The 57,671-nt window shown below is 52.4% G+C and carries 56 protein-coding genes and 1 other RNA gene (2 of these 57 running past the window's edge); 11 read left to right on the top strand and 46 right to left on the bottom strand.

Features of this window, described 5'->3' with window-relative positions; all coding sequences use genetic code 11:
* From hisS to surE, 11 genes are all read right to left on the bottom strand, one after another.
* A protein-coding gene (hisS, locus tag HV832_RS10315) for a histidine--tRNA ligase (protein ID WP_176803753.1) crosses the window boundary here: on the bottom strand, window positions 1–1,117 show its 5' portion. It extends 239 nt beyond the left edge of the window; only the first 1,117 of its 1,356 coding nucleotides appear in the window; it begins with the start codon at window positions 1,115–1,117; its stop codon lies off the left edge, out of view.
* 21 nt (window positions 1,118–1,138) lie between these two features.
* Entirely contained in the window at window positions 1,139–2,410 is a 1,272-nt protein-coding gene (ispG, locus tag HV832_RS10310) for a flavodoxin-dependent (E)-4-hydroxy-3-methylbut-2-enyl-diphosphate synthase (RefSeq protein ID WP_176803752.1), read from the bottom strand.
* Window positions 2,411–2,412: 2 nt separating this feature from the next.
* Complete coding sequence (locus tag HV832_RS10305; protein ID WP_176803751.1) at window positions 2,413–3,426, bottom strand: helix-turn-helix domain-containing protein; 1,014 nt, start codon at window positions 3,424–3,426, stop codon at window positions 2,413–2,415.
* Window positions 3,419–4,225 carry a type IV pilus biogenesis/stability protein PilW gene (pilW, locus tag HV832_RS17305; RefSeq protein ID WP_317889320.1) on the bottom strand — a complete coding sequence of 269 codons (807 nt, stop codon included), beginning with the start codon at window positions 4,223–4,225 and terminating at the stop codon, window positions 3,419–3,421. The genes HV832_RS10305 and pilW overlap by 8 nt, the downstream gene beginning before the upstream one ends.
* The gene (gene rlmN, locus HV832_RS10300; protein ID WP_176803750.1) at window positions 4,222–5,379 is read right to left on the bottom strand and encodes a dual-specificity RNA methyltransferase RlmN; all 1,158 of its coding nucleotides are present in this window, start codon (window positions 5,377–5,379) and stop codon (window positions 4,222–4,224) included. Before rlmN ends, pilW begins: the two co-directional genes overlap by 4 nt.
* Window positions 5,380–5,456: 77 nt before the next feature.
* Window positions 5,457–5,882, bottom strand: a complete 426-nt coding sequence (gene ndk / locus HV832_RS10295) for a nucleoside-diphosphate kinase (protein WP_176803749.1) — start codon at window positions 5,880–5,882, stop codon at window positions 5,457–5,459.
* Window positions 5,883–6,007: 125 nt separating this feature from the next.
* Complete coding sequence (gene rlmD / locus HV832_RS10290; RefSeq protein WP_176803748.1) at window positions 6,008–7,345, bottom strand: 23S rRNA (uracil(1939)-C(5))-methyltransferase RlmD; 1,338 nt, start codon at window positions 7,343–7,345, stop codon at window positions 6,008–6,010.
* A gap of 125 nt (window positions 7,346–7,470) precedes the next feature.
* Window positions 7,471–8,517 carry an RNA polymerase sigma factor RpoS gene (gene rpoS, locus HV832_RS10285; RefSeq protein WP_176803747.1) on the bottom strand — a complete coding sequence of 349 codons (1,047 nt, stop codon included), beginning with the start codon at window positions 8,515–8,517 and terminating at the stop codon, window positions 7,471–7,473.
* Between the two features lie 105 nt (window positions 8,518–8,622).
* A complete protein-coding gene (locus HV832_RS10280; RefSeq protein ID WP_176803746.1) occupies window positions 8,623–9,567 on the bottom strand; it encodes a peptidoglycan DD-metalloendopeptidase family protein in 945 nt (314 codons plus the stop codon).
* A gap of 46 nt (window positions 9,568–9,613) precedes the next feature.
* The gene (locus HV832_RS10275; protein WP_176803745.1) at window positions 9,614–10,471 is read right to left on the bottom strand and encodes a protein-L-isoaspartate(D-aspartate) O-methyltransferase; all 858 of its coding nucleotides are present in this window, start codon (window positions 10,469–10,471) and stop codon (window positions 9,614–9,616) included.
* Complete coding sequence (gene surE, locus HV832_RS10270; RefSeq protein WP_176803744.1) at window positions 10,468–11,205, bottom strand: 5'/3'-nucleotidase SurE; 738 nt, start codon at window positions 11,203–11,205, stop codon at window positions 10,468–10,470. Before surE ends, HV832_RS10275 begins: the two co-directional genes overlap by 4 nt.
* A gap of 108 nt (window positions 11,206–11,313) precedes the next feature.
* On the opposite strand from surE, the gene HV832_RS10265 reads away from it, so the two are divergent.
* The gene (locus tag HV832_RS10265) at window positions 11,314–12,294 is read left to right on the top strand and encodes an NADPH:quinone oxidoreductase family protein (protein ID WP_176803743.1); all 981 of its coding nucleotides are present in this window, start codon (window positions 11,314–11,316) and stop codon (window positions 12,292–12,294) included.
* 90 nt (window positions 12,295–12,384) lie between these two features.
* On the opposite strand, the gene HV832_RS10260 is transcribed toward HV832_RS10265, so the two are convergent.
* From HV832_RS10260 to HV832_RS10185, 16 genes are all read right to left on the bottom strand, one after another.
* Entirely contained in the window at window positions 12,385–13,608 is a 1,224-nt protein-coding gene (locus HV832_RS10260) for a cyclic di-GMP phosphodiesterase (RefSeq protein ID WP_176803742.1), read from the bottom strand.
* Between the two features lie 139 nt (window positions 13,609–13,747).
* Window positions 13,748–14,557 carry a uracil-DNA glycosylase family protein gene (locus HV832_RS10255; protein ID WP_223827247.1) on the bottom strand — a complete coding sequence of 270 codons (810 nt, stop codon included), beginning with the start codon at window positions 14,555–14,557 and terminating at the stop codon, window positions 13,748–13,750.
* On the bottom strand, window positions 14,554–15,138 hold the full coding sequence (locus HV832_RS10250) for a type II secretion system protein N (protein WP_176803741.1): 585 nt from the start codon (window positions 15,136–15,138) through the stop codon (window positions 14,554–14,556). Before HV832_RS10250 ends, HV832_RS10255 begins: the two co-directional genes overlap by 4 nt.
* 11 nt (window positions 15,139–15,149) lie before the next feature.
* A complete protein-coding gene (gene gspF, locus HV832_RS10245; RefSeq protein ID WP_176803740.1) occupies window positions 15,150–16,370 on the bottom strand; it encodes a type II secretion system inner membrane protein GspF in 1,221 nt (406 codons plus the stop codon).
* Window positions 16,371–16,372: 2 nt separating this feature from the next.
* On the bottom strand, window positions 16,373–17,803 hold the full coding sequence (gspE, locus tag HV832_RS10240) for a type II secretion system ATPase GspE (protein WP_176803739.1): 1,431 nt from the start codon (window positions 17,801–17,803) through the stop codon (window positions 16,373–16,375).
* A 3-nt stretch (window positions 17,804–17,806) separates the two neighbouring features.
* A complete protein-coding gene (gene gspD, locus HV832_RS10235) occupies window positions 17,807–19,990 on the bottom strand; it encodes a type II secretion system secretin GspD (protein WP_223827246.1) in 2,184 nt (727 codons plus the stop codon).
* A complete protein-coding gene (gspN, locus tag HV832_RS10230; protein ID WP_176803738.1) occupies window positions 19,987–20,775 on the bottom strand; it encodes a type II secretion system protein N in 789 nt (262 codons plus the stop codon). The genes gspD and gspN overlap by 4 nt, the downstream gene beginning before the upstream one ends.
* Before the next feature lie 4 nt (window positions 20,776–20,779).
* Window positions 20,780–21,280 (bottom strand): type II secretion system protein GspM, encoded by a 501-nt coding sequence (gene gspM / locus HV832_RS10225; RefSeq protein WP_176803737.1) that lies wholly within the window; start codon window positions 21,278–21,280, stop codon window positions 20,780–20,782.
* Entirely contained in the window at window positions 21,280–22,536 is a 1,257-nt protein-coding gene (gene gspL / locus HV832_RS10220) for a type II secretion system protein GspL (protein ID WP_176803736.1), read from the bottom strand. The genes gspM and gspL overlap by 1 nt, the downstream gene beginning before the upstream one ends.
* Window positions 22,537–22,544: 8 nt before the next feature.
* Window positions 22,545–23,576, bottom strand: coding sequence for a type II secretion system minor pseudopilin GspK (gene gspK / locus HV832_RS10215; protein ID WP_176803735.1), 1,032 nt, complete (start codon window positions 23,574–23,576; stop codon window positions 22,545–22,547).
* Window positions 23,576–24,265: a PulJ/GspJ family protein gene (locus HV832_RS10210; protein WP_176803734.1), complete on the bottom strand. Its 690-nt coding sequence runs from the start codon at window positions 24,263–24,265 to the stop codon at window positions 23,576–23,578. Before HV832_RS10210 ends, gspK begins: the two co-directional genes overlap by 1 nt.
* Window positions 24,255–24,644 carry a type II secretion system minor pseudopilin GspI gene (gspI, locus tag HV832_RS10205; RefSeq protein ID WP_176803733.1) on the bottom strand — a complete coding sequence of 130 codons (390 nt, stop codon included), beginning with the start codon at window positions 24,642–24,644 and terminating at the stop codon, window positions 24,255–24,257. The genes HV832_RS10210 and gspI overlap by 11 nt, the downstream gene beginning before the upstream one ends.
* 1 nt (window position 24,645) lies before the next feature.
* Window positions 24,646–25,110 (bottom strand): GspH/FimT family pseudopilin, encoded by a 465-nt coding sequence (locus HV832_RS10200; protein ID WP_176803732.1) that lies wholly within the window; start codon window positions 25,108–25,110, stop codon window positions 24,646–24,648.
* Window positions 25,111–25,119: 9 nt separating this feature from the next.
* The gene (gene gspG, locus HV832_RS10195) at window positions 25,120–25,578 is read right to left on the bottom strand and encodes a type II secretion system major pseudopilin GspG (RefSeq protein WP_280525084.1); all 459 of its coding nucleotides are present in this window, start codon (window positions 25,576–25,578) and stop codon (window positions 25,120–25,122) included.
* 221 nt (window positions 25,579–25,799) lie between these two features.
* Window positions 25,800–28,064 carry a xanthine dehydrogenase family protein molybdopterin-binding subunit gene (locus HV832_RS10190; RefSeq protein ID WP_176803731.1) on the bottom strand — a complete coding sequence of 755 codons (2,265 nt, stop codon included), beginning with the start codon at window positions 28,062–28,064 and terminating at the stop codon, window positions 25,800–25,802.
* A gap of 61 nt (window positions 28,065–28,125) precedes the next feature.
* Window positions 28,126–28,314 carry a DUF1289 domain-containing protein gene (locus tag HV832_RS10185; protein WP_176803730.1) on the bottom strand — a complete coding sequence of 63 codons (189 nt, stop codon included), beginning with the start codon at window positions 28,312–28,314 and terminating at the stop codon, window positions 28,126–28,128.
* A 362-nt stretch (window positions 28,315–28,676) separates the two neighbouring features.
* Between HV832_RS10185 and HV832_RS10180 the strand changes: the two genes are divergently transcribed.
* Window positions 28,677–29,276 (top strand): MarC family protein, encoded by a 600-nt coding sequence (locus HV832_RS10180; RefSeq protein WP_176803729.1) that lies wholly within the window; start codon window positions 28,677–28,679, stop codon window positions 29,274–29,276.
* 34 nt (window positions 29,277–29,310) lie between these two features.
* Here HV832_RS10180 and HV832_RS10175 read toward each other — a convergent pair whose 3' ends face one another.
* The 6 genes from HV832_RS10175 to HV832_RS10150 form a co-directional block, all read right to left on the bottom strand.
* Window positions 29,311–29,448, bottom strand: coding sequence for a hypothetical protein (locus HV832_RS10175; protein WP_176803728.1), 138 nt, complete (start codon window positions 29,446–29,448; stop codon window positions 29,311–29,313).
* Between the two features lie 161 nt (window positions 29,449–29,609).
* Window positions 29,610–30,851 (bottom strand): CaiB/BaiF CoA transferase family protein, encoded by a 1,242-nt coding sequence (locus HV832_RS10170; RefSeq protein WP_176803727.1) that lies wholly within the window; start codon window positions 30,849–30,851, stop codon window positions 29,610–29,612.
* 75 nt (window positions 30,852–30,926) lie between these two features.
* Window positions 30,927–31,523, bottom strand: coding sequence for a recombination mediator RecR (gene recR, locus HV832_RS10165; RefSeq protein WP_176803726.1), 597 nt, complete (start codon window positions 31,521–31,523; stop codon window positions 30,927–30,929).
* 2 nt (window positions 31,524–31,525) lie between these two features.
* The gene (locus tag HV832_RS10160; RefSeq protein ID WP_176803725.1) at window positions 31,526–31,852 is read right to left on the bottom strand and encodes a YbaB/EbfC family nucleoid-associated protein; all 327 of its coding nucleotides are present in this window, start codon (window positions 31,850–31,852) and stop codon (window positions 31,526–31,528) included.
* Window positions 31,853–31,899: 47 nt separating this feature from the next.
* Window positions 31,900–34,161 (bottom strand): DNA polymerase III subunit gamma/tau, encoded by a 2,262-nt coding sequence (locus tag HV832_RS10155; protein WP_176803724.1) that lies wholly within the window; start codon window positions 34,159–34,161, stop codon window positions 31,900–31,902.
* A 25-nt stretch (window positions 34,162–34,186) separates the two neighbouring features.
* A complete protein-coding gene (locus HV832_RS10150; RefSeq protein ID WP_176803723.1) occupies window positions 34,187–34,780 on the bottom strand; it encodes a TetR/AcrR family transcriptional regulator in 594 nt (197 codons plus the stop codon).
* 175 nt (window positions 34,781–34,955) lie between these two features.
* Between HV832_RS10150 and HV832_RS10145 the strand changes: the two genes are divergently transcribed.
* Window positions 34,956–36,599: an isovaleryl-CoA dehydrogenase gene (locus HV832_RS10145; protein ID WP_176803722.1), complete on the top strand. Its 1,644-nt coding sequence runs from the start codon at window positions 34,956–34,958 to the stop codon at window positions 36,597–36,599.
* Window positions 36,600–36,683: 84 nt separating this feature from the next.
* Here the strand turns inward: HV832_RS10145 and HV832_RS10140 are convergent, their stop codons facing one another.
* The 4 genes from HV832_RS10140 to ubiD all read right to left on the bottom strand — a co-directional run bounded on the left by HV832_RS10140 (window position 36,684) and on the right by ubiD (window position 40,072).
* Window positions 36,684–37,481 carry a potassium channel family protein gene (locus tag HV832_RS10140; protein WP_176803721.1) on the bottom strand — a complete coding sequence of 266 codons (798 nt, stop codon included), beginning with the start codon at window positions 37,479–37,481 and terminating at the stop codon, window positions 36,684–36,686.
* Window positions 37,482–37,646: 165 nt separating this feature from the next.
* Window positions 37,647–38,108, bottom strand: coding sequence for a cache domain-containing protein (locus HV832_RS10135; RefSeq protein WP_176803720.1), 462 nt, complete (start codon window positions 38,106–38,108; stop codon window positions 37,647–37,649).
* A gap of 192 nt (window positions 38,109–38,300) precedes the next feature.
* An RNA gene (gene ffs, locus HV832_RS10130) (signal recognition particle sRNA small type) lies at window positions 38,301–38,399 on the bottom strand.
* 188 nt (window positions 38,400–38,587) lie between these two features.
* Entirely contained in the window at window positions 38,588–40,072 is a 1,485-nt protein-coding gene (gene ubiD, locus HV832_RS10125) for a 4-hydroxy-3-polyprenylbenzoate decarboxylase (RefSeq protein WP_176803931.1), read from the bottom strand.
* Between the two features lie 479 nt (window positions 40,073–40,551).
* Here ubiD and HV832_RS10120 point away from each other — a divergent pair, with 479 nt between their 5' ends.
* Complete coding sequence (locus HV832_RS10120) at window positions 40,552–41,475, top strand: transglycosylase SLT domain-containing protein (protein ID WP_399310589.1); 924 nt, start codon at window positions 40,552–40,554, stop codon at window positions 41,473–41,475.
* Window positions 41,476–41,587: 112 nt separating this feature from the next.
* Here HV832_RS10120 and HV832_RS10115 read toward each other — a convergent pair whose 3' ends face one another.
* The 5 genes from HV832_RS10115 to HV832_RS10095 form a co-directional block, all read right to left on the bottom strand.
* Window positions 41,588–42,757 carry a pyridoxal phosphate-dependent aminotransferase gene (locus HV832_RS10115; RefSeq protein ID WP_218132012.1) on the bottom strand — a complete coding sequence of 390 codons (1,170 nt, stop codon included), beginning with the start codon at window positions 42,755–42,757 and terminating at the stop codon, window positions 41,588–41,590.
* Window positions 42,758–42,846: 89 nt separating this feature from the next.
* Entirely contained in the window at window positions 42,847–43,314 is a 468-nt protein-coding gene (nusB, locus tag HV832_RS10110; protein WP_176803718.1) for a transcription antitermination factor NusB, read from the bottom strand.
* A 91-nt stretch (window positions 43,315–43,405) separates the two neighbouring features.
* Window positions 43,406–43,903 (bottom strand): 6,7-dimethyl-8-ribityllumazine synthase, encoded by a 498-nt coding sequence (ribH, locus tag HV832_RS10105; RefSeq protein WP_176803717.1) that lies wholly within the window; start codon window positions 43,901–43,903, stop codon window positions 43,406–43,408.
* A 90-nt stretch (window positions 43,904–43,993) separates the two neighbouring features.
* Window positions 43,994–45,121 carry a bifunctional 3,4-dihydroxy-2-butanone-4-phosphate synthase/GTP cyclohydrolase II gene (gene ribBA / locus HV832_RS10100; RefSeq protein WP_176803716.1) on the bottom strand — a complete coding sequence of 376 codons (1,128 nt, stop codon included), beginning with the start codon at window positions 45,119–45,121 and terminating at the stop codon, window positions 43,994–43,996.
* Window positions 45,122–45,233: 112 nt separating this feature from the next.
* Window positions 45,234–46,109: a PhzF family phenazine biosynthesis protein gene (locus HV832_RS10095; RefSeq protein WP_176803715.1), complete on the bottom strand. Its 876-nt coding sequence runs from the start codon at window positions 46,107–46,109 to the stop codon at window positions 45,234–45,236.
* 362 nt (window positions 46,110–46,471) lie between these two features.
* Here HV832_RS10095 and HV832_RS10090 point away from each other — a divergent pair, with 362 nt between their 5' ends.
* Together HV832_RS10090 and HV832_RS10085 are read left to right on the top strand one after the other, a co-directional pair.
* On the top strand, window positions 46,472–46,780 hold the full coding sequence (locus tag HV832_RS10090; RefSeq protein WP_176803714.1) for a DUF1272 domain-containing protein: 309 nt from the start codon (window positions 46,472–46,474) through the stop codon (window positions 46,778–46,780).
* A gap of 75 nt (window positions 46,781–46,855) precedes the next feature.
* Window positions 46,856–47,752, top strand: a complete 897-nt coding sequence (locus HV832_RS10085) for an EamA family transporter (protein ID WP_176803929.1) — start codon at window positions 46,856–46,858, stop codon at window positions 47,750–47,752.
* 87 nt (window positions 47,753–47,839) lie between these two features.
* Here the strand turns inward: HV832_RS10085 and thrC are convergent, their stop codons facing one another.
* Window positions 47,840–49,300, bottom strand: a complete 1,461-nt coding sequence (gene thrC, locus HV832_RS10080) for a threonine synthase (protein ID WP_176803713.1) — start codon at window positions 49,298–49,300, stop codon at window positions 47,840–47,842.
* Between the two features lie 470 nt (window positions 49,301–49,770).
* Window positions 49,771–50,343 carry a helix-turn-helix domain-containing protein gene (locus tag HV832_RS10075; RefSeq protein ID WP_176803712.1) on the bottom strand — a complete coding sequence of 191 codons (573 nt, stop codon included), beginning with the start codon at window positions 50,341–50,343 and terminating at the stop codon, window positions 49,771–49,773.
* 147 nt (window positions 50,344–50,490) lie between these two features.
* On the opposite strand from HV832_RS10075, the gene kbl reads away from it, so the two are divergent.
* The 3 genes from kbl to HV832_RS10060 are packed head-to-tail and all read left to right on the top strand — an operon-like array spanning window position 50,491 to window position 54,102.
* Entirely contained in the window at window positions 50,491–51,702 is a 1,212-nt protein-coding gene (gene kbl / locus HV832_RS10070; RefSeq protein WP_176803928.1) for a glycine C-acetyltransferase, read from the top strand.
* A 9-nt stretch (window positions 51,703–51,711) separates the two neighbouring features.
* Window positions 51,712–52,686, top strand: a complete 975-nt coding sequence (locus HV832_RS10065; RefSeq protein ID WP_176803711.1) for an NAD-dependent epimerase/dehydratase family protein — start codon at window positions 51,712–51,714, stop codon at window positions 52,684–52,686.
* A gap of 33 nt (window positions 52,687–52,719) precedes the next feature.
* Window positions 52,720–54,102: an L-serine ammonia-lyase gene (locus HV832_RS10060; protein ID WP_176803710.1), complete on the top strand. Its 1,383-nt coding sequence runs from the start codon at window positions 52,720–52,722 to the stop codon at window positions 54,100–54,102.
* Window positions 54,103–54,131: 29 nt separating this feature from the next.
* Here the strand turns inward: HV832_RS10060 and HV832_RS10055 are convergent, their stop codons facing one another.
* Window positions 54,132–56,219 carry a prolyl oligopeptidase family protein gene (locus HV832_RS10055; protein WP_176803709.1) on the bottom strand — a complete coding sequence of 696 codons (2,088 nt, stop codon included), beginning with the start codon at window positions 56,217–56,219 and terminating at the stop codon, window positions 54,132–54,134.
* A 241-nt stretch (window positions 56,220–56,460) separates the two neighbouring features.
* On the opposite strand from HV832_RS10055, the gene HV832_RS10050 reads away from it, so the two are divergent.
* Window positions 56,461–56,775 (top strand): hypothetical protein, encoded by a 315-nt coding sequence (locus HV832_RS10050; RefSeq protein ID WP_176803708.1) that lies wholly within the window; start codon window positions 56,461–56,463, stop codon window positions 56,773–56,775.
* 102 nt (window positions 56,776–56,877) lie between these two features.
* A complete protein-coding gene (locus HV832_RS10045) occupies window positions 56,878–57,204 on the top strand; it encodes a hypothetical protein (protein WP_176803707.1) in 327 nt (108 codons plus the stop codon).
* 50 nt (window positions 57,205–57,254) lie between these two features.
* Here the strand turns inward: HV832_RS10045 and HV832_RS10040 are convergent, their stop codons facing one another.
* Window positions 57,255–57,671: the 3' portion of an Lrp/AsnC family transcriptional regulator gene (locus HV832_RS10040; RefSeq protein ID WP_176803706.1), read on the bottom strand. 30 nt of this gene lie beyond the right edge of the window; 417 of the gene's 447 nt are visible here — the last part of the coding sequence; its start codon lies off the right edge, out of view — the gene reads right to left on this strand; it ends in the stop codon at window positions 57,255–57,257.

The following is a 57,671-nucleotide window of genomic DNA, read 5'->3' as shown; positions in this document are numbered from 1 at the left end:
CTATGCCGTTTGCAGTTGCGCAATGTAACACAACATCCAGGCCAGCATCACGCAATCTCTCACCCAGAACAATCGCCTGCATCTGCGCCTCATCCGACTGGTGCACAAGATAAACATCACACAAAGCCGGCTGATGAATCTCACCAGCAACTTTCATCAGTTCAATAAGGCGCTCAATTCCCATCGCAAAACCGCAGGCGGGCGTCGGTTTTCCACCAAACGTAGAAAACAGCGAGTCGTATCGACCACCAGCGCAAACAGTACCTTGCGCGCCCAATTCATCGGTAACCCACTCAAAAACAGTCCGGTTGTAATAGTCCATACCACGTACCAAGCGTGGATTAATGGAAAACGGAATGCTGTTGTGCCGCAGGATTTTCTGAACACCTTCAAAGTGTGCCAGCGATTCAGTGCCGAGATAATCGAGTAATTTAGGGGCAGCATTCACCATATCCTGCATAGCCGGATTTTTGGTATCAAGTATACGCAATGGATTTGAATACAGTCGTCGCTTTGCTTCAGCATCCAGAATATTTTCATGCTTTTCAAAATAAGCAATCAATGCTTCCCTATGCTGGTTGCGTTCATCTACATCGCCAATCGAGTTAAGCTCGAGCCGGACATTCTGCAAGCCAAGATCATCCCAAAGACGCTGGCATAACATAATTAATTCTGCATCCACGTCAGGACCACTGAATCCAAGCGCCTCTGCCCCTACCTGATGAAACTGGCGATAACGACCGCGCTGAGGCTTTTCGTGACGAAACATCGGACCGCTGTACCACAATCTTTTAGGTCCGTCGTATACGAGGTTATGCTCAATGGCAGACCGCACCACACCCGCAGTACCTTCCGGGCGCAGCGTCAGTTTGTCGCCATTCATTGAGTCCTCGAAAGAATACATCTCTTTCTCAACAATATCCGTGACCGCACCAAGTCCACGCGCAAATAAAGGCGTTGGCTCAACGATGGGCGTTCTGATTTGTTGAAAACCGTAACTTTTCAGAACTGAATGAACCGTATTTTCAAACAACTCCCACAATGAGGAATCATTCGGCAAAAGATCATTCATTCCTTTAACGCCAACTATTTTTTCTATTTTTTTATTTTCTGACATAAAACAACCTAATAAAACCTATCAAGCTTCAACTGAGGACAGTGCGTAGTTCTTTTTGACATACTCCAGAACAATCGCCTGAAACTCTTCTGCAATATGGTCGCCGCGGAGCGTGACGGCTTTAGCGCCATCGATAAATACCGGCGCTGCCGGCGACTCCCCTGTACCAGGCAAGCTGATGCCAATGTTGGCATGCTTAGATTCCCCGGGTCCATTAACAATGCAGCCCATCACAGCAACATTCATGTTTTCAACACCCGGATATTCAGCCTTCCAGAGCGGCATCTGATCACGCAAAAAGGTCTGGATACGATCAGCCAGTTCCTGAAACACGGTAGAAGTCGTCCGTCCGCATCCCGGACAGGCAATCACCATAGGAGTGAATTTTCGCAAGCCCATGGTCTGCAGAATTTCCTGGCCAACGATTACTTCACGACAGCGATCTCCACCAGGCTCTGGCGTCAATGAAATCCTGATGGTATCGCCAATCCCTTCCTGCATCAGAACAGACAGCGCAGCCGTTGATGCAACAATTCCCTTACTGCCCATTCCCGCTTCTGTCAGCCCGAGATGCAAAGGATAATCACAACGTCGTGCAAGCTCACGATACACGGCGATCAAATCCTGAACTCCGGAAACTTTGCACGACAAAATGATTTTGTCGCCTGCCAGACCAAGCTCCTCAGCACGCTGGGCATTTTCGATCGCCGAAGTGATCAATGCCTCATACATGACAGCCTGCGCGCTCCAGGGTGCAGACCTTCCTGCATTTTCATCCATAATTCGGGCAAGCAACGCCTGATCAAGGCTCCCCCAATTGACCCCGATACGCACCGGCTTATCGTAGCGACATGCCTGCTCAATCATCTGGGCGAATTGAGAATCGCGCTTGGCGCCCTGACCAACATTACCCGGATTAATCCGGTATTTGGATAGCGCTTGCGCGCACTCAGGAAAATCCCGCAGCAGCAAATGACCGTTATAATGAAAGTCGCCGACCAGCGGAACTTCCACCCCCATCTTATCCAATTGTTCGCGGATAGCAGGCACAGCCGCAGCAGCTTCGGGATTATTAACAGTAATACGAACCAGCTCCGACCCGGCACGTGCTAATTCTTTAATTTGAATTGCAGTACCAATCACATCCGCTGTATCCGTATTCGTCATCGACTGCACCACAACCGGTGCCTGACCGCCGATCAGAATAGTGGAATTGCGATAACTGATTTTAGCCTGGCGCCTAATCTGACGGCCCGAAGGGCCTGAAAAAATTTCTGATGTCCCGGAATTCATGCTTACTTCACACTGAGATTAACTACATTTGAATCTTTTGGTAGAACAATTTCCATACTATTGCCACGCACCCATGCACTCACCCCTCTGGCATTGCCGAGACGAGCCTGTAGTGGACCATCTTTCAAGTCAAAAAACTCCTCGGTACCCGCTTTAGCCAAATGTGAAGTCAGCACTACTCCGGATTCTTTCTTCACCTGAACCCAGGAGTCCTGGTGAAATACCAGCTTCAACTGGTTACCAGCACCACTGACTGAAGTTTGCAACACAGATGTATTGTTGTCTGTACCTGATGATATCTCTGGTGACGTTTTGCTGATCACTGCTGACTCAGGGATTACCGGCTCAACCTGAGGAGTGGTAGGCAAAGCTGACTGTACCTGCGACAGTGGCAATGCAGAAGCGACCTTCTCCACCACAGGCAAAGAGGAAGATGTCGTCGCTGCATCAAGCACAGGATTGCGAACGTCATTGGCAGAATCAGCAGTTACCGTTTGAGTTTGAGTCTGGGAAGTTTGTGTCAGATATTTCAGATACCCGGCCTGTTCAATGCGCTGTATGACAACAAACAGCACAGCTGCTAATGCCAGGCACGCCGACGCAATCAGGTATTTCCTATTATTATTTTCACTACGTCCTAAAAATGAAGTTCTGGACTCCTGAAATGGCGTTGCCAGTGTCGGGCGAAGCCCGTCATCAAGCGCCTGAACATTATTTTCAGCAGGCAGACTGGCAATCACCGAAGACGGATCCAGTTTCAACAACTTGGCGTAAGAACGAACGAAACCACGGACAATCACCAATTTTGGCAAACGCTCAAATTCATTATTTTCCAATGCCGCGATTTGCCTGACGGAGAGCTTCAGATGCTCCGCAACCTGCTCAACAGACATTCCTGCCTGCACCCGTGCCGCCGCCAATTGCGCACCGGCGGTCTGCACTACACTCAAAACCGGCTTATTACCAGATTCATCAGAGACTGCATCCGATGATTGCTTTAATCCTGCATCACTCATCGAAAGCACCCCGCTGTAACAAACCAAACTCCCGGGAGTCCGGATAACGGCGGCGCAGCTGAGTAGAATAATTGCTCACCGCAGCAGGATCGCCACGGCGCCTCTCAATCTTTATGGCAAGCCACAAAACATCAGCAGTCATAACATCAAGCTTAATGACTCTGGAGATATAAAAATTGGCCTTATCATAGTCACCACGGTCATACCAGATTTTCGCCAGATTACCGTTTATTCCCGGATTACCCGGATCTTCCCGAAATCCCTGCATGAAATATTTTTCAGCACCACTCACATCCTTCAGACGCAAACTGCACAATCCGGCATTGTTATAAGCCTTACCAGGCGTGGCATATGTCGGGTCTTTAATGACGCGGTCAAGATAGGTCAACCCCTGACGCTCCCTGCCGTTCTGACACAGAAACCAGCCATAATTATTGGCGACATCAACATTATTGGGGGACAATTTCATCGCCTGAAGAAAATTATCTTCAGCCAATTGACGTTCTCCCATCTCCATAAAAATAACGGCCCGGACAGCATAGGCATCCACCAGATCAGGATAAATAATCAATGCCTGACGGATTTCTTCCAGCGCGACCTTATACTGCCCCTGCTGATAATAACCAATCGCTAACTGCATTCGGATTGATGCGCGCTTTTGCAACTCCTGCTTATCCGATGAGACGACTGACTCGCCAGATCGTTCATCAAGATATTTTGCAGAACAAGCCGAGAGTAATAAAACAAAAGAGAGGGCGATTGCCCCCCTGAAGCGCCATTCAATTCCAAGAATTTTCACTGGGTAATCTCCACAATTTTGCCGAAATTTTCGCCAAACTTCTTCTGATACTCCGCCATTTTTTGCATGCGCTCCTGCACACGCGTCCTGTCTTTGACCTCTCCAGCGAGCTGACCACATGCGGCATCAATATCATCACCACGCGTTTTACGGATTGTCGTGACAATACCCTGATTCATCAGTATCTGGGCAAAAGCTTTAATTCTCGGATTTTGGGAACGCTTCAAACCCGATTCGGGAAAAGGATTAAATGGAATTAAATTAAACTTACAAGGGACATCCCGCACCAGCCTAATCAGTTCACGTGCATGTTCATCGGAATCGTTCACGCCGTCCAGCATGCAATACTCAAACGTAATGAAATCTCTTGGGGCAAACTCGAGATAACGCTGGCAAGCTGCCATCAATTCAGCAAGGGGGTATTTTTTATTCAAGGGAACCAGACCATCCCGCAGCGAATCGTTAGAGGCATGCAAAGATACCGCCAATGCTACCGGACACTCCTGAGACAACTTATCCATCATTGGCACAACACCACTGGTCGAGACCGTCACACGCCTGCGCGATAGACCATAGGCATTATCATCAAGCATCAGACGCAAAGCGGTTACCGTAGGCTCAAAATTCAGCAACGGCTCCCCCATCCCCATCATCACAACGTTCGTAATTTGACGTTCACCTTTCGGGCCAGGAGCCACGCCTTTGGTTTTACGCAACTCAAATTCCGCCATCCACAACTGACCGATGATCTCGGAAACACTTAAATTACGATTAAATCCTTGTTTACCGGTAGAGCAGAAGCGACAATTGACCGCACAGCCGGCCTGAGTGGAAATACATAAAGTTCCACGATTTTCTTCGGGAATAAACACTGTCTCAACAGCATTACCCTGACCAACGTCCACCAGCCATTTACGGGTACCGTCTGAAGAAGTATGGTCACTGATGACTGCCGGAGCAGCAATCACAGCTCTGGTGGCTAATTTTTCGCGCAGAGATTTGGCAAGATCGGTCATCTCTTCAAAGCTGCTCGCGCCAAATTGATGTATCCAGCGCTGCAATTGCTTTGCACGAAACGGCTTCTCACCCAGCTCGCCACAATACGCAACCAGCTGTGCAGGATCTAAATCCAGTAAATTAATGAGTACCGTCATGCATTTCTCTTTCGCACCCCGTCGCGCATCAGCAGAACGGGGCTTCATTTCTTCAATTACGCTTCAAATAATACCGATTAACGTGAATATACGTTCAGTGCCGGGAAGAAGTAAGCGATTTCAACTGCAGCAGTTTCCGCCGCATCAGAGCCATGCACCGCATTGGCATCGATAGACTCAGCAAAATCAGCACGGATAGTGCCTTTTTCTGCCTTCTTCGGATCGGTTGCACCCATCAGATCACGGTTTTTCAGAATCGCACCTTCGCCTTCCAGAACTTGTACGAACACAGGACCGGAGATCATGAAATCAACCAGATCTTTGAAGAAAGGACGTGCGGCGTGTACAGCGTAGAAGCCTTCCGCCTCAGCGCGAGACAATTGTGTCAGACGAGCAGCCACAACTTTCAGACCAGCGTTTTCAAAACGGCTGACAATTTGACCAATCACATTTTTTGCAACTGCATCAGGTTTAATAATAGACAATGTACGTTCGATAGCCATCTAAAAACTCCAATAAAAAGAAAGGGTTAAGACAAAAACTCAAGAATTCATCTAACCTTTGATTTTAGCATGAAACATGAGGGGCAACATGTCTTTAAAGTAAGTCACTGCAAATTCCCGCAGAATCAAGAAACCAGATCAAATACCGCCATCGATTCCACATGAGAAGTATGCGGAAACATATTCACCACACCGGCATAACTGAGTCGATAGCCTGCGCCATTCACCAGCATTCCTGCGTCGCGAGCCAGCGTCGAAGGACTGCAGGACACATACACAATCCGCTTGGGCTTCATTTCGGGAGAGCGATCCGTCAGATCAATCAGCGCCTGACACAACGCCATCGCCCCATCGCGTGGCGGATCAACCAGGAAACGGTCAAATCGACCCAGCTTTATCAGATCATTCGCAGTAATCTCAAACAAATTCCTGGTGCCGAATGCAGTCTTTCGGTCCAATCCGTTAATCCTGGCATTATTCAGTGCTCTTTCAGTCAACACCTCACTTCCCTCGATGCCAACAACCTCCCTGGCCACGGTGGCAATTGGCAAAGTGAAGTTACCCAATCCACAAAACAGATCCGCAATCCGCTCATCATCTTGTGCATCCAGCAATCTGAGCGCCTTTGCCACCAACACACGGTTGATATGGTGATTTACCTGCGTAAAATCTGTCGGCTTGAACGGCATCCGGATACCAAACTCAGGCAATCTGTAGAATAGATCACATTCAGCAGGATAATAGGGCTCTGCCGTTTCCGGCCCTTTCGTCTGCAACCACCAGTGAACATGGTACTGGTCTGCGAAGGCTTTAAGTTTTACCTCATCCTCCGCGCTTAATGGCGCCATAATCCGCAGCACCATCGCCGTCACTCCCTCTCCGATCGCAAGCTCAATCTGCGGCAGAGCCTCAACCACGGACAAAGAAGCAATCAGCGACCGCAGGGGCATCAGCATTGCCGAGACATGTGGAGGCAGAATCTGACAGGTTTCCATGTTCGCGACATAGCGCGATTTTTTTTCATGAAAACCAACCAGCACAGCCCCTTTTTTAATCACATGACGGACCGACAAGCGAGCGCGATAGCGATATCCCCAGGTAGGTCCATAAATCGGACGCATCATTGTCTGCGGGCGCACTTTGCCGATATGCCACAAGTTATCTTCCAGCACGCGCTGCTTCATTGCAACCTGCGCATCCGATTCAAGGTGCTGCATCGAACAGCCCCCGCACGTCCCGTAAAAATCACATTTAGGCTTAATCCGCTGTGATGAAGTACGGTGAACCTCGGTCAACGTGGCAAGCTCCCAACTACTCTTTTTCTTATAAGAGCTAAAACTGACCAGTTCTCCGGGCAGCGCACCTTCTACAAAAATCACTTTACCCTGAGTACCGTCTTCGTTCTGCAAGTGACCGACACCGCGCGCATCCATGTCAAAGGAGCGTATTTCAATTTTATTCATTGGAAATATGATGGCGCGCACTGAAGTCGCGCCAGATAAGGATTAAAGATCGGAATTAATTCAAAGACGGAATTATAAAAGAACCGGGAACAGCAGCGCCTGTTTTTATCGGCGAAGCATCAGGATCAGATCAGGGAATCCCGACCAAGTCCGCGTGAAATCAGCGACCGCTTCAGCTTAATCAAAGCCTCCTGCTGAATCTGTCGCACTCGTTCGCGGGTAATGCCCATCTCATCCGCCAACGTTTCAAGCGTAGCAGGATCATCATTATCCAGCCCGAAACGGCGCATGACCACCAGACGCTGCTTGTCGGGCAGACGCGCCAGCCAGTCCCTGACCAGCAAGGTCATTTCATGGTGCTCGGCACGCACATCCGGCGCATCCTCGCCATCACCCGGCAACATATCCATCAAGCTGGATTGCGGATCATTATCGAGCGGGGTATCCAGTGACGTGGCGTGTTCAGATAAAGCCAGAATATCCTGAACTTCATCTACAGGCCTGTCGACCAACATCGCAATATCTTCAAGATTGGCATCCCTGCCATCCCGCTGCTGGGATTCAAGATGGTATTTAGCACGCAGAATCTGGTTAAGCTCCCGGACCATATGGACTGGCAACCTGATAGTGCGCGCCTGATTCATGATGGCACGCTCAATACTCTGACGTATCCACCATGTTGCATAGGTTGAAAAACGAAAACCTCGCTCCGGCTCAAATTTATCAATCGCATGCATCAACCCCAGATTACCCTCTTCAATCATATCGAGCAAAGCAACGCCACGGTTGATGTAATGCTTGGCAATAGATACCACCAGCCTGAGATTATGTTCAATCATCTTCTGGCGGGCATCGAAATTCCCCTGTTTGGCCAGGGTTGCGTAATGCAACTCCTCGGCCGAATCAAATAAAGGTCGAGTACCAATCTGATTCAGATAATACTGCGTAGTATCCGTAGATAACTCTGCCGCAAGAACGGTCTTTAACTCATCAATAGGCGCGACGACCAGAGATACCGGATCGCTGTTCCTGTCTTCAGTTGTATCTGCATCTTCAAACTGATCAGGATCCTGCACCTCGCCTGTAGCCAGATCCTGTTCCTCGCCGGATGCCACCTGAGCATCTTCGCAAGCAGGCGCTTTCAGAGTTTGGCTAATCACGCTTTTTGGCATAGTGGATCGCGAGAAAGGTTAACGGAGACAACAGGGATGTTTCGTAGCACGCAAACTGATCACTGATTCATACGGGAGAACATCGTCACACTGCTTAAAAGCTACCTACCGGACAGGCAGGTATCGAGCCGGATCCACGGGTTTTCCCTGCAAGCGTATCTCAAAATGCAGTTTCACGCTGTCACTGTCAGAATTTCCCATTTCGGCAATTTTCTGCCCTTTGGTGACAGACTGCCCCTCCTTGACCAGTATCGTCTTCGTGTGTGCATAGGCAGACAAGAGACTGTTATTGTGCTTCACAATGACCAGATTCCCATATCCACGAATGCCACTGCCCGCATACATCACTTTACCGGCACCGGCGGAAAAAATATCCTGCCCCATACGTCCTGCAATATCCAGTCCCTTATTTTTCGACTCATCAAAACCAGCCAGTAACTTACCGTCGACAGGCCACATCCAGTCGACCGTATCCCCATCCGTTACCGGTGAGTCAGCCGCTTTCTCTGCAACCTTGGCAGGAGCAGCGACTTCGGTGCGACTGACCGGTACGCTGGCCGCAGATGAAACATCTTGCTTCTGAAGCTCGGCCAGGTTTGCCTCTGAATACGATTTCTTGTCACCCTTCGGAGAGTTTTTATTCCCCAAAGAATTTGATGCCGGTAACGGCAAAGGCTTTACTTCCAATGCTCCCGCAGCCACCGGGACTGACTGCACGCCGTTCAGATCAGGAGGAGCCACCCGCAATACCTGATCGACTTTAATGTCATTAGGATTTTTCAGACTATTCCACGTCACCAGATCACTGTAACTTTGCCCGTGATCCAGAGCAATGCGGTACAGCGTATCGCCGCGCTTCACAACATAAGTACCTTTCGACGCATCCGGCTTGGCAGCAGGCTTCGCCACCGGCACGACCACCGTTTCGGTCGCAGGTGCAGGAGCAGCACCCCGCTCTATCACCGGTGCCTTATTCGGCATGGAACCGCAAGCCGTCATCAACACAACAATGCTGACAGCCAGAAATTTTTCCAGATTTTTTATTTTCATTCTCATTAAAAATTTGACAGAATCATTCGATCCTGAATCACACGATTCAGACCACACCTGAACGCAAAGGAACAAAGTGACAGTGCTCAATTACTGTCCGGCGCCATTCGGAATGCGAGACCCGCTCAATCAATTCCAGCACCTGACGACGATCTCCCACCGGGGCAATCAAACGCCCGCCCACCTTTAACTGCGTCAGCAAAGCCTGCGGTATTTCAAGGCCTGCTGCAGCCAATATAATACCGTCAAATGGTGCCACCTGCGGCAATCCGAGCATCCCATCGCCATAATGCAGGCGGATATTGGCAATCCGCATCGGACGCAGGTTTTGCTTTGCCAATTCATGCAAAGCTTTAATCCGCTCAATTGAATAGACTTCTTTTGCAATCAGAGACAATACGGCTGCCTGATAGCCACAGCCGGTACCAATCTCCAGTACCGAATCAAGCGCAGCACCATGACGCAAAATCTCCAGCATGCGCCCAACGATATAAGGCTGCGAAATAGTCTGGTGATGACCGATGGGTAGTGAGGCATCCACATAAGCCTGACTGGCAAGGCCGGACTCCAAAAACAGATGTCTCGGCACCGCCTCAAGGGCAGCCAGCACGGTTTCATCCTTGACGCCCTGCTGGGCGACTCGCGCCACCATTGCTTTGCGCACGGCATCTGATACCAGTACTGCCCTTGAAACATCTGCAGAAATCGTCCCTCCTGATTGCGATGCCTGACCCGTTGCTGACATTGTCGTTTTTGCTGCAGACCCCGGCCAATAAGCCGCATGTTTAATATTTCGCATCGCCGTCTGAGTGGATGCACTGCTCTGAAAACGGGAAGCATTCCCCTCCCGCTGCTGAACAACAGAAGATAAAGATAATGGAAAGCGCTTGCCTTTCGACGTCATATCATCTTCATCCCGAGCATCTCCAACTGGGATGTATTCGTCAAGTCCACCTGCAGCGGAGTCACCGAGATATAACGATTGGCCACAGCGTCAAAGTCAGTCCCGGCACCACCATCCCGCACAGCACCTGGCGGGCCAATCCAGAAAATATCGCGGCCATGAGGATCCTTCATCTGAATGACCGGCTCAGAACTGTGCCGCTTGCCAAGCCGGGTTTTCCTGATGCCTTCAATACTGGCGACGGGTAAATTAGGAATATTCACGTTCAGCAAATATGGTCTGGGTAACTCATGAAATCCATGTCTGACCAGCTCGGCGGCTTTCTCCGCTGCCGCATCCAGATGCACCCAGGCTTTGTCCACCTGGGAAAAAGCAATCGACGGAATTCCGAACAAATAGCCCTCCGTTGCAGCAGCAACCGTACCGGAATACAGAGTATCATCGCCCATGTTCTGCCCCTGATTGATGCCCGAAACAACCAGATCAGGCTTTTCCCGCATAATCGCCGTTAAAGCAATATGAACGCAGTCCGATGGCGTGCCATTGACGAAATAAAACCCATTGGCGGCCCGCTGCACCGACAGCGGTCTGTCGAGCGTCAATGCGTTTGAAGCGCCGGAGCGGTTACTGTCCGGCGCCACCACAGTGATATCTGCAAACCTACCCAGTGCATCCGCCAGCGCGACAATGCCCGGAGCCAGATAACCATCATCATTGCTAATCAGGATTTTCATAATTGACATTCTAACCGATGCAGAAAAACAAATTTCTACTGTCATGCGATTTTTCCGGCATAATTAAAAAATTAAACGGTCGTACTATTTTATAAAACGGAGGCATCAATGAAGGCTGTTGTTTGTAAAAACTGGGGCTTGCCCGACACGTTGGAAATCACGGAAATTCCAGATCTGATCCCCGGGCCTGGCGAGGTGGCAATCCAGGTGAAAGCGGCTGGTGTCAATTTTCCTGATGTACTGATTATTCAAAATAAATACCAGTTCAAGCCAGAACTCCCGTTCACGCCCGGAAGCGAATTGTCCGGTATCGTTTATGCGACAGGCGAAGGCGTATCCCATGTCAAAACCGGCGACAAAGTCATTGCCTTCATTGGTCAGGGCGCGTTTGCCCAGCAGGTTGTTGCGTCAGCCAGTGCCGTTATTCCGATGCCACCCGGCATGGACTTCGATACTGCTGCTGCGATCACGCTGACTTATGGCACGTCGCATCATGCGGTAGTGGATCGCGCCCAGCTCAAAGCCGGTGAAACCATGCTGGTACTGGGTGCGGCTGGCGGCGTAGGGCTAGCTGCGATTGAAATCGGCAAAGCGCTCGGAGCAAGGGTCATTGCAGCAGCATCGACCGATGAAAAACTGGAAATTTGCAAACAGCATGGTGCTGACATCACCATCAATTACAGCACCAGCGATTTACGGGAAGCGATCAAAAATGCGACCGATGGCAAAGGTCCGGACGTCATCTACGACCCGGTAGGTGGCATTTACGCTGAACCGGCATTCCGCTCAATTGCCTGGCGTGGACGTTATCTGGTGGTTGGTTTTGCAAATGGTGAAATACCGAAGTTACCGCTGAACCTGACTTTATTGAAAGGAGCTTCATTGGTTGGCGTTTTCTGGGGCGAATTCGCAAGACGGGAACCGAAAGCCAATATGGCGGCGATGCGCGAAATGATGGGATGGCTGGCGGAAGGAAAAATTCGCCCTCATATCTCCGCCCGTTATGCTCTGCATGAAACACCCCAGGCACTCAATGATATCGCAGCACGGAAGGTGACAGGTAAAGTTATCATTCAACCAGAAAGGTAATATCCGGACTGGCAAAAAGACGCATCAATCTGGGAAAAAGCGGCCTGCACCGGTCAGGCCGCAATCAGAATACTGCACAGCATGAAATACTTATGCAGTCTCTCCGAGCCAATAGCGATTAATATCTTTCAATCCCCATTTTTCTGCATCCTCCCTGGTAGCAATCTTATCTTGTAAGCCCGCTCCGGCCAGATCAAGCAGTTCCGGTGCGATATAGCTCATGGATTTTATGGAGAAAAATACCCGCACCTTAGGAGTAAGCAGAGATTTCCCCGCCTGCTGTTCGACCACGACACCAAGACGTCCCGACTCAAGCCTGACCAGCGTCCCGACCGGATAGATACCGATACTTTTAACAAATGCCTGGAAAACCTTTTCGTCGAAATGCCCCTTGCTCCACTCCGCCATTTTGCGCAGGGATTCCGCCGGACACCAACCCTGCTTGTATGGCCGGTTGGAAGTAATCGCATCATAGACATCGCAAACGGCACCCATACGGGCAAACAGGCTGATCTCGTCTCCCTTCAAGCGATGCGGGTAGCCAGTTCCATCCATTTTTTCATGATGGTGCAAACATACGTCCAACACGACCTGGCTGACATCCCTCGATTCCATCAGCATTTTGTAACCTGCGGCGGGATGTTCTTTCACCGAGACAAATTCGGCATCTGTCAGTTTTCCGGGCTTATTCAGAATATCTGCATCAACCATCATTTTACCGATATCGTGCAACAGACCGGCGAGTCCCGCTTCACGCGTCTGTTCATCGCTGAGCCCCAATTGTTTGGCCAACGCAATCATCAGTGCGCAAACAGCGACCGAGTGCATGTAAGTGTAATCGTCTTTGGTTTTCAGGCGAACCAGACCGATCAGCGCACCGGGATTACGCATGACGGAATCGGCAATCTCGGTCACCATTTCCTGCGCATTTCCGACATCCACTGCCTTTCCCATCCGAGCTTCAGTGAACATGGAAAAAATAGCCTCTTTAGATTTACTCACAATTCTTGAGGCGCGCCCCAGTTCGTCCGACATTGAGACTGGGGCAGTCTGACGAACCACTGGCGTTTTCGGCTCTTTCAGCTCCGGTGCCGCAACTTCCCGGGGGAGCGGCGCAACATCCTCCAGAACATCCAGGCCTTTGCTGGTATCGATCCAGGCTTCGCGTATTTTTGCTTTCTGAATCTCCTGAAGCTCGTTGTTTTCAGAAAGCAAAAATGACTTTTTCCAGAACGGCGTGTCTAACCACGAACTGCAAAGCTCGTGCACATACATGCCGGTTCTCAGTTTTGAAATTTCAATTTTTTTTAGCATAAGTAGTTAGACAGCAAGCGATCTGACAAAGCAGGTCTTCTGATGACATCATCAGATATAGATCACCAGATTATTCTACAACTGCATCAACTAAGCTATCTGGAGGAAAACATTTCTAACAAAAACCTGATGTCACCTTTTATGACCGATGTCTGCTCAACAAATGCATAGGATAAAATAACGCTTGCATTGTCTCGTTTCTGATAAAACTAAGGTTATAAGGATGCTCGGCAATGATATGAGGAAAATCAGCAACAACCGGAATCTGCCTCAATTGTTCTGCAATTTTCCCCCACAAGATCAGCGACGGCAATTCGGTACCTGATCGTGCTGCATGTTCCGCTATGGCGCTCAGCACTTCCTGTAAAAATGGTTGCCAGGCTTTCCCATCTTTTGCCGGTGCCACTTCAGATCGGAATACCAGCGAAGCATTCAACAACAAAAATCCCTGCTCGTGCAGATGCTGCTGCAATTCTGCCAGTTGCTGTATCCACGGCGAATACGCTTCAATCGCTGACGATGAAACTTTCTGCAACGCAGAGCCACTGGTATGAGCGGGATCCAGTGCGCCAGCGGCCACCAGCAGCATTTTGATGAAATTCCGTAAAGAAGTTGCCCGATTCACTTTTTTAGACAACCCACTGCCATCCTCCGCCCATAAGCGACTCACAGCGCCATCCATGAAACAGACGCCTGTGGCGCTCTCCTCGCGGGGATAAGGCCCTTCGCCAATCAGAATGTAACGCACTTTGGACATGGGTTGTCTGAATGCAGCAAACAGGCGCGACCGTGCAGGCAAAAACGCACTCTGTATCAGCGTATTGAAATAATTCCCATCACGCTGATGCATTGCCAGCAAACCTGCTGCAATAGCAGAATGCCATGAAGGATCCGCCATTGAATACGCATTATGAATCTGCTCAGGCAGCCACGGCTCACGTCCGGTCATTGATTTGCTCCTCCGGGCATAACAGCAGGCAGCGACGCGACGGGAAAACCCGGCGTGACCATTGGCGCCGCCGGCACGTGATGAGCAGCAGATTCAGTGTGGGGAGGAAATGCCGGCGGCGCAATGACAGCTGTACTGGAAAGATCGCCTGGAGTGCTGATGGCAATCAGCCCATTGCTGCTTTTACTCTGCGGTAATTCAATCCTTTTAGGAATACCGTTATCAATAATGACGATTGCGGTTTCGCTGATTTCCTTTAACTGCACGCCCGGCGTGATGTCCTGCCCTGCAGCCAGCGGAATGCCAGGTTTGCCATTGGCACTGATAATCGCCAGGCTATGCGCTGCATGTTTCGCCAGAATAATGCCCTTTAATTGATAATTGCTGGCAATCGGCTGCTGACTCTGACTGAGCCCGAACAAACTGCCCCATTGCCCTGAGGCCGGTTCCAACGCATTGGACTGGACAGGTAACGCGACGCTGCGGGAATGCGGGGTCAACCACTGCAACCCCCAATAACTCAGAGAAATACATAACAGGGAAAATGCAAACAGGCTGGAGATGAGGGGTAAATGCTTCATGTCTTTCCTTATCAGCGTACCAGCTGATTAATTTCAATGATAGGCATCAGTACCGCCAATACAATCAGCAGTACGACCACGCCCATGGTCAGGATCAGCACAGGTTCCAGCAGACCGGCCATCGTCAGGGCACGACGTTCCAGGTCCTGCTCCTGTGCATTGGAAGCCCTCTGCAGCATCGCGGGTAACTCTCCGGTAACTTCTCCGGCGCGGATCATATGAATCAGCATCGGCGGAAAATGTTTATTGACGGACAGCGCTCTGGCCAGACTGACCCCCTCACGCACGCTGGCAGTTGCCGCTTCAACCTGGGCGCGCATGGCGACATTCGACAAGGTTTCGCGGCTGGTTTGCAAAGCACGCAAAATGGGGACGCCGGAACCGGTAGTAATCGCCAGCGTGCTGGCAAAACGGGAGGTATTGAGACTACGTTCGAACTTGCCATACAAGGGGGCAGTCAGCAGCCAGCGATGCCAGCGCATCCGAATCTCCGGATTTTTCAGCGCCATACGCCATAGCAATAAGCCGGAGACCAGCAGGATCGCGAGCAGCCAGCCATAAGCCCGGATAAAATCGGAAACAGCCAGCATCATCACCGTCAGGAAAGGCAATTTCTGCTTCGTATTCGCAAAGACTGACACGATCTGCGGCACGACGTACGTCAACAGGAATATCACGATTGCAAATGCCACCACAGTCACGATGGCGGGATAGGTAAAGGCGAGCTGCACCTTTTGCACCAGGGCGTTGCGGCGCTCAATGTAATCGGCCAGTCTGGATAAAACCTGAGACAGATGCCCGATCTGCTCTCCGGAAGCAACCAGTGCGCAATAGATATCGGCAAAGCTATCAGGATGCTGTTTCAATGCATCCGACAGTGCGGCGCCGGCCATCACTTCTGAACGGATTGAAGCGATCAGATCACGCAAAAAAGTACGTTCTGCCTGCTCCAGCAGCGCGGTTAATGATTGTTCCAATGGCAGACCAGCCTCCAGCAAACTGGCGAGCTGCCGGGTAAATAATGCCAGCTCCACCGTGGAAAGCCGTTCACGGAAAAGCGATATTCCTTTTGATGCGCCCGCCTCACCCTGCTGATCGATGATTTCCACCTGCACCGGCACCAGTCCCTGGGTTCTCAATTCCCCACGCGCAGCCCTCGCACTGTCGGCATTCAGTACGCCCGACACACTGTGACCGACGCTGTCTATCGCTTCATATCGGAATGCTGGCACGGTTATTCCTTCGTCACGCGCAACAATTCTTCCGACGTCGTCACGCCGCTATTAAGCCAGCGCTCGCCGTCTTCACGCATTGTTTTCATGCCGTTGCGCTGGGCCACAGCACGGATTTCCGCTTCAGACGCCTGCTGATGAATCTGGGCACGGATCTCATCAGTGGTCGGCAACAGTTCATAGATCCCGACACGTCCCTGATAACCAGTATGCCCGCAATACTCACAGCCTGCCGCATGCCACTGACCACCTTCCTCGCGGCGGCAATGCACGCACAGCTTACGCACCAGACGCTGCGCCACCACCCCCAGCAAAGAAGAAGACAGCAGGAAGGGTTCAATGCCCATATCCAGCAAACGTGTTACTGCTGCTGCGGAATCATTGGTATGCAGCGTCGCCAGAACCAGGTGACCGGTCAGCGAAGCCTGCACTGCAATCTGTGCGGTTTCCAGATCACGGATTTCGCCAATCATGATGACATCCGGATCCTGTCGCAAAATTGCCCGCAACGCTTTGGCGAAGGTCATGTCGATACGTGCGTTTACCTGCGTCTGCCCGACACCGGCCAGCTCATATTCGATCGGATCTTCAACAGTAAGAATATTGGTGGTGCCGGCATTCACACGGGATAATGCAGCATACAGAGTCGTCGTTTTTCCTGAACCAGTTGGCCCGGTCACCAGCACAATGCCGTGCGGTTGCCGGATCAGTGCATCAAACTGCTGCAACACACCGGCATCCATACCGAGACTCGCGAGATCAAGACGACCCGCTTCCTTGTCCAGTAAACGCAATACCGCGCGCTCGCCATGCCCGGTCGGCAAGGTCGAAACCCGCACATCCACTGGTTTACCGCCAATACGCAGCGTGATTCGGCCATCCTGCGGTAGGCGTTTTTCAGCAATATCCAGTTGCGCCATAATTTTGATCCGCGAAATCAGCGAGGCATGAATTGCTTTGCGTGGCCGGACAATATCGCGCAGCGCACCATCCACCCGGAAACGGACAATGGAAATCTGCTCAAACGGCTCGATATGGATATCGGATGCTCCATCCCGCAAAGCCTGGGTCAACAAAGCGTTGATCATCCGGATCACCGGCGCGTCATCTGCCGACTCCAGCAGATCTTCCACTGCCGGCATATCGGACATCAGCTTGGCCAGATCGAGATCGGATTCAACCTCCCCCACGACATCTGCGGCATCACCGCCTGCACCGGCATACGCACTGGCGATCAGCGCATTCAGGCTGTCATGAGTCAGTACCTGTAATTTGATTTTACCGAATTTACGCCCGACCTCTGCAATCGCGGCAGGCGATGTTTTATCGGAGACAGATAACTCGACCGGCGCATCCAGCTGTGACAAATCCCTGCTGGCCAGCACGGCAAAATCACGTGCAAATCCGAACGGTAATAAGCGGTTTTCCAGCATGGCTTATTGGCCTTCTTTCTTACCTGCTTTAGTCGTATCAAACAGATCAGGCGTTGGCGCAGCGATCAGTTTTCCTTTTTCCATTTGCGGCATGATAGCTGCAGCATCGGCGCCATTCCTGGCTGGCGCCATCTGTGTCCGCATATAATCATAACGATCAATCGACACACTGCTGCTGTGCTCGGCACTGCGCACCACGACCGGACGTAAAAATACCATCAGGTTGGTTTTACCACGCTTCACAGTCTGGTACTTGAACAGATTACCGATCACAGGCAGATCACCCAATCCCGGCACTTTCTCTACCGTGTCGGAATTACTGTCTTCGATCAGGCCGCCCAGCGCCAGAATCTGGCCGTCTTCCACCAGCACATTAGTCAGGATAGAGCGTAATTTAGTGATCAACCCAGACGTGGTGGTGGTCGCTGAGTCATCGACACTGGAACTTTCCTGATAGATGGACAGCTTCACTGTTCCACCTTCAGAAATCTGAGGCTTGACCGCGAGTTTCAGACCGATTTCCTTGCGTTCTATGGTCTGAAACGGATTCACTCCGGCAGAGCCTGTCGATGCGGAAGTAGTGAACTGACCGGTGACAAATGGTACGTTTTTACCGACCACGATTTTGGCTTCTTCGTTATCGAGCGTCAGCAGGGTCGGCATGGACAGAATATTGGCATTGCCACCACTTTCCAGCGCATGCGCCAGAGCGCCGAGCCCTAATTTTCCATTGATCTGCTTAAAAATACCGATCGACAGACCATTTCCCGGACTCGGCGTGCTGCTGGTTGCCAGACTCAGGATATTGTTTCCTGAACTCGTAAAGGCAGTTCCGCCGCCGACACGGTAGTCACTATTTTTATCCCCGGACAAACCCATCCACTGCACGCCAAATTCATTGGCTTTATCGGCATTCACCTCCACAATCAGCGCTTCGACATATACCTGAGCGCGACGTGCATCGAGTTGGTCAATCACAGTCCGCAGGTTTTTATAAACGGCCTCACTAGCCGTGATAATCAGTGTGTTGGTGGCGGCATCGGCCTGAATGAATCCTGCCGTACCAGAGCCAGAACCTGTGCTGCCGCTGGTCGCGTTGGATGATTGCGGCAAACTGAGGCTACTCGCGGTGGTACTGCTTCCCGTACCTGTGGGCGAACCCGAGGCAACCGGGCTGTTGGTACCATTCGTGCTGCTGCCAATGTTCGACAATCCGGTTGCTGACGGCTGTGCACTGGTGTCTCCGGAAATGATAGAGCGCAGTGTCTGCGCCAGTTTCACTGCCTCGGCATTTTTCAGATAGACCACGTGCACATTACCCGGCAAGGCCGTCGGCTGATCCAGCTTGGCGATCAGCGATTTCACCAGATTGGCACGCGCCTGTGAGGGTGCGCGCAGCAAAACCGAATTAGTGCGGGGGTCAGCCATCAGCGCTACCCGCCCGCCCTCGGCCGCTGCATTGCTATCGCTCAGCTTGGTCACCAGTGTTGCAATATCGGTAGCCATGGCATATTTAACCGGAATCACATCCATATCGACATTGGCCGGTACATCAAGCGCGGCGATGATCTTGTTCATGCGCTTCAGATTGTCGGCGTAGTCAGTAATGACGACAGAGTTATTGCCCGGATTGGCATTGATGGTATTGTTTGGCGAAATCAGCGGCCGCAGTATCGTCACCACATTTGCCGCTGATTCATAATTCAGGCGATAAACTTGTGTGGCGACCTGATCGCCTTTGACAGATTCACTTTTCTCGGCCTGAATGGTCTGAGTCGGCCCTGGTTGCAGCTTGGCATCGGCTTCCGGCACTACTTTGTAATAGCCGTCGGCATATACCACCGCATATCCCTGCAGACGCAATGTTGAGGTCAGCAGTTTAAATGCCTGATCCTTGGTCAGCGGTTTTTCTGACACCAGATTCACCTGCCCTTTTACCCGAGGATCAATGATGAACGTCGCACCGGTGTAATGTCCGATCGCTTTCACGACCGAATCAATATCGGCACCGACAAAATTCAGGTCTGCCGTATTTTGCGCCGCACTCTGCGCCAGTGCAGAAGCATTGAATAAGCAACCGGCGGCGGTCAGCACCGCAACACCGGTCATGCTGGACCAGTGGCGCAGTGGTTTGCGTAAGAAATTGCGGGTCATAGCTGCCTTGTTTTGTGATGGATATGTTTTCATTTAAACTCTAACGCAATGATGTCCTGATCGCCGTCCTTGCGGCGCTGCCCTAGCAAATTCAACAGATTTGCCAATTTTGCTTCCTGCCCTTGCTGTGCCCAGGCTTTACCGGAAAACTGAAAATGTCCATTGGTGATGTCACCGCTGCCGCTCAGCATCATAGGGCCTTTTTCGGTCATCAGATTCAAGCTGGCATTTGCTCCCTGAAGATCGAAATTCATAACGTAGCTGCCTAAGGGCCGGATTGGTGACAGGCGCGAAGCCATCTCCGTCAAGTGCAATTGTAATTGCCCGGCGGCCTGCAGCATGCGGTTATCACGGCTAAAGTGCAGATGATTCCAGCTCAAAGACAGCTTACCTGTCGGGCCGATTGTATTGAGCGGCGCACCCAGCCCCTCAAGCCGTTCGGTGGGCAAAGCCAGTTGCGCCGGGCTCACCTGCCATTCCGAGAGACTACCCTGAACATGCACAGGAGCTGACAGCGATTCGCTGTTACTCAACTGCGCATCAAGCTGCCCTAAAAAAATCAGCGGGGAAATCTGCCAGGAAAAACGACCTGCAAATAAAGGCGTCACCGGTTTTTCCGCACCGGACGCCACACCGACAAATGCCGAGCCATGCCAGAACGATCCCTGCACATCTCCTAAGCTTAAACGGCCTTGCGTCTGTTTTTCGAGAACAGCGCCCAGCCAGCTCGCCGGCAGAAAAAAAAGCACTGACAGCACAATACTGCCAATGGCAATCAGCAGCCAGGTCAGACGCGAAGACCACAAACCCGATCCCATGCGCTCAGTTCCCGCCCCGTTGCTGCTTCAGCGTCAGGCTGACGTTCACTTGCCCTGTTTCAGGCAAAGCTGTAAATCTGGCTTCCTCGACTGTCAGACGCGATGATTTTTGTGCTTCAACCAGCCATTCCATCATATTTGCATAAGAAACCGCCTGTATCTGCAAACGTACAATGTCATCCGACATATTCAGGGTTTGCGCCTTGATACCACGGGTAGCCAGCGATGCTTCGACAATTTCCCGGCTGACAGGCTCACTGAACTGCGCAACGCTGGCAGCCAGTTGCGTGTACTGTGACTGCAATGCCGCAATTTCAGCGACCTGTTGCCGCAAGACGGGAATCTGTTTCTGCAGACGGCTTCTGCCACTCCATGCCGGCTCAAAACAAATCAGATAAATCAAAGCCAGCAGTACAACTGCCGCACCGCCAGTCAGCAAACGGCGCTCGCGCTGATCGCGTTGCTGCCAGAAGCGTGCATATTCTTGTAAAAACTGTTGCAGCATCAGTGCTTTCCTCCCAGGCTGATATGCAATACACCATCCGGTGTTGCTTCAAGCCGCATCGATTTTTCTTCCAATGCAGCCCTTAGTTGATCGAGCGGAATCTGCCCCGGCGATTTCACTTTCACATGCAAGGCCCGCTCTCTGTATTCAACACTGCTGACGGCCGCGGATTTACCCGCCATCACACGCTCCCATATCTGAGTGAACTGCCCGGTCATGACGGCAAAATCATTGGGGGCAAACTGCCCCGACTGGCGTTGTACCATGCTGACTTTTTGTCGCATCTGTTCCAGCGGATCAGGGATCGTGGTTTCTTTCGGAAAACTGTTCTGATAGGTATGCAGCAGTACATCGCTGAGTCCGCGCGCTTCACGCTTGAGCCTATACCAGTCCAGATTCAGCGCAGTCACATTCACCAGCAAGGCTGCCAGCACCAGTCGCAATGGCCAGCGCCACGCTGTCCAGTCGATGGCAGGCCGGTGAATGGCGTTGATTTCCGACAGTAAATCCGGCGTATCGGCATTCAGCCCTGCAGTCCGCACGACCCAGCTAATGGCTTTCAAGGGATATTGGCTGGCGATAACCTCACCCAGCGCATGCAGTTTTTGCTGCCAGGCATCCAACGTCACTGCATCCACATACAACGGGATTTCCGCTGCCGGTGCCACTAATTGCAGCATTGCCGCCACCTGAGAGGCATCCGCATCCGCCAGCAACATCCCCACGCTCTGCTCCTGCTGACGCAGCAACAAGGTCAGGGATCTACCCACGTCGTCCAGTACGGCAACGCCGGATTGTCCTTCTGCCGGTTGCTGTACCGCCAGCTGCGCCGGAAAGGCAGCAATTTTTTTCACCGGCCAGTCTTTGACCTGTTCAGCGACAAGATCCAGCCAACGTCTGTCAGTGACTGCGACGCTGACTTTCCCCTCCCGCACCGGAGTCGCTGCCAATACGACCTCCGCAGGATCGCTGACGATCTGCTCTTCGAGCATATTCGGCAGAGCGCTCTTTAATTTCATGCCGGACATCGGCGGCACCTTGATCTGCTGCAGGCTCACATCAGATCCCGCCAGCAACAGACTGACCTGTCGCACATCACGGCTCAGGGAGCGCAATTCGGCAAAGGTTTTCCGGCCCTGTTGCAGCACATGCCCTTCGGCAGACATCAGCGCGAATGGCAAGGCGCCAGTCAGCAGCCCCGGCTGATTCTGCGCGCTCATCCTGGCGGGCAAAGCAATATAAAGTGTACTTGCCATATTCAAATTTAATTATCCCTGACCCATAATACGGTCGTTGCCCCATCATCGGCGCGCTCAATCAATGCACTGACATCCATCAGCGAGCGATTCATTTTCACTTTGCCGTTCACCACAAAAAACTGGGTCCAGACCTGGATATCCTTATCCGTCGTCGTTTTACCCTTATCCAGAAAACGTTGATGGAAATCCGCCAAATCACGGAAATACGCACGATCACGGCTGGCGACCATCAGCGCGGCATCCGCCATGCTGACGCCTTCGATCCTGGCTGCCAGCACTTCTGCCGGCGCCGTATTCAGATTCACCGCGGTAGTGGCTGTTTTACGCGGTAATACCATGACATAAGAACGGAGTTTTTCTACAATTTCCGGCGTATAACCGGAAACCGCAAGCAGATCTTCCACCTGTACCAGGCGCAAGAATTGTACTTCAGTACGATCGTTCACAGAGTCAGTTTTTGCATTTACCACACTACTTACAGTACTGGTGGCGCTCGCAGGAGAACTGTCCGGCGCGCCGGCCGGTGTTTTGATCTGAGACTGGCTGGCTGCGATCATGTCAGCGGCTGCTTGCGCCAGATCGGGCGACAGTCGGAGATTCACCAGCAACCGGGAAAATGCCGCAAGTTCACGCGGATCAATCACGCCGTTAGTCGCCAGATTATTCAGATTGTATGACGCCTGAGCATCAACGATCTGGCCTGACAGGGTGGCATCACTCTCCTCTGTCTCTGCACGGCCATTTTCCACATACTGATCAAGACGGGTATCAGCCAGCTTCACGGCCCACGGCTCCCCCAGATAGTCCACCTTGGCGGACTGGCGCGCATCTTCACGCAGGATCAGCCGCGCCCAGTCAATCGCACCGCGCAATATCCATTTTTTCTGCAACTGCATGCGCTGGTTTTCGATCGAACGTACCTGAACCTGCTGCTGCCAGAACAGACTGGCGACGATGGTGATGGCCAGCGTGGTCAGCAACAGTGCCGTCACCACGGCAACACCTCGCTGCCTGCGCATTGGTCTTGAGAGCCTCATCAGCCAGCTCCCAGCAAAAATACTTTGATCATCGGCGCACTCTGCCCCTGCACCAGCAAAGAGACTTCCAGTCCGGTCAGTTTTGCAGTTTTATTCAGGGAATCTGCCGCAATGCCGTTTTTAATCTTGTTTTCATCGGTCATATTCTGCACATCGCTGCCACCGACCCGCCAGCCGGTTTCCCCCAGCTTCCAGGTCCGCATCGCAATCTGCGCTACATCTTTTTGCAACAAGATACGACCCCAGCTGTCGCTATCATCGGCGGCACTCTGCCAATCCTGCTTCAATACTGCCAGCTCCCGCGTCGGCAACGATTCGCGCCGCGCCAGCTGGCTGTCATTCACGCTGTACACCACAATCTGATAGCGGGTCGGCTGGTTTTCTTCAGACACACTACGGATCAGCATCAGTTTGTTGCCGGCGGTATTGAGCACACTGCGTCCCGGCATCAGACCAGCGTCGATGAGATGAGCGCCGTCATTTTCGATCTGCGCAAAAGCCAGCTGAATGCCGCGCGTCTGTTCCATGCTGGCATTCAATGCAATCCTGGCACGCACAATACTGTCAAGACCGCGCCACCCCAAAACTGCCACAATCGCCAGGATAGTGATGGCAACCAGCAGCTCAATCAGCGTGAAGCCGCGACTGACCTTGATTTGAGACTGTACAGGAATCCGGTCACAAGGCATTCGGTACCACCTGCGTCAGCTTGATAATGTGGCGCTCTGGCCTGGCCGTCTCATAGACAAACACTTCCACCCGGCGAAAAGAGGGATTCGGTGTGGCGATGACATGCTCTTCGCAGGTTAATTGCAGATCAGCCTGCGGACAATCAAAGCTGCGCTCGCCAAATGCCGGCCATTCTCTTGCCAACCGTATCTGCGCCAGACGGTTTTCTGCAGACCAGGTTGCCATCAGCGATGCCCTGAGGTCACTGCTGTTTTGCGTCAGGCTGCCGACTGCCCGCAGGCTGGCGCCCAGTGCAGTGCCGACAATCACCAGCGCCACCAACACTTCGAGCAGAGTAAATCCGCGGGAACGGACAGAAGAAGAAATATCCGGGTTCATTTTATTCCACCAAAAAATGCCCGATGCCATCAGCCCGGATCCGTACACTGCTGTCACCCGACTGTAAGGTCAGGATAAACGGCTTATCGACCGGCTCCCTGCCAAACACCACGCGCATGGGCATAGTCTGAAACGGGACGGGTTCCATTTGCAGCTTCACGGGAGATAATTCGAAATTGCGTTCGCGCAGTAAGTCATCTTTCAGCGGAAGCCAGATCCGGTCTTCTCGGATCTGGAAACGGTAACCGGACTGATCGGCCTCAAACGCAACCGGCAGATTGCGCAGAATCGCCTCATCGCGTGCCAGTTGCATCAGCAAAGCAATCCGTCGCGCGTCAATTTCCAGCCGCTGGCGCTGGTCTGGCATGGCGTTAAAACTCACAACGCCCAGCATGATGCCGACGATGACGAGAACCACCAGTAATTCCAGCAGCGTGAACCCCTGCTGCCTGCGCACAGACTTCATGTATCTGCTTTACATGTCCCAGGAGCCGATATCGGCATCCTTATCGATACCGCCGGGCTGACCATCAGCACCGTAGGAAAATACATCAACTTCACCCTTGATACCCGGGGACAGATACTGATAGGGATTCCCCCACGGGTCTTTCGGCAATTTTTCAATATAACCGCCGGTTTTCCAGCCATTCGCGGCAGGACCGGTCGTCGGTTTCACGATCAACGCCTGCAGGCCTTGCTCCGTGGTCGGATAACGCTGGTTGTCCAGGCGGTACAGTTTCAGCGCCTGCATCAGGGTGGCGATATCCTGCCGTGCGGCAGAAATACGGGCATCATCAGTACGGCCCATGAGTTTGGGCACCACCAGCGCCGCCAGGATTCCCATGATGACCACCACCACCATGATTTCGATAAGCGTAAATCCACGTGCGCGGCGCTTTGCCGGAGGAACGGACATAGTCTGAAAATTCAACATAAACACTTCGGTCAAAAAAAAGTTCAACATGAAAGAACAAGCACAGCTTGCGGCGCATCGCAGTATAAAACGGGAATACAACAGGATGATTAACTGTTACTCAAAAATAACAAAAAAATCATCAAATCAGATACTCCCCCATCATTTCTTCAAAAACAGCCCAGCATCCTTGTCAAACAAGGGGAATTTTATATACTCCCCATAGTATATTCGACCATATTTCAGCTCAGCTTCAGAGGCAGGCTGCGCAAGCGCTGACCGGTCAGTATGAACACGGCGTTGGCGACCGCCGGTGCAACTGGCGGCACACCAGGCTCACCAATCCCTTCCGGCGGCTCTGCACTTGGCACGATCACCACCTCCACATGTGGTGCTTCGTTCATACGCAACACGGCATAATCATGGAAATTGGTTTGCTGAACCTGGCCGTCTTTGATCGTCACTTCACCGTATAACGCAGCACTCAGGCCAAATATCACGGCGGACTCCATCTGCTGCATGATGATGTTGGGGTTAACAGCAATCCCGCAATCGACCGCGCACACCACACGATGTACACGAATCTGCCGATCATGCACAGACACCTCCGCCACCTGGGCCACGATGGTGCCAAAAGATCGGTGCAACGCAATGCCATGCGCTCTGCCTTCAGGAGCGGCACCCGCTTTATTCAGCGCGGCATCCAGCACCGTCAGGTGACGTCGCTGATTGCTCAGCAATTCACGCCGGAATGCTGCCGGCTGCTTACCGGCAGCATGCGCCAGCTCGTCAATGAAGCTCTCTTTGAAAAATGCGTTATGCGAATGCCCTACCGAGCGCCAGTAACCCAGCGGCACCGGGGTCGGCACGATCACATGTGCAATCTTCTGGTGGGGGAATTGATATGCTGTATCGAACTCCCCTTCCGCAGTGGTTTTATCCGGCCCGGCACCCATCAGGCCAAACGTGCGCTTGAGCACCTGATGAGTGATTGATCCGGAAGCTGATTTATTATCATAAGCAATGACGCGCCCCTGCGCATCCAGTGCTGCGCTGAAGCGTGCCAGCGCAGCAGGGCGGTAGACATCATGCGTGATATCCTCTTCCCTGCTCCAGATCAGCTTCACAGGCACCCCCCCGGTTTTACGGGCGACCGCCACAGCCTGCAGCACCATGTCGACTTCCAGCCGGCGTCCAAAACCACCGCCAAGAAAACTCATATGCAAGTTCACCTGCTCTGCCGGAATGCCGGCTGCCCTGGCCGCAACGTCGACCACAATGCTCGGCACCTGCGTTGATACCCACAGATCGAGCCTGCCTTCTTTCAGCTGCGCAGTGCAGTTAATAGGCTCCATGGCGGCATGCGCCAAAAACGGTGCGCGGTATTCCGCCTGCACTTTTTTCACTGCGTCGGCGCTGTTCAGCATGGCAGGAGCATCACCCTGCCGGTAATAGGTGAAACCGGATTCGCTGTCGATTTTTTCCGCCAGTTCCTGAAACACTTTCTCAGTCGTCAAACCCGCATGCGGGCCAGGGTTCCACTCCACCGGCAGTGCAGCCAGCGCCTTTTTGGCATACCAGTAGCTGTCTGCCACTACCGCAACACCCGCTACGCCGGCCGGTCCTGCTTCTGCGGAAAAATCGACCACATAACGCACACCCGGCAAGCCCTGAACAGCCTGTTCATCAACATGTCTAACAGTACCGCCAATTACAGGACTCATCTTTAGTGCGGCATACAGCAAACCCTCAGGCCGCGCATCCATTCCATATTGTGCGGAACCATCAGTTTTGCTGCGGGTATCAGTACGCGCCTGGGGATGGCCGATTAAGGTGAATGCCTTCGGATCTTTCAGCGTGAATGACTCTGGCCGCGCATTCACTGCCTTTGCTGCCAGCACGCCATAAGCCAGCTGTTTTCCTGCCGCATTTTTGACCAAGCCATTTTCAGTGCGACACTGGTTCGCAGAGACCTGCCACTCCTGCGCAGCGGCAGCCACCAGCATAGCGCGCGCGGTGGCGCCCGCTTCACGCAAGGGCATCCAGGCATCTTTTACGCTGGAAGAGCCACCAGTTACCTGCAGACCAAGTTCACGCGCGGTTTTCAGTGTCATCCATTGCGCAAACCGCTTCACCGTTCCCTGATCATCCGGATGAAATGGCAAGCCATCTGCCAGCATCGCCATGTTGCCGTAGATTTTATCGACCGGCGCATGCATCGTTCTGATCATGTGTATCGGCACATCCAGCTCTTCCGCTACCAGCATCTGCAACGCAGTATGAATGCCCTGCCCCATTTCACTGCGGTGCATGGCAACCGTGACGATGCCATCAGCAGCAATCTTGATCCAGCCATTGAGCGCCACCTCACCCTGCACGACCGGCAAAGGATGTGCGCCATTCAACCGCTGGCGCGGCGGCATGACTCCCCAGCCCACCACCAGCGCACCGGCAGCCCCCAGGCCTCCCAGGATAAAACGCCGGCGGCTCTTTTTAATTTGCGTCATCTTTGTCTCCGTTTTTGTTTTACTGCCACAGGATTTGTGCTGCGGCCCAATCCCGCTCATGTTACGAATTACGACGAGGATAACCTTGCGCGGTAATCCTCTGCCAAATGACTTCTTTCTGCGCTGCATCCATAAAAACCCATTCCGCCACTTCCGCAACCGTGCGGCCACATCCCCGGCATACCTCATCAAAGGTTGTGGAGCACACCGCCACGCAAGGAGTATCCGGTCTTTCTTTTGTTTCACTCATGATTCATCATCCGCACAGTCGGCTCATGTCCTGCAGCCGGTCTGTCAAACCGGTTGTAATCCGGCATTTTAAAGACACAATAGTAACGCAAACCCCGGCAGAATCCCGCCGGGGCGATTTGGTGACTCCTTCTATTTCCTGCACAAATGCCTTTCCCGGACAATCCCGGATTGACAGCCCCCCATGATCGGCAGGAAAATTGCGCCTCAGCGAGGGATTTCCGGCACTGGCATAATGCAAGCTCCCTTCTGCAATTTCCGGTCAGATACCGACTCAGGCCGGCTCTCCGATATTTTACAAACTTCCTGACACCGACAGCCTCTTCCGTTTTACCCCGGAATGGCTTGAGAGATACCCTATTCATGGCACAAGATTTTTTCCAGACACTGATTCTTTTGATTATCGTGACTGATCCGTTCGGCAATGTCCCGATTTTCGTCAGTGCGCTCTCTCATGTTTCTCCCGAGCGGCGCTGGCGCGTCATCGTGCGCGAATGCGCGATCGCTTTTGTCCTGCTGTTGCTGTTTATGTTTTTCGGGAAAAATTTTCTGACCGCGCTGCAACTATCCGAAGTCTCAATCCGTATCGGCGGCGGCGTCATTCTGTTCCTGATTGCTTTGCGCATGGTGTTTCCGCAGGAAGGGGGTATTTTCGGAGATACGGAAGAAAATCACGAGCCATTTATCGTCCCGCTGGCCATTCCTGCGCTGGCGGGGCCGTCTGCGCTGGCGACTGTGCTGCTATTTTCTTCCGATAACAGCCAGGAAATGCTGGTTCATCTTGGCGCCCTGACCGCCGTTGCGGTTGTCTGGCTGGTGGTGCTGCTCAGCGCCGAACGCATGCAGCAGGTGCTCGGGTCGCGGGTCATGACCGCATTCGAACGCTTGATGGGGCTGATACTGGCTGCCATGTCGATTGAAATGCTGCTGACCGGTATCCGGGAATACATCAAGACGCTGTAATCATGTGCCCTGCAAGGATAAGCCGGCACACTTGTCAGCAATCGACCTGGCTGGTCTGCACTGCGACTGGCTGCGGCAACTCTGCCGCAAACAGCTTGCTGTTAAAAGTGAAATAGCCCAGCAAAAACAGGACCAGTGCAATGACAAACTGTTTCCAGAACTGGCGATTCATCTGACGTCTCCCTGCGTATTTTTAAAAATAATTTCTCTGCCGCGCTGATGCACATTATTCCGGCGAAGCGCGACAGCAGATACCGGCAGTTAACATGACATCCCACACGACAAAGAGCGATTGCGCCAGCCGGATAATTGGATGTCAGCCCCGGATTTCTGCTAAATAATTTTTTCAGCTTCAAAGCGTGCAATATCCGTCTCGCTATATCCCAGTGCCTGCAAGACCGCATGGTTATGCTCCCCGAGAGGCGGCCCCAGCCATTGAGTCTGCCCCGGCGTTTCAGACATTTTCGGCGTAATCGCTGGTAGTTTCACTGCGCTGCCATCAGCGAACTGATGCTGCTCAAACATATTGCGTGCCAGGAACTGTGGATCCTGCATCATATCCCGCACTGAATAAATCTTCCCCACCGGAACATCCGCCGCTCTCAGTGTCTGCAAAGCGGTTTCAATTTGCTGCGTATCACACCAGCCCTGGATGGCGGCATCGATTTCGGCGGTACGCGGCACCCGGCCATCATTGCGAACCAGCGCCGGATCGTGCGCCAGATCATCGCGCCGGATCGCCTTCATCAGACGATGGAAAATCGCATCGCCATTACCCGCAATCACGATATTTTCACCATCGGCAGTGGTGTAGGTGTTCGACGGAACGATACCGGGCAAGGCGCCTCCGGTGCGCTCCCGCACCACACCTGCCACGTCGAATTCCGGTACCAGTGATTCCATCAGGTTAAAGACGGACTCGTACAATGCTACATCCACCATTTGCCCCTGCCCCGCCTGACAAGCATCACCTGTTTTTCCGTTCCAGCGACCGCCGGTCACATCACGATGGCGTAGTGCCATCATCGCCCCGATCACCCCGTGTAAGGCTGCAACAGAATCACCGATCGAAATGCCAACCCTGACCGGCGGACGATCAGGATGACCCGACACATACCGCAAACCGCCCATGGATTCGCCAATTGCACCAAAGCCAGGTAAATCACTCATGGGACCGCTCTGGCCGTATCCGGAAAGCCGCACCATGATGGTGGCCGGATTGATCGCTTTTAGCTGTTCATAACCAAGCTGCCATTTCTCCAGCACGCCAGGACGGTAATTTTCGATAATGATGTCGGCATCCAGCGCCAGACGCCGTGCGATGGTCTGCCCCTCTGCACTTTTCATATTCAGAGTGACGCTTTTTTTATTCCGCGCCTGCACACTCCACCACAAAGAGGTTCCATCTTTCAATACCCGCCACTGCCGTAGCGGATCACCGCCATCCGGCGATTCGATCTTGATGACTTCGGCACCGAACTCTGCCAGCATGCGCGAGCAAAATGGACCTGCTATCAGTGTGCCAAGTTCCAGCACCCGGATACCTGATAGCGGCCCGGTATTTTTTTGGGTCATGATATGGATTTCATGTTTGGTTGGATCATCGCTGCATTCCTGGCAGACTCGCTCCGCCAGATGCCACGGCAAGATTCAGGCACTGCGCCTGTCCAGCATGGCGCGGGCAATTGTGCCGGCATCAACATATTCCAGCTCCCCCCCGACAGGAACACCGCGCGCCAGCCGGCTGACTTTCAATCCGCGGGCCTTGAGCATCTCACCGATATAATGCGCGGTCGCCTCACCTTCATTCGTGAAATTGGTAGCCAGCACGACTTCCTGCACGATACCGTCGGTCGCACGGGCAATCAGCCGTTCCAGATAAATATCCCTGGGCCCGATTCCATCCAGCGGTGACAGACGCCCCATCAGTACAAAATACAGCCCCTTGTAGGTCAGGGTCTGTTCAATCATCATCTGATCGGAAGGCGTCTCGACAACGCACAGCAGCGTACCGTCACGCTGCGCATCCTGACAGGTTTCGCAAATTTCGATTTCGGTGAAGGTATTGCAGGAGGAGCAGTGATGAATACGGTCCATCGCGTTCAACAAGGCATGACCCAGCGTTGACGCGGCTTCCCGGTCATGTTGCAACAAATGGTAAGCCATGCGCTGCGCCGATTTTGGCCCGACTCCGGGCAGACGGCGCAATGCCTCAGCCAGTGCTTCGAGACTGCCGGTTTTCTTCACGATCAGAACGGCATTTTGAAACCGGGTGGCAATGGCATACCGGCCGTCAGCCCGGACATTTTTTCCTGTGTGGTCGCCTCTGCCTTGCGTACGGCATCGTTAAACGCGGCCGCCACCAGGTCTTCCAGCATATCCTTGTCGTCAGCCAGTAATGACGGATCGATCGTGACGCGCTTCACATCATTTTTACAGGTCATCACCACCTTCACGAGCCCGGCACCAGCCTGACCTTCCACCTCGATCAGCGCCAGCTGATCCTGGGCTTTTTTCATATTGTCCTGCATCGCCTGCGCCTGCTTCATCAGACCTGCGAGTTGATTTTTCATCATGGATACTTCTCCTGAAAATGGAATAATTTAAAAAACAGAGAAAGAAATCAGACCGGGCGCACGCTGCCAGTCACGATGACGGCACCGAATTCACGCATCAGAGTCTGGACAAAATGGTCTTTCCGGATGGATTGTTCGGCCTGCTTCTGACGCAATTCCCGTTCGGCAATCGCCTCTGCGTTGGCAGTCAGCTCCACTGCGCCGATCTTATGCTCGACGCGGACGGTTCTGGAGAATCGCTCGGAAAGTGCTGTCGCCAGTTTGTCGCTGCTGCCGGCCGACAGCAAAGTCGGAAGCGGCACGCGTAATTCAAAGACCCAGACATTACCCTCCTGCCGGCAATCAGCCAGTTCGCTTTGCTGCGCCAGCTGCTGCGTCACTCCGCGTACTGGCAGGTTAGCGGCAAGGGTCGGCCAGCGCCCATCCCAGTCCAGTGCTGCAACAGGCGCCTGCCACAATTGGCGGTCAAGCACGGCAGGTTCAGGTGCAGATATTGCGCCGGACTGATGTGCAGCAGGCACGTCATCCTCATTCCGCATATGCGAAACACCAGTTGGTAAGTTCTGGCTTGCCCCTGCTGTATTTTTCGCCACCGATACCTGCAGTATGTCGTCATCCCATGGCGGCGGCATATCATCCATCGTCAGAGTCTGTGCTTCCATCGACACCGGCATATCAGATTCCGCCGGTGACGAATCCGGTGCGGTAATGTTGTCCGTACGCTGCGTGTCAGCCAAATTTTCCGGTGTCATGCGTGATGATGACTGAGACGGCATGTCCGTTACTGCTTTTTTTTCCGGTAATGGAACTGCAGCAGGCGCCGCTGCCGCAGATTGAACTACTGGCATGACTGGTGAAGCCGGTTGCGTAGCGCCTCCCCCTGCGCCTTTGACACCAGCACTGGCGGCCCGTGCAGCGGCTAAAGCAGCCATCGCAGGACTCATGGGCTTTTGTGCGGGGGGTGCAGCCGCAGGCGTGATATCTGCCGTTACAGAATTCCGCACCTGTGTCACCACCGGCGGAAAAACCGGATTCACATTGCTGGCTGGCACCGCAGATCTGGCTGGTGAGGAAATGGACAACGCCGCTGAAGATTGCGCACTCTGTGCCGCCGTTGCCTTGACGCCGGAATGAGTGGACTGCGGCGACATTGACAGCGGCAAGACACCTCTTGCCGCGCCACCACCGGAATAAGCCGCCCCGGGATCTGTCGCTTCGCCGCCTTCTGCCGGACGAAAGGCCAGCATACGCAGTAAAGTCATACTGAAACCGGCATATTCATCGGGAGCCAGCGCCAGCTCATGACGGCCATGCACTGCGATCTGATAATAAAGTTGAATCTCTTCCTTGGTAAAAACAGATGCCAGGCGCACTACCTGCTCTCTTTCCGGCAAATCCTCCGCCACAGCAGCAGGCACCAGTTGCGCTATTGCAATCTGATGCAATAGCGTGCCGAGATCCTGCAAAGCCGCCTTATACGACAGGCTGCGCGCGGCCATTTCATCGGCAACATCCAGCAAAGCCTTGCCGTCATTGGCTGCCAGCGCATCAAGCAGACGGATCAGATATGACTGATCCAGTGCCCCCAGCATACCCTGCACCGATTCCAGACTCACCTGGCCGGCCGCATAAGCAATCGCCTGATCGGTCAGGGACAGCGCATCACGCATGGAACCCTGTGCGCCCTGCGCCAACAAACGCAGTGCAGGAACCTCAAAACCAATCTGCTCCTGCGTCAGGATATTTTCCAGATGACCGATGATATGACCCGGCGGCATCTGTTTCAGATTGAATTGCAGGCAGCGGGACAAGACCGTCACGGGAATTTTCTGCGGGTCTGTCGTCGCCAGAATGAATTTCACATGCTCCGGCGGCTCTTCGAGCGTCTTGAGCATCGCATTAAACGCATGATTGGTCAGCATGTGCACTTCGTCAATCATGTAGACTTTAAAGCGTGCATTCGACGGTGCATAAATGGCCTGCTCCAGCAGCGACGCCATTTCATCCACGCCACGATTGGATGCAGCATCCATCTCGATGTAATCGACAAAACGCCCGGCATCAATCGCCGTGCAGGCTTCGCAAACACCACAAGGATTAGCGGTAATGCCCTGCTCGCAATTAAAAGACTTGGCGAGAATCCGCGACAGCGTCGTTTTACCGACACCGCGGGTGCCGGTGAATAGATAGGCATGGTGCAGCCGCTGCTGCTCCAGCGCATGCGTTAAGGCACGAACCACGTGCTCCTGACCTACCAGAGTCTGAAAACTTCTGGGGCGGTATTTTCGGGCGAGAACTTGATATGACATGCAGAGATTTTACCCTATTCATTCATCATACAGACTGCCCGGAAACCGGAAATTGCAAATACCCGGCCACCAGCGCCTGCATCTCGGTTGAAAATGCTGCCTCGGTCAATCTTTGCGGAGACAGCATCAGCGTTTGATACAGCAATCCATACACAACTGCATGCAGAACTGCAGGATTTTTGTCCTGCATCCGCGCCGCATCAGCACAGGCAAGCAAAGCCTGTGTCCAGATATCGGCAATATACTGATACAACTGGGCATAAGCATCGAGTTCGGATAGCTGACGCTCCAGAAAAATCAGTGCCGACCATTCCTCCGCCCTTTCAGCATGCAAAACAATCAGCCGCTCAATCAGGGACGGAATCAGCCGGGCAGCAGGTTCGCCCCTCAAGCCATCCAGCCATTCCAGCATCTGCTGTCCGACGCCTTTGAAGCGGCCGTGGATGCAATGTGCTGCAATCGATTTCTTACCCGGAAAATACTCGTACAGCGTTCCCAGTCCGACACCGGCAACCAGCGCAATATCGCGCATGGTCAGCCGCGCATAACCTTTTTCAAGTAAAAGCCGAACAAAGGCATCCAGAATCGCTCCCTGCGTCAGCCTGGAACGTTGCTGCACCGGCTTACGCCTTGATTTTAAATGGTCCGTCGAAGCATTCATCAGATACAGAAAAAAAATCAAATACGAACATACTGCAGCAGGATGCCCGCTACACTGACACTCCAAATAACATCACCCGCGCAGCGCAAATACAGAACAAATACATCAGATATATTCCAGACAGGAGACAGGCATGCAATGGCAAACGCACGAAATCAGCAATCAGGTTCCCGAACTGCAGCACTACAACCTGTTTCACAGCGACTCCCTCCTGCAGAATGCTTTGCAACATTATAAAGCCGACTGGCACACGGCCTCGCTGGAAAACTTTGGCGCAGAACTGGGTAAACCGGAAACATTGCTGCTGGGCGAACAGGCTAACCGCTACCGGCCAGAACTGCGCACCCACGACAGAACCGGAAAACGGATTGACGTTGTAGACTTTCATCCCAGCTGGCATCAATTACTGGGAATGCTGCGCAGTCAGGGTCTGCAGGCACTACCCTGGTCTCACCCGCGCACCGGCGCTCAGGTGGCAAGGGCGGCCGGCTATTACATGCAGGCGCAGATCGAGTCAGGCTCGCTCTGTCCGACCACTATGACCTTTGCCGCCATACCGGTACTGCAAAAAGAAGCTGCACTATTCGCTCAGCTCAGGGAAAAACTGTACGCCACACGGCATGATCCGCGGGATCTGCCGATTCAGGACAAACACGCCATCATGATCGGAATGGGGATGACCGAGAAACAAGGCGGCTCGGATGTCCGGACCAATACGACGCTGGCCCGCCCTTGTGATGCATCAGGCCGCGGTGAAGCCTATTTACTGACCGGGCATAAATGGTTTTTTTCTGCCCCCATGTGCGATGCACATCTGGTGCTGGCACGCACCGAAGCGGGATTGTCGTGTTTTTTCGTTCCCCGCTGGAAACCTGATGGCAGCAAAAACTCCGTTCAGATTCAGCGATTGAAAGACAAACTGGGAAATCAGTCTAACTCCAGCAGTGAAGTCGAATTTCAGGATGCATATGGCATCCTGATCGGTACTGAAGGTCGCGGCATTCCGACCATTATCGAAATGGCGAGCCTGACCCGGCTCGACTGCGTAATCGGTAGTGCAGCACTGATGCGCCAGGCACTCATACAAGCCATTCATCATGCCCGTCACCGCAGTGCGTTCGGGCGGCTGCTGGCAGAGCAACCGCTGATGGCACACACACTGGCTGATTTGGCTCTGGAAAGTGAGGCAGTTGGCTGGCTGATGCTGCAGTTGGCGTCTGTCGTAGAAGGCGAAGAGTCTCCCCTGAATCAGGCATGGCGACGCATCATGACACCAGCTGCCAAATTCTGGGTATGCAAACGCGCCATTGAATTTACCGGTGAATGCATGGAAGTCATGGGAGGCAACGGCTACGTCGAAACTTCCATCATGGCGAGACTTTACCGGGAGGCGCCGGTCAATTCGATCTGGGAAGGTTCAGGGAATGTGATGTGCCTGGATGTCCTGCGGGCGATAGGTCGCGATCCGGAGGGCACACAACTATTGCTGGCGGATTTTGCAGCGTGCGGTCATCCAGCCGTCAGACAACTGGTTCTGGAATTGCAGGTTGAACTCCTGGCACCGGCAGAAACCCGTGAGTTGCAGGCGCGCAGGCTGGTTCAAAAACTGGTGCTGGCCGCACAGTCCGTCTTACTTATCCGGCACGCACCGCAGGATTTTGCCGAAACATTTATCAGCAGCCGCCTGAATACAGACAGCGGGCGCATATATGGCAGCTCCATCATCAATGATATGAGCACATGTCAGAAAATTCTGCAAAGAGCATTTCCCGCATGAGGCCAATTCTGGCATTCTGAACAAACGGCGGCGGCAGATGATGATGGCGATTCCCCTCGCCGTTTTAATGCGGTTACGGTGGAATTAATGCTGTTTTTCCTGCAAAGACCGGACTTTATGCTCCAGTTCCGCCAGGAACTTGTCCCGCCGGCGTAACTCATCCCGCAAAGCACCGATTTCGCGGTTAAGCAGACGGATATCCGCATGCAGCTCCCGCTCGAATATTTTTTCCTCTTCTCCCACAAACAGCGCCGCAATATTCGCTGTGACAATCGAAAACATTGCATAACCCAGCAGTACGATAAACACCGCAAAGATTTTAGATGATGGGGTGGATGGCACGATATCACCGTATCCGACTGTTGCCACCGTGGTAAATGCCAGCCAGACGCCATCGGCGTAATTTTTCACGTTCGGCTCAAGCCAGTAGAATCCCGCGCCGGCAGAACTCAGCATCAGCAAAGCCAGTGTAATGATCTGCACCAGATGACCAGGTTTCATATGCTGCAATACCAGCATGGCGATACGCAGCAAAATCGCAGCACACAAACCCAGCCGCAATAACCACTCAACCGGACTCCAGACCACAGAAAACTGGATAGCACTGATCAGACAGCCAAGTGTGATGCCCATATCCAGCACCATCTTTCCGCTGTGCCGGTTTGACTGGCGGCGGTTGCCTTTCCATTTCCAGTAAGTATCCAGAGCAATCAGACCTGCTGCAACAAGGTATAAAGTATGCCCAGTCTGCACCAGATGCTGATTATCCGTTGCCAGCAAAAGATAAAATGCCGGTATCGATAACAACAGACCAGCAAATAGCACCGGACGGGAAAACCATGCCAGAAACCGTTGCGTAATGGGGTAGAGACTTTGATTCATAAGGATTAATTGTATTCGGATTCGGTCTGCGTATGTCTGTATATGCCGGCTGGTGAAAGCGAAATCTTCCTGTTTACCTGAAATATCAAAAATTGATATTTTATTTTCACAGATAAAAAAACCTGCCACTATCCGGCAGGTTCATGCTGGGCAATCAATGTTGCCTTACTTGTAGGCACCGCACCCGACGAAATAATTATCCAACTTTTCTATATAGGTGGATTTGGTTTCCAGGACTTTGGTGACAGGATTCGGCCATTGATAATCTATCCATCCCTTGCCCTTACTATTCGCCATCGCAATCATTTCCTTGACGACGAATTTATCTCCGACCTTCAGATCAATCAGATTTTTACCGTTCATCTTCGGATTATTACCGTGACTGAGGTTAACCCCATTCAGATCGTATGCAAATAAATATAAATCCCTGTCGTGGAAGTCTTTATTCGACATATTGGAAAACTCGGCAAAAGCTTTTTCCTTGCCATGTTCTTTAATATAAGCGATCCCTTTTTTCACCATTGCCTGTGCCTGCTCGGTGGTTCCACGATCTTCAGCAGCGATGGCAGGCGCTACCAAGCCAGCACATAATCCTAAAATCAGCAGGGTTCTGCGGGTCAGTTTCATTCCAGTCTCCTCAGTCAGTATTTAAATTATTATCCGCAATAAACGGTGTGTTTTTGCGCACAAACAGCTTAACGCAAAATTATTCAAAGACAAGAAAAACAGAGTAGTAGTGTGACTTTTGACCATATTGCCGCACAACGATATCAGCGGTGCTGGTGAAGCGGAGGAAATGAAACGGGGAAGGAAAGAGAAGTTGGCGAGCCTGGTCTGCGGCACTTGCGGGAAATGACTGTGGCTGCTTCGTTCCCGACCTGACCAGATTGGCCATGCCGCAATGCGCAGGGGCCCGCCAGCGCGTAGTATAACGCATCCTTCACCATTTCGCCCAACAATTCTGCGCAATATGATGGCAAACGGAAGAACTGCCCTGCTGGCACGCTAACTGCCAACTAATCTTCCCCGGGCACATGATCCGGATAGCCCCCTCGCCATCCGGCACCAATGAAAACATCGCAACCGGTCTGGAGGGGATGGCCAATCTACAATCCCAACTCCTGCCAGATCTGATCAACCTTCTGACGCACCTCTGCCGTCATTTGTATCGTTGTTCCCCATTCGCGACTGGTTTCACCAGGCCATTTATTGGTCGCATCAATACCCATTTTGCTGCCAAGACCGCTGACCGGGGAGGCAAAATCCAGATAGTCAATCGGCGTGTTGTCCACCAGCGTGGTATCTCTCAACGGATCAACCCGGGTAGTGATTGCCCAGATCACCTCTTTCCAGTCGCGGATATTCACATCTTCATCGACCACCACAATGAATTTGGTATACATGAACTGACGCAGAAAGCTCCAGACGCCAAACATGACACGCTTTGCATGTCCGGCATAGGATTTCTTCATCTGGACGACTGCCATGCGATAACTGCAACCTTCGGGCGGCAAATAAAAATCCGTAATTTCGCTGAACTGTTTTTGCAGCAAGGGAATAAATACTTCATTCAGTGCGACACCCAGTACAGCCGGCTCATCCGGTGGTTTACCAGTATAGGTCGAGTGATAAATCGGATCACGCCGCATCGTGATCCTGTCTATCGTGAACACAGGGAACCAATCCTGCTCATTGTAGTAACCGGTATGATCGCCATAAGGCCCTTCCAGCGCATGCTCATAGCCACTGGGATGAGATTCGTCCGGATAAATATGCCCCTCCAGCACAATCTCTGCGGAAGCCGGTACCCGCAATTCACTGCCAAGCGCTTTTACCAGCTCAGTGCGACTGCCTCTGAGCAAACCTGCAAACTGATATTCGGACAAACTGTCAGGCACCGGTGTCACCGCCCCCAGTATCGTCGCCGGATCAGCTCCCAGTGCCACTGCGACCGGATAAGGCTGGCCTTTATTGACAATCCCGTGCTCACGGAAATCAAGCGCGCCTCCCCGATGAGCCAGCCAGCGCATGATAACTTTGTTGCAGGCCAATACCTGCTGACGGTAAATTCCCAGATTCTGGCGCTTCTTATTTGGCCCTTTGGTGATGACCAGCCCCCAGGTAATCAGTGGTGCAACGTCGCCCGGCCAGCAATGCTGAATCGGTAATCTGGCCAAATCCACATCATTCCCTTCCCAGACGATTTCCTGACATTTCGCCCCACGGACTTCTTTCGGCGCCATATCCCAGACAGCTTTTACCAGAGAGCCCATACCCAGAATATCTTTCAGACCTTTCGGCGGCTCAGGCTCTTTTAACGCAGATAATACGTGGCCAATCTGCCTCAGCTCGCTGACATCGGAAGCGCCCATTCCCAGCGCGACCCGGCGCGGCGTACCAAACAGATTTCCTAGTACTGGCATCTGGTGTCCCGAGGGCTTATTGAATAACAAAGCTGGTCCCGCAGCGCGCAAAGTCCGGTCACAGATTTCAGTCATCTCCAAATGCGGGGAAACTTCGATATCAATCTGTTTTAATTCGCCATTTTGTTTCAATTGAGAAATAAAATCTCTCAAATCAGAATATTTCATCATTTTTCGCTTTTTTGAATGTCTGAACTAGTTAGTCCAGCTTGTTATTCTAAGTGCTTGATTTTATTGTTTTTTGCTGCATTGCAGCAGATTCCATTATACCGATAAGTTATAAAAATTAAATTTGATAGTATTGACTCGATATAAAACCGCCCCTACAATTCGCCCAACTTGATGAAGAGGTAAAGACTTCCGCAACTTTCAACACCCAGAAGGTTTCGCCATATCGGTAACATCATTCACGGGGATCGGGCCCCATATAACATTGTAAGGATTGTTTTCAAAAGGCGTCTGCCTTCACCCGAAAAAAGTTGTTTATCACTGGATACTCCAGTAGCGGTTCAACGAACCGGATGATAAACAGCTCCGGCGTCTTCTGATCGCAACTTGCGGGGAAGACGATGTTTCTGATTCGTGGAAGTTCATGTGCGACAGGTTCGAAGCTGAGCCGGAAGCGCCACGAAGATTCAGGAGGTAACATGTTTCAACGTTTTATATTAGCAGTACAACAAAGCAGCTTGACTGCAGAACAAAAGCGCCAGGCATTGAATGCCGTCGCGCGTGATACAACCAGTGGTTTTCTGAGCGCAATGCGTAAGCTGCTCATGTTTTCCGGCGTTGCCGCCATGATTTTTCTGGGACTAATGTTCATCAAACCAGAACTGGCTGACAAATTCAAGGATTTATCTCCTTTTGCAGAGGCAGAGGAAGTCGCATCCGAAGCAACTCCGGCACCTGACCTTGCCGCGCTGATGCAGACACCGTCAAAAAATACATCTGACACGCCGCATGTTGCGGACGATGATGCAAAAATGCTGGGCAACCAGCGACAGCAGCAATGGGTAACCAACTGGCTGTCTAAGCGCTACCGCGTCGCCACTGACGCTACCAATATGCTGGTATCTGCAGCCTATCTGACAGCAAAGGAAATCAAACTTGATCCCTTGCTGATCTTGTCGGTCATGGCGATTGAATCAGGTCTGAATCCTTTTGCCGAAAGTCCGGTTGGCGCTCAGGGGCTGATGCAGGTCATGTCGAAGGTGCATCAGGAAAAATTTGAGGAAATGGGTGGTGTCAAGGCTGCGCTGAATCCGGTTGCCAATATCAAGGTCGGGGCACTGATTCTGAAAGACTACGTTTCCCGCACAGGCTCAGTGGAAGCCGGATTGAAAATGTATGTCGGTGCCAGCGCCTTTGAAAACGACTCAGGCTATGGCAGCCGTGTGCTCACTGAATACAAGCGCCTGAAAGACGTTTCGGCAGGTAAAAATGTACCGACCACATTCTCCGCAGCCCCGGCACCTGTTGCCCGTCCTGCAGAATCAACACCTGCCGGCAAAACAGATCCGGTTGAAGCCAAGGCGAAAACCAGCGTTCCAAAGGATCAGGTCGCCGCGTTATAAAATCGGCATGATTCAGCGTATCAAAAGAAAAGCCACCTGATGGTGGCTTTTCTTTTTCAGCAAGCTGCAGTGCCGGATTTATAACTAAATATGTATGGTCGCCCCTGTTTTATTAGCCCTGATCATGTAAAAACTGCTTTAGCCGCACCACTGCTTCCTGCAAATTTTCCAGTGAATTTGCATACGACAGACGCACGTAACTCTGTGCAGTTGCCGGACCAAAATCCTGACCAGGAACAATCACCACTCCCGCTTCCCTCAAAACCTGTTTGGCAAAGGCATCAGCATCTTTTGTCAGATGCGAACAATCGGCATAAACGTAAAATGCGCCATCCGGCGTTACCGGAATATTGAACCCCAGTTCACGCAAGGCAGGAACAATATAATCACGCCGACGCTGAAATGCTGCCTTCCGTGCCTCGTAAATTGCCAGTGTTTCCGGCGCAAAGCAGGCCAGGGCCGCATGCTGGGCAATGGCAGAAGGACAGATGAACAGATTTTGCGCCAATTTCTCAACGGCAGGCACGATGCGCTCCGGCACAACCAGCCAGCCGAGCCGCCAGCCTGTCATATTGAAATATTTACTGAAGCTGTTAATCACAACGACATCATCATCGAGCGACAATGCCGTCGACGGCTTCCCGTCATAGGTCAACCCCTGATAAATTTCATCGACAATCGTAAAGCCCTGCCGTTCGCGTACGCTGGCAATAATTTTTGCCAGTTCTGACTGCGCAATCGAAGTGCCGGTCGGATTAGAAGGAGAAGCCAGCAACACGCCACCAGTATGCGCCCCCCAATGTTCGCGCACCATATCATCGGATAGCTGGAAACGGTGCTCCGGTCCACTGGCGATGAGTTTCGGTTTACCTTCAAAGGCGACGACAAAATGACGATTACATGGGTAACAGGGATCAGGCATCAACACCTCTTTTCCCACATCCACCAGCGCAGCACATGCCAGCAATAATGCTGCGGACGCACCAGCCGTTACAATGATGCGGGAAGCCGGAACAGTCACGCCAAACTGTTGCGCATAATGATCGGAAATCGCTGCCCGCAATGCCGGTAAACCGAGTGCCGAGGTATATTGCAAGCGCCCATCGGTCAGCGCTTTGGCTGCCGCCTCCAGCACCGGAGGCGGCGCAGTAAAATCCGGTTCGCCAATGCCCATGTGGATCAGATGGCGTCCGTCAGTCTCCAGCTCTGCCGCCATTTTCATGAGTTCCATGACATGAAAAGGTGCAATATGATTCAATCTTGCCGCGAGGTGTTGTTCCATGTTGATAGTCCGAAAAAAACCGCCTGATTTCTGACGAGAAAAAAGGCGGTCTGGTGATTTATACCTGATTAAATGTTGGATATCCGTTACTATGCCTGCTTTGCAGCGACTTCAGCCGGGCGCAGTCTGGCAGCCAGCTTGTCCAGAACTCCATTCACATATTTGTGCCCGTCGAGGCCGCCGAAAGATTTTGCCAGCTCGACAGCCTCGTTGATCACAACCCGATAAGGGATTTCAATGTGATTTTTCAACTCGTAGGCACCAATCAGCAATACTGCGTGCTCAATCGGGGAAAGCTCCGCAATGCCACGATCAATTAAGGGAGCGAAATCTTCACGCAAAGCGACGGAATGATTGATTGCACCATGCAGCAAGGCATCGAAGTGCTCACGATCAGCCTTATCGAATCCGTGCGCTTCACGGATATGGGCATCGATTACACCGGAATCTTCATTATTCAGCAGCCATTCATACAGACCCTGCAATGCAAACTCACGGGCGCGATGGCGCGGTGAGCGGTTCTTGCTGGGATTCGCATGTTGGGTTTTATTGTTCATATTATTCTCTTACTATCTTACCGGACCTGACAAAGTCAGGATTCATACATTCTGTTAACACTGTGCAAATACGAATCGTCTGCCAGACCAATCAGGCATCGTAATCAATGTCTTCCGTCGCTTCTGCCAGCTCTTCCAGCGCCAGCGCCAGATTTGCCATTTCGACGGCCACACGGGCCGCATCAGCACCTTTTTCCTGCATACGGACTTCCGCCTGCTGATCATTCTCAGTCGTCAGAATCGCATTGGCGATGGGAATACCGGCATCGAGGCCGACACGTGTGATACCGGCACCGGATTCATTCGAAACCAGTTCAAAATGATATGTTTCGCCACGGATAACGGCACCCAGCGCAATCAGCGCATCAAACTGATTGGTGGCTGCCATCTTTTGCAGCGCCAGCGGCACTTCCAGCGCACCAGGCACGGTAACATGCAAAATATCCTCGTTCATAACCCCGAGGCGGGCCAGTTCTGCCAGGCAGGAACTCAGCAAGCCGTTGCCCACGGTGGCATTAAAGCGGGCCTGAACGATACCGACCCGTACTCCGGCGCCATCCAGATTAGATTCATAGTGTCCTACTGTCATGATATTCTCTCTTGCGCTCTGCGCTTTGTGTCACTGACTCGCTGACGCATGGAACCAGTGACTTATTGGTCAGCGTCTGTTCAATATAGCTTACGCCTGCACAGATTCTGCACAGGGTTTAGCCAGATATCCCGTTACTTCCAGGTTAAAACCTGCCATCGACGGCATTTTACGTGGGTTCGCCAACAATTTCATTTTACCGACCCCGACATCTTTCAAAATCTGCGCACCGATACCGTAATTACGCAGATCCATCCTGGCAGCGCGTCCTTGCGGACGGGTTTCCGGCGTATTCAGCGCCTTGAACTGGTCAAACATCTGTTCAGCTGTTTCTTCGCAATTCAACAAAACAATCACGCCTGCGTCTGCCGCCTGTACTGCCTGCATCGCAGCGGCAATATTCCAGGAATGTGTAGTCGCCTTGCTTTCCAGCAGATCAAGGATCGATACCGGCTGATGCACCCGTACCAGTACTTCCTGATCAGCAGTTGGCTGACCATGAACCAGTGCCAGATGGGCGGAGCCGCTGGGTTTATCGCGATATACCACAGCCTTGAAATTACCGTGCACGGTTTCCATTTCACGTTCGGCAATGCGATCCACGATGCTTTCGGTCTGACTGCGATAATGAATCAGGTCAGCGATGGTGCCGATCTTGATCTGGTGCTCCTTCGCAAACTCCATCAGGTCGGGCAGACGCGCCATGGTGCCATCGTCCTTCATGATTTCGCAGATCACCGATGCCGGAGTCAGCCCCGCCATTTCGGTCAGGTCGCAACCTGCTTCGGTGTGACCGGCGCGCATCAGCACGCCACCTTTTTGCGCCTTCAGCGGAAAAATATGGCCGGGCTGAACAATGTCGCTGGCAGTAGTATGTTTGCCAACCGCAACCTGCACCGTGCGGGCACGGTCAGCGGCGGAAATGCCGGTCGTGACGCCTTCGGCAGCTTCAATCGAGACAGTGAAATTTGTTCCGAACGACGTGCCGTTGCGACTGGTCATCATTGCCAGATTCAGAAGTTCGCAGCGTTCTTCGGTCAGTGTCAGGCAAATCAGGCCACGGCCATACCTGGCCATAAAATTGATTGCTTCCGGAGTAACGAATTCCGCAGCCATCACCAGATCACCTTCGTTTTCACGATCTTCTTCATCAACCAGAATCACCATCCGGCCCGCACGCAATTCGGCGACAATTTCGAGGGTAGTTGCAATGCTCATAGGGGAAAATCCTGAAGTGGTCTGCTCCGGCATTCTGCGGGGCACCAGCTGTTTTTGAAAGAATCCGTTATTTTAAAGGATTTCGCCGCACTCTTCCCGTGCTTTCTGTTGATTAGACGGTTTTTCCTTCGATACGAAAGTGGCCGCGGGCAATTTCGATCACCTTGCCGCCCACCCGGATCTGCTGATCAGCACCGATTTCCAGGTATAAGCAACTAGGGCGGCTCATCTGCTCGCCTTGCCAGATCCACAACCGGGCCGGTATAGAACGCTGTTGCGCCAGCCACCAGCCGCCAAGATTGGCGCAGGCGGAACCGGTGGCAGGATCTTCCCCGACGCTGCCATCAGGACGAGCAAAAAAGTAACGCGCGGTTACCTGCCCGGCAGGCTGATCCTCTGTTTCAGGTGCAAACACATAGGCAGTTCGACGCCCCAGACTGCTGACCGGCCAGTTTCCGAGTAATGCCGCATCCAGTCTGGCGCGCCGGACAGCATCGACAGACTGCACGGCGACCAGCAACTGGTCGGAGCCGGTATTCACCCACAACGGCTGTGCCAGCAGATCGGCAGAAGTCAATCCCAGCATACGCGCAATCTCTGTGGCCGGAACCGGGCAATCACGGATGATCGGCAGCTGCGGCGCGGTCAGGTTCCAAATATCATTCTGATATGACAGTGGCACGATGCCAGCCTTGCACTCCAGCGTCAGATTCACCGCACCGCCATTCAGCTCACTGACGACTTGTCCGGCTCCAAGGCTGGGATGTCCTGCAAACGCCATCTCCATGCCGGGAGTAAATATCCGGATTCTGGCGCTTGCTATCGATGAGGGCAAAATAAACACCGTCTCTGACAAATTCTGCTGCAAGGCCAGCGCCTGCATTTCCGCATCCGACAAACCTTGTCCATCTTCGATCACGCACAAGGGATTGCCACCAAAAGTCGATTCCGCAAACACATTCAGTATCCGGTAAGCATATTCACGCATAACGATCCAATCCGGCCTCCAGCCGCCGCAATTAACAAAAATTCAGGGGAGTATATCGATAATCAGCCTGACCGTCCTGAAAAGATAAAGCCTTTAAAATATACTCCCACCGAGTATATTGCTTTAATATTTCCCCGGATAATCACGGCGAAGAAGCCGCGCTGCCGGTATCGCGGATGTTTCGCAATCACCCCGAAGTACAATCATGTGTTATAACTTATCTGCTTTCCGACATTTTCAGGGGCCAGGCAAAATCATCCTGAATAAGCTGGGTGCCGCCAGCAGCACAAGCCATAGGGTAAGGCGCGGCAACAACGCCAGAATAGTTTTGCGTTATTTTTTACACCAGAGCCATTATTGCCATGCTAGAACTCCGTCCTTGCTGCGAACATTGTGCTGCCGACCTGCCCGCCGACTCGACCGAAGCACGCATCTGCAGCTTTGAATGTACCTTTTGCGCCGCATGCGTTGATGATCTGCTGCAAAATGTCTGCCCGAACTGTGGCGGCGGTTTTTCACCCCGTCCGGTTCGCCCTGCACATCATGGAAAAAACGGTAATGACACCCGACACTATCCGCCATCATCAGTGCGCAAACACCGACCGGTTGACCTGACCGCACATCGGGAATTACTGGAAAAATTACGGCATCTGGCGCCTGAAAACCGCTGAATTCCGCCTGCTGCCGCACATGATCGCTTGCTATCCCAATTTCCCGATTTCAGACTGCCCTTTATGTCAAATACACTGACTCCACGCCATTTACTGACTGCCCTGATCGTTGTCAGTTTGTGGGGAATGAATTTTGTCGTCATCAAAATCGGGTTACGCGGGATTCCGCCATTTCTGATGGGAGCGCTGCGCTTCATATTGGTCGCATTTCCGGCAATCCTGTTTTTGCCACGCCCCAAAGTCCCGGCCAAACTGTTGATTGCCTACGCACTGACCATCAGTCTGGGTCAGTTTGCTTTTTTGTTTTCAGCAATGGCGGTCGGCATGCCGGCCGGCCTTTCTTCTCTGGTGTTGCAGGCACAGGCTTTTTTTACCGTCGGCATCTCGGCTCTGGTTTTTGGCGACAAACTGCGGGCAAGCAATCTTGCCGGCATGGTGATTGCCAGTATCGGCCTGATTCTGCTTGGCAGCGCCAGTATCGCCAGCTCTGCCGGACAAGTTACATTGATGGGCTTTATGCTGACGATTTGCGCGGCATTTTCCTGGGCCTGCGGCAATGTCATCAATAAAAAAATCGGGCCGACTGCCGTGCTCAGCCTAGTGTCGTGGAGCGCACTGGTACCGATCGTGCCATTTATTCTGCTGTCGCTCTGGTTTGAAGGCAGCGCATTGATTTTGTCCAGCCTGCGCAATATGAGCCTGCCGTCGGCATTGACGATCGTCTATCTGGCACTGGCCGCTACGCTGATTGGCTATACTTTATGGGGGCGCCTGCTTTCAAGCCTGGCGACACATCTGGTGGCGCCACTGACGCTGATGGTACCGGTTATCGGACTGACTGCTGCCTGGATATTGCTAGGGGAAGCGCTGAAACCATTGCAGATCACCGGAGCCGCCATTGTCATGGCTGGATTGCTGGTCAATGTGTTCGTAACCCGGCTTTGGTCGGCACTACGGCGGTGTTTCGACTGATGTGCAAAACGGCGCAATCAAAACCGCCGTTTTGCGATACATCCTGATTCCAATGAAAAGCTGCACCGACGTGCCGCCGGCTTCTCTTTACAGCCCGGTATTGCTGGCGATATAGGCCTTCATCTGGTCTACATTCGCCGGCATCACTACGAAGCGCTGTGGCAGTGCCTCGATGTTTTCAAACCCTGCAGGACGCTGTGCATCCCGCTCCAGTGCTTCACGGATGGTTTCATTGAATTTGGCAGGCAACGCGGTTTCCAGCACGATCATCGGCACACCGGCTTCCAGATGCTCCAGCGCGACCTTAATTCCGTCTGCGGTATGGGTGTCAATTGTGATGCCATACTTCTGCTCCGCATGGCGGATGGTTTGCAGGCGGTCGGTATGCACTGATTTACCCGATTCAAAACCAAAACGTGCAACCTTCGCAAACTCATCGCCATCGCTACCCGGCTTGCCGGACAAGTCAAAACCACCTTCGGTTTCCACCTTACGGAACAGCGCGGCCACGCGCGCGCTGTCACCGCCCAGCAAATCAAATATGAAACGTTCGAAATTCGACGCTTTGGAAATATCCATCGATGGACTGGTGGTGTGCCAGGTTTCGGCCGACTTGCGAACACGGTAAACACCTGTGCGGAAAAACTCGTCCAGCACATCATTTTCATTGGTAGCCACGACCAACTTGTGAATCGGCACCCCCATCATACGGGCGATATGCCCGGCGCAGATATTGCCGAAATTTCCGGAAGGAACAGTGAACGACACCTTCTGGTCATTACTGGTGGTCGCGCTCAGATAGCCGCGGATGTAATAGACCACCTGCGCCACGACCCGCGCCCAGTTAATCGAATTGACGGTACCAATTTTTTGGCGTTGCTTAAATTCCAGATCATTGGATACCGCCTTCACCATGTCCTGGCAATCGTCAAATACGCCTTCGACCGCGATATTAAAAATATTCGGGTCTTGCAGACTGAACATCTGGGCAGTCTGGAACGCGCTCATTTTGCGGTGTGGCGACAGCATGAAGACACGGATGCCTTTTTTGCCGCGCATCGCATATTCGGCGGCGCTGCCCGTATCACCGGAAGTCGCGCCAAAAATATTCAGTTCGGCATGTTGCCTGGCCAGTGTGTATTCAAACAGATTACCCAGCAACTGCATTGCCATGTCTTTAAATGCAAGTGTCGGGCCATTCGACAGCGCCTGCAATATCAGCTTACCGCCATGATCTTCCTGCAATACCCGCAATGGCGTAATCTGCGCTGCCTCTTCATCTTTTCTGACATTGCAATAGACATCTGCGGTGTAAGTACGTTCAACGATCGATTTCAGATCAGCCTCAGGAATATCCGTCGCAAATTTTTTCAGCACTTCAAATGCCAGTTGCGCATACGACAGACCACGCCAGATATTGAGTTCATCTGCGCTGATCTGAGGATAACTGACCGGCAGGTAGAGGCCTCCGTCCGGTGCCAGTCCTCCCAGCAGGATTTCAGAAAAATTTTGTGATGCGGTATGCCCGCGTGTTGAAGCGTATTGCATAGGGTGACAAAAATACGTTGAGATGTTGGACGAAAATTTCTTCTATTATATCGCCCTTCATCTCTCAGACCCACGCAAATTTGGCGACAGCGCCTTCAATTCGCATTTCATTCGGCCAGAATTCGTTCTGGATGGGCATGAACCGCAAAACCAGTTTTCCTGGCAAAACCAATCAGGCAAATACCAATCAGGCAAATACCAATCTGTGCCGCACTGTCGAGACAGGCGTGGTTTGCCCCAAATGAGTTCAGACAACATTTTTTCTGTCAGCTGCACCCGGATTTGACCCAGGCTGCGCAATCGCCTCAGCGTCCATACCATCCATCTATCATGCCCCCCTGTATCCAGAATCTGTTGCGCCACGCTTTTCAAAGCGCCCCATCCACCAACAGGCTCCTTGTACAGCTGTCTTTTTTTATCGCTCGTGTCTAGACTGTCTCCGCAATCTCTGTTTACGACATATTGATCTGTCAACGGTGGATCACCACCAGCAATGCCTTTGCTTCGGTTTTTCCGATGTTGCGGATAGCGTGATTCTTGTCAGCATCATAACGCGCCGTGGCACCGGTTTTAACTTTTTTACGTATGCCGTCCACTTCAACCTCGATACTGCCCTGCAATGCTGTCAGATGTTCCGATGCGCCGGGATCATGCGAGTTGGACACCAATGCCCCACCCGGAGCCAGTGTCAGCTCATACCATTCATACTTGCCCGCCAGCTCCATCGGTCCCAGTATCCGCAAAACATAACCAGCATGCTCTCCCGGCAAAGTCGGGGTTTCATGCGCCTCCAGTATCCGGATAGCATCCTGCACCGGCGCTTCCGATGACAGCAGCTCTGCCATGGTTACTCCCAGCGCATTCGCCAGCCGCCAGGCCACCGCAATGGTCGGATTCGCTTTCTCCCGCTCAATCTGTGACAGCATGGATTTAGAAACTCCGGCAGTTCTCGATAAATCTTCTAAAGTGAGACCACGCTCCAGACGCATTTTTTGCAGCGTCGCCCCGACTTCGGGCGGCGTATTGGATAGAATTTTTTTCATAAAACTATTGCGCCATCAAAAAAGTATGATTAATATTCGATATATTGAACTTAAGTTCTAAATATCGAATTATCCTAATATTTAAAAACTTATTGCTTATAGTGTAACAGCAGAAAACTGTACGCCACAGTGATTACGGAGACAATGATGACTCAGACCACATCCAGACAACAATTTATCGGTAAATTAAGCGCCAGCCTGCATCAGTTACGGGAAGACGGACTTTATAAGCCTGAGCGTGTTCTATCTTCCAGACAAGGCGCCGTGGTGACCTGTGACGATGGCAGACAATTAATCAATCTCTGCGCCAACAATTATCTGGGGCTTTCAGGCGATGATTCCATGGTACAAGCCTCGATCGATGCCACCAGAGAATTCGGTTACGGATTATCCTCAGTCCGCTTCATCTGCGGCACCCAGACGGTTCACAAGCAGCTGGAAAAGGCGATTGCCGGATTTGTCGGCACGGAAGACTGCATTCTGTACGCAGCAGCATTTGATGCCAATGGTGGTGTTTTTGAGCCGCTGTTTGACGAAAACGATGCCATCATTTCCGACGCACTGAACCATGCCTCGATCATTGATGGCATCCGTCTGTGCAAGGCAACCCGTTATCGTTACGCACATAACGATATGGCCGATCTGGAAACCCAGTTAAAGGCTGCTGCGGACAAGCGTCACCGCATCATCGTAACCGACGGTGTGTTTTCAATGGATGGCACCATTGCCCAGCTCGACCGCATCTGCGATCTGGCAGATCAGTATGATGCACTGGTCATGATTGATGAATGTCATGCATCCGGTTTTATGGGCGCCACCGGCCGCGGAACGCATGAATATCACAACGTCATGGGCCGGATCGATATCATCACCGGCACACTGGGCAAAGCGCTGGGCGGCGCGATGGGCGGTTTTACCGCTGCACGCAAGGAAGTGATTGACACCCTGCGCCAGAAATCCCGCCCCTATCTGTTTTCGAATACGCTCGCACCTTCGATCACAGGCGCCTCGCTATCCGTACTGCAACGGCTTTCCGCATCCACAGAGCTGCGTGACCGGCTACATGCCAATACAGCGCATTTCCGCCGTGAAATTGCAGCTCTGGGTTTCACGATCAAACCAGGAACGCATCCGGTCGTTCCTGTTATGTTGTTTGATGCGCCAGTCGCCCAGAAGTTTGCCGCACGCTTGTACGAACTGGGTGTTCTTGTCACCGGCTTTTTTTATCCGGTGGTACCTATGGGGCAGGCGCGCGTCCGGGTTCAGCTTTCCGCTGCCCACAGCATTGAACAATTAAATACCGCGTTGGCAGCTTTCGCGCAGGCTGGCCGCGAACTCAGTCTGATTAAACAAATATAAGGAACAGAGATGGAAAAAATATTAGTCATTGGCGCTAACGGTCAGATTGGCAGCGAACTGGTGGAAGCGCTGGCATTGCAGCACGGCGCAGATCATGTGATTGCCGCAGACATCGCGCCGGCAAGTCTGTACGGTGCGAAAAATTATGTCGTCATCGATGTGCTCAACGCAGCCCGTCTGGCGGAAATCGTGCATCAATACCAGATTACCCAGGTCTACCAGCTCGCAGCCCTGCTGTCTGCGACCGGAGAACAGGCTCCCCTGAAAGCCTGGGATCTGAATATGAATGGTCTGCTGAACATACTGGAGCTGGCACGCACCCGGGGCGAAGCCGGTCATCCACTGAAGGTATTCTGGCCGTCGTCGATTGCTGCCTTTGGCCCGAATACCCCACCAGTCAACACTCCCCAGTACACCATTATGGATCCGTCCACCATCTACGGCATCAGCAAGCTGGCTGGTGAACGGCTGTGTGAATACTATGTCGAAAAATACGGTGTCGATGTGCGCAGCATCCGCTATCCGGGCATCATTAGCTACAAATCACCACCGGGCGGCGGCACCACCGACTACGCGATTGCCATATTCCATGCCGCTTTACGGGGAGAAACTTACGATTGCTTCCTCGCCCCGGACACCACGCTGCCTATGATTTACATGCCAGACGCCATCCGCGCCACGATTTCACTGATGGATGCACCTGTCAGCCAGCTGACCGTACGTTCATCGTACAACGTCGCAGGCATCAGCTTTAATCCACGGGAATTAGCGCTGTCAATCAAACAAAATTTGCCCGCTTTTACCATACACTACACGCCTGACAGCCGCCAGGCGATTGCCGCTACCTGGCCTCAGAGCCTGGATGACAGCCAGGCCAAAGCAGACTGGGGCTGGCAGGCAAAAATCACACTGGAAATGATGGTCAAAGACATGCTGAAAAACGTGCGTGTCGGCCAGACTGATGCTCCGGTCATGGCGGCATAACGACAATTACATCCGAGACAAAGAGGAAAAACGATGGACATGCGTGTATTCGATTTATTCAAAATAGGCATTGGTCCATCCAGTTCCCACACCGTCGGCCCCATGCTGGCAGCCCGCCGTTTCCTGCTGGAAGCGGGCAATCTGCATCAGGTCAGCAAGGTTCAGGTCGCCTTGTATGGATCGCTGGCGCTGACCGGCCAGGGACATGCGACCGATCGTGCCGTGCTGCTCGGTTTAATGGGTGAAACCCCGCAGGATGTGGCTCCGGAAAGCGTGGAGCAAAAACTGGCGCAGCTTGAGCAAACGCATCAGCTACGCCTGCTGGGCGAATACGCCGTTCCCTTTCACCCTGCCGAAGATATCTTGTGGTTTAAACAGGAAGTCTTGCCCGGGCACCCCAACGGCATGACATTCATCCTGACCCGCAATGACGGGCAGACGGAGCGTCAGACTTTTTACTCTACCGGTGGCGGTTTTATTTATTCTGAAGATGAACTGGCTCACCCGGGAAAACGAGATACAGATCAGCAGAAACCGGTTCCATTTCCGTTTTCCACCATGGCGGATTTGCTGGCACACGGACAACGTACCGGACTTTCAGTCACTACCATGCTGCGCGCCAATGAAACCGTCCATTGCAGCAACGACGAACTGAATGCAGGGCTGGATAAAATCTGGTCGGTCATGAAAGCCTGCATCTCACGCGGCCTGCAACAAAATGGCGAACTGCCCGGCGGATTGCACGTAAAACGCCGCGCAGCGGCTCTGTGGCGCACTGCCAATGAAACTGCGGACGTGCTGCCGCATGATGGCATGCACCGGGTCAGTCTGTATGCCATGGCAGTGAATGAAGAAAATGCGGCCGGCGGCAGAGTTGTCACTGCGCCGACCAATGGTGCGGCAGGCATCATTCCTGCTGTACTCCGTTACTATGCAGAAGACTGCAAGCCCTCCAATCCAGAACAAGGTATTCGGAATTTCCTGCTGGCTGCATCGGCAATTGGCATGCTTTGCAAAAAGAATGCGTCGATTTCCGGTGCCGAAATCGGTTGCCAGGGAGAAGTCGGCGTCGCATGTGCGATGGCGGCAGCCGGGCTGACTGCGGCACTCGGCGGCTCAAATGAGCAGATCGAAGCAGCCGCCGAGATCGGCATCGAACATCATTTGGGCATGACCTGCGATCCGATCGGCGGTCTGGTACAGATTCCCTGCATAGAACGCAATGGGATGGGCGCGGTCAAAGCCATTACTGCAGCATCACTGTCCTTACGCAGCGACGGCACGCACAAAGTCACGCTGGATGACGCGATCGAAACCATGCGTCAGACTGGTGCCGACATGCAGGCGAAGTACAAGGAAACCTCTCTGGGTGGCCTGGCGGTTCATGTGGTCAGCGTGAATTACGCGGCCTGCTAGTACAAAATTTATTTGAGGCTGATTGCCGGTTATTTCGGCTGCTTCCCGCCCGGCTTTCCGGCTTGCAGAGAAAAATTTCGCTCCCCTGCCCGCCACAGCAAAAAAGCCCAGCCACTGACCATATCTGTCGTCGGGTCAGCCACATCGGCAGACTCCGGGGCCGTCCGCAGTAAAACAGGATGACTTTTGTCTGTATTCAACAGCTGCAGGGCAGCCGCCATTTTGGCTGACATCCACACAGGCGCCTGCCCCACTTCGCCTGTGGCGGAAAACAGCATTGCCGGATAAGCCACTCCCGATCGCAGTTGCTCATAAGGAGAATCCGTCAGAGCTGCTGCATTGCCCGCCGGTTTCTGCGTGTTCCGCAAAGCTCCGTGATTTTCCGCTTTCTGCACTACCGTTACAGATTCTGCCTGACTAAGGCAATTTCTGACATGCATTGCAGCAAACAAGTCGGGACGGCGCAATGCTGCAAGCAAAACGGCATTACGTCCACTGATCAACTCCTGAGCCAGTAATGTTCCCGGTTGCACCAGATGCTCTTTCTGCAGTAGCTCGATTAGCCGGATCACATCCGCCGCCGGATCATCCCTGACAGCCGGAGCAGCTCTGCTCATTGCCACAGCCGGAAACCACCGAAATACAATTAGCGTTCCATAGCGCCTGACCCACTCAAGGCGCGATGCCTCGTATGCCAGATCAGACGAATCTGCGCTATCGTACTCCAGCTGCAACAACGTCGGGCCATGCGGTAGTTTGTCATCTGAGGGTAATGGATTACGGCTAATCAGGGTTGCCCACAAAAGTCGTCCGTCCGCCGCCTTCACGGATAAGCGTTTTTCTGTGAATGGCAAGGACATGGATGTTTTCTGCGCAGCAAACGGCAGAATTTCCCCCTGCTCAGAAACCCGGTAAGCAGACGGCGCAACCGATGCCGATTCAAGTACAAAGCTGGCTCCGCTTTTTGATGTCCCCGCCTGCAGCCGGCTTAATTTACCTTGAAACGGCAGCGTCACTTCTTTGATATTTTTTCCGTTCAATGTGGACTGCATGAGTTTATCCGTCCCCCCAATACGAGCATGCCAATACAAGCCATTCGCAGCGACTGCCAGCTCCACTACCTGACTCTGATCAGTTTCAACAGCCAGTTTTGCCCTGCTCAACTGCGGCACTTTCGGCTCTATCTTTAAAATACTGCCTTGCGGATTTTTCTTAACAGACAATATGTACCAACCATCCGCTGTCAGCACCACCTGCCGGACACGATCGCTGGTTGTCGCCAATGATTTCCATCGTGTGTTGAGTCCATTGATGTCGCTGTTTCTGGCATAAAAATAACTGCGCTCAGCTAACCCCGGTTGCTGCAATTCCAGCAAGACAAGCGCCGCATCAGGAGAAAATTGCAAACGGTAGCTGCTACCCGGGACTGATTTGAGTTTATTTTTTCCGGGGAAAATGCTCTGGTCTCGCGTCACTGTCTGTCCAAGCAAATGTTGCCGGACTTCGGTTTTCACTGTGCTGCCAGTCTGATTCCAGCGTGCATAAATAACTCCCTGACCGTCAGAACGCCAGATCACTGCGGGCAACACGCCGTCCACATCGTTCAGCATATCCTTCATCAGTCCACCGCCATCGATCTGGATAAACCGCAGTTTGCTGGTGAGCGTATTTTTGCTATCCGTCAGTAAAAACGCCAGTTTATTTTTATCAGCAGAAACGAAGAATTTGCCGATACGCTCCCCTTGACTGGTCACATACCATACCTTTTCGGTTCCAAATGTTTTATCACGCTGCAGAATGCGTGTATTGCCATCACTTCCCGTCATGGTGTACACCTGCAGAGTCTTCAAGTCCAGCCAGACAGCATCCGGCTCTGGTGGAGTATCCTCCTCACGCATGACAACTGGTGAAGAAATCGGTTCAGGCTTCGCAATCAGACCTATTATGTTTTTGGTGATTGCGTTTTGCCTTGACAACCATGACCGGATCACAGGGTCAGACGTATTTTCCAGCAGACGTAAAGGATCTGTCGCGTCATAGCCAGTCCCGGTCTTACCATCTTCAGTATCACGTGGCACTGGCGGGTAATTGCCCCATGCCTGTATCTGAGCATGCACAGGAACAGTCCAAAGCAAGAAAAGCAAAAGATAGGTTATTCCTGCCGCACAGATTGCCCAGTTGACGCTGTGGTTCGCAAGACAAAAAAAATGATCATTTTTGTTATTTTGCATTCACCCGTCCAGTCTCTGTTTCCTGAATTTCATCCTCCGCATTCTGCATTTCGTCGCAATCCGGTGGCAGTAATACGCAAGCTTATCTACAGTGCAAGCATCGAAACCGCCAATGAGGAGAATCATCATGAAATCACTCAATCGTTCTGACAAAAGTATCTTAACCATCGCTATATTTGCTGCTACCATAGTAGTCGGAGCAGCTTTTCAGCACCAGACTGAAACCGCTCTGACTATCCCTACCGTTACCATAGCAGCCCAGCGAATGACGGAGCAAGAAAAAATCGCTTACGACTTCGCGCAATCAGACGCAACAGTGCAAACCGTGCTGATTCAGGGAAAACGATTGAATTCAGAAGAAAAAATTGCATTCGATCAACAAGATCGGCAAATCCGGCATGCAAAAGCAAGAGTGCAGAAAAAAGCAGCGTTGCTCGTATAACAAGCACCATCAGGACAAAGATGGTGATATATTTACCAAAGATTGAGTTTTATCGTCCGGAATCAAAGAAAGTTTGTCTCACATTTTTCATAGCAGGCAATCATGTTAAAAAAATCCCTACTTCCCGGTTTGCTTTTCATCACGACATTAGCTGGTGTTAGCGTTTGCAATGCAGGGCTGGCGATGACTTCTGCATCGCTGCCACAGACTCAGCAAGACCGGAGCACGGTTGATACTGCTGTTGAAACTGTATCGGCCAGTGCCAACGCACAAATCCAGACACAACTGGATCGTAGCGGTGTTGATCGCGCTTCCGTTCATTTACAGCTGTTGCAACAATCAAATTCGCATTTCTCGGAAATAGTTTCCCCTAAAAAGCCGGGTGTCTATGACAAGAAAGCGCAGATCAAAGCCCCAAGCAACTCCTGAGCAGGTCATATGCCAAAATCGGTCGATGCCTGCCTGAATTGTTGCACCGGCTACAAGGCAGCCCGGTCAATCCGCTTGCTCAGAATCACTGAAGTGGAAGTCTGGCGCACACCATCCATCGCGCCGATATGATCCAGCAACCGGTCCAGCGTATCGGTCGTATCACAGCGCAATGTCAGCATATAGTCAATCGCACCGCTCACCGCACATAAAGTTTCTGTTTCCGGCAAATGCTGCAGATATCTGATCAAAGCTGCCGCATAACGTGCCTCGATCGACAACCCCACATACGCCCGCACTGCCGGCTGAATCACTTTCTGATTCAGCTTGACACCGTAACCAGCGATTACGCCACGTTTTTCTAAAGCGGCAATCCTTGCAATCACCGTTGTGCGTGCAACACCGACCTGCTTTGCAATTGTCGTTACGGGTAACCTGGCGTCATCCATCAGCAATGCCAGCACCTT

The organism is Cognatundibacterium oligocarboniphilum, assembly GCF_013377855.1.
Classification (GTDB): Bacteria; Pseudomonadota; Gammaproteobacteria; order Burkholderiales; family Burkholderiaceae_D; genus Undibacterium; species Undibacterium oligocarboniphilum.
This window is presented reverse-complemented; position numbering and strand designations above follow the sequence as displayed.

Excerpts from the sequence above, each read along its gene's own strand:
- ispG (WP_176803752.1), bottom strand. The coding sequence starts at position 2,410 with ATGAATTCCGGGACATCAGAAATTTTTTCAGGCCCTTCGGGCCGTCAG.
- HV832_RS10305 (WP_176803751.1), bottom strand. The coding sequence starts at position 3,426 with ATGAGTGATGCAGGATTAAAGCAATCATCGGATGCAGTCTCTGATGAA.
- rlmN (WP_176803750.1), bottom strand. The coding sequence starts at position 5,379 with ATGACGGTACTCATTAATTTACTGGATTTAGATCCTGCACAGCTGGTT.
- ndk (WP_176803749.1), bottom strand. The coding sequence starts at position 5,882 with ATGGCTATCGAACGTACATTGTCTATTATTAAACCTGATGCAGTTGCA.
- rlmD (WP_176803748.1), bottom strand. The coding sequence starts at position 7,345 with ATGAATAAAATTGAAATACGCTCCTTTGACATGGATGCGCGCGGTGTC.
- rpoS (WP_176803747.1), bottom strand. The coding sequence starts at position 8,517 with ATGCCAAAAAGCGTGATTAGCCAAACTCTGAAAGCGCCTGCTTGCGAA.
- HV832_RS10280 (WP_176803746.1), bottom strand. The coding sequence starts at position 9,567 with ATGAAAATAAAAAATCTGGAAAAATTTCTGGCTGTCAGCATTGTTGTG.
- HV832_RS10275 (WP_176803745.1), bottom strand. The coding sequence starts at position 10,471 with ATGACGTCGAAAGGCAAGCGCTTTCCATTATCTTTATCTTCTGTTGTT.
- surE (WP_176803744.1), bottom strand. The coding sequence starts at position 11,205 with ATGAAAATCCTGATTAGCAATGATGATGGTTATCTGGCTCCGGGCATT.
- HV832_RS10265 (WP_176803743.1), top strand. The coding sequence starts at position 11,314 with ATGAAGGCTGTTGTTTGTAAAAACTGGGGCTTGCCCGACACGTTGGAA.
- HV832_RS10260 (WP_176803742.1), bottom strand. The coding sequence starts at position 13,608 with ATGCTAAAAAAAATTGAAATTTCAAAACTGAGAACCGGCATGTATGTG.
- HV832_RS10255 (WP_223827247.1), bottom strand. The coding sequence starts at position 14,557 with ATGACCGGACGTGAGCCGTGGCTGCCTGAGCAGATTCATAATGCGTAT.
- HV832_RS10250 (WP_176803741.1), bottom strand. The coding sequence starts at position 15,138 with ATGAAGCATTTACCCCTCATCTCCAGCCTGTTTGCATTTTCCCTGTTA.
- gspE (WP_176803739.1), bottom strand. The coding sequence starts at position 17,803 with ATGCTGGAAAACCGCTTATTACCGTTCGGATTTGCACGTGATTTTGCC.
- gspD (WP_223827246.1), bottom strand. The coding sequence starts at position 19,990 with ATGAAAACATATCCATCACAAAACAAGGCAGCTATGACCCGCAATTTC.
- gspN (WP_176803738.1), bottom strand. The coding sequence starts at position 20,775 with ATGGGATCGGGTTTGTGGTCTTCGCGTCTGACCTGGCTGCTGATTGCC.
- gspM (WP_176803737.1), bottom strand. The coding sequence starts at position 21,280 with ATGCTGCAACAGTTTTTACAAGAATATGCACGCTTCTGGCAGCAACGC.
- gspL (WP_176803736.1), bottom strand. The coding sequence starts at position 22,536 with ATGGCAAGTACACTTTATATTGCTTTGCCCGCCAGGATGAGCGCGCAG.
- gspK (WP_176803735.1), bottom strand. The coding sequence starts at position 23,576 with ATGAGGCTCTCAAGACCAATGCGCAGGCAGCGAGGTGTTGCCGTGGTG.
- HV832_RS10210 (WP_176803734.1), bottom strand. The coding sequence starts at position 24,265 with ATGCCTTGTGACCGGATTCCTGTACAGTCTCAAATCAAGGTCAGTCGC.
- gspI (WP_176803733.1), bottom strand. The coding sequence starts at position 24,644 with ATGAACCCGGATATTTCTTCTTCTGTCCGTTCCCGCGGATTTACTCTG.
- HV832_RS10200 (WP_176803732.1), bottom strand. The coding sequence starts at position 25,110 with ATGAAGTCTGTGCGCAGGCAGCAGGGGTTCACGCTGCTGGAATTACTG.
- gspG (WP_280525084.1), bottom strand. The coding sequence starts at position 25,578 with ATGTTGAATTTTCAGACTATGTCCGTTCCTCCGGCAAAGCGCCGCGCA.
- HV832_RS10190 (WP_176803731.1), bottom strand. The coding sequence starts at position 28,064 with ATGACGCAAATTAAAAAGAGCCGCCGGCGTTTTATCCTGGGAGGCCTG.
- HV832_RS10185 (WP_176803730.1), bottom strand. The coding sequence starts at position 28,314 with ATGAGTGAAACAAAAGAAAGACCGGATACTCCTTGCGTGGCGGTGTGC.
- HV832_RS10180 (WP_176803729.1), top strand. The coding sequence starts at position 28,677 with ATGGCACAAGATTTTTTCCAGACACTGATTCTTTTGATTATCGTGACT.
- HV832_RS10175 (WP_176803728.1), bottom strand. The coding sequence starts at position 29,448 with ATGAATCGCCAGTTCTGGAAACAGTTTGTCATTGCACTGGTCCTGTTT.
- HV832_RS10170 (WP_176803727.1), bottom strand. The coding sequence starts at position 30,851 with ATGACCCAAAAAAATACCGGGCCGCTATCAGGTATCCGGGTGCTGGAA.
- HV832_RS10160 (WP_176803725.1), bottom strand. The coding sequence starts at position 31,852 with ATGATGAAAAATCAACTCGCAGGTCTGATGAAGCAGGCGCAGGCGATG.
- HV832_RS10155 (WP_176803724.1), bottom strand. The coding sequence starts at position 34,161 with ATGTCATATCAAGTTCTCGCCCGAAAATACCGCCCCAGAAGTTTTCAG.
- HV832_RS10145 (WP_176803722.1), top strand. The coding sequence starts at position 34,956 with ATGCAATGGCAAACGCACGAAATCAGCAATCAGGTTCCCGAACTGCAG.
- HV832_RS10140 (WP_176803721.1), bottom strand. The coding sequence starts at position 37,481 with ATGAATCAAAGTCTCTACCCCATTACGCAACGGTTTCTGGCATGGTTT.
- HV832_RS10135 (WP_176803720.1), bottom strand. The coding sequence starts at position 38,108 with ATGAAACTGACCCGCAGAACCCTGCTGATTTTAGGATTATGTGCTGGC.
- ubiD (WP_176803931.1), bottom strand. The coding sequence starts at position 40,072 with ATGAAATATTCTGATTTGAGAGATTTTATTTCTCAATTGAAACAAAAT.
- HV832_RS10120 (WP_399310589.1), top strand. The coding sequence starts at position 40,552 with ATGTTTCAACGTTTTATATTAGCAGTACAACAAAGCAGCTTGACTGCA.
- HV832_RS10115 (WP_218132012.1), bottom strand. The coding sequence starts at position 42,757 with ATGGAACAACACCTCGCGGCAAGATTGAATCATATTGCACCTTTTCAT.
- nusB (WP_176803718.1), bottom strand. The coding sequence starts at position 43,314 with ATGAACAATAAAACCCAACATGCGAATCCCAGCAAGAACCGCTCACCG.
- ribH (WP_176803717.1), bottom strand. The coding sequence starts at position 43,903 with ATGACAGTAGGACACTATGAATCTAATCTGGATGGCGCCGGAGTACGG.
- ribBA (WP_176803716.1), bottom strand. The coding sequence starts at position 45,121 with ATGAGCATTGCAACTACCCTCGAAATTGTCGCCGAATTGCGTGCGGGC.
- HV832_RS10095 (WP_176803715.1), bottom strand. The coding sequence starts at position 46,109 with ATGCGTGAATATGCTTACCGGATACTGAATGTGTTTGCGGAATCGACT.
- HV832_RS10090 (WP_176803714.1), top strand. The coding sequence starts at position 46,472 with ATGCTAGAACTCCGTCCTTGCTGCGAACATTGTGCTGCCGACCTGCCC.
- thrC (WP_176803713.1), bottom strand. The coding sequence starts at position 49,300 with ATGCAATACGCTTCAACACGCGGGCATACCGCATCACAAAATTTTTCT.
- HV832_RS10075 (WP_176803712.1), bottom strand. The coding sequence starts at position 50,343 with ATGAAAAAAATTCTATCCAATACGCCGCCCGAAGTCGGGGCGACGCTG.
- kbl (WP_176803928.1), top strand. The coding sequence starts at position 50,491 with ATGACTCAGACCACATCCAGACAACAATTTATCGGTAAATTAAGCGCC.
- HV832_RS10065 (WP_176803711.1), top strand. The coding sequence starts at position 51,712 with ATGGAAAAAATATTAGTCATTGGCGCTAACGGTCAGATTGGCAGCGAA.
- HV832_RS10060 (WP_176803710.1), top strand. The coding sequence starts at position 52,720 with ATGGACATGCGTGTATTCGATTTATTCAAAATAGGCATTGGTCCATCC.
- HV832_RS10050 (WP_176803708.1), top strand. The coding sequence starts at position 56,461 with ATGAAATCACTCAATCGTTCTGACAAAAGTATCTTAACCATCGCTATA.
- HV832_RS10045 (WP_176803707.1), top strand. The coding sequence starts at position 56,878 with ATGTTAAAAAAATCCCTACTTCCCGGTTTGCTTTTCATCACGACATTA.